This window comes from Amycolatopsis sp. NPDC033938 (genome assembly GCF_055575975.1).
This window is the reverse complement of record NZ_JBVIRO010000020.1, coordinates 110,937-159,411: the sequence shown is the minus strand read 5'-3', so window position 1 is coordinate 159,411 and position 48,475 is coordinate 110,937. Positions and strand designations below refer to the sequence as shown.

The window sequence follows — 48,475 nt, the reverse complement described above, 5'->3', positions numbered from 1 at the left end:
ACCGCCCCCCCGTTGCAACCCAAAACCCCGCCGGCCTAACCGGGTCCCCCGTTTTTTTGTGGGGTTTTTTGGTTTAAACCCCTAATCGCCACTCACGACCAACCCGACCCACTCCCCACCGCCGCCCTCACACCGCCGCCCTCACACCCCGGCCTGCTCAGCACCGGGTTCGTCAGCGGTTCGCGGCGGCGCGAAGGCTCATCCAGGCCGGGGACGGCCGACTTCAGCCAGTGTTCACCGGCCGTCCGCGAAGGCGTAGTCGTCGAGGTCGAAGAACCGGCTCGTCACCATCGTCTCCAGCGTGGGCGAGGCGCGGAAGGGCACGTCCCCGTTCGCGTCGAAGTAGTAGCTGTTGGCCAGCGAACAGCTGTCCTGGAAGAACACCTGATGCTTGCGGCGGTCCAGCATGCTCTGGAAGTACCGGTCGTTGGCCTCGTTCGTGACCTCCACCCGCGTCGCGCCGGTCTTGCGGGCGTTGCGCAGACACCGGACGATATGCGCGCTCTGCGTCTCGATCAGGTTGAAATACGAGGAACCGTTGTAGCCGTAGGGCCCGAGAATGGTGAAGAAGTTCGGGAAGCCGGGCACACTGACGCCCTGATAGGCCTGGAACCGGTTCTCTTCCCAGAACTTCTCCAGATCGGTGCCGCCCGAGCCGCGCACGGTGAACGCGGGCATGTTGCCCTTCTCGAACACCTTGAACCCGGTCGCCAGCACCAGGACGTCGACGGCGTGTTCGGTGCCGTCGACGGTGCGCACGCCGTGTTCGGTGATCGCGTCGATGCCCGTGGTCTCCAGCGTGACGTCGTCACGGTCGAACGTCTGCAGGTAGTCGTTGGAGAAGCTCGGGCGCTTGCAGCCCAAGGCGTATCGCGGCGTGAGCTTCTCGCGGGTCACCGGATCCTTCACCGCGCGGCGCAGATGCGCGCGCCCGATCCGCTCCCCCGCGCCCGCGGTCGGCAGGAGGTTGTGGAAATGCGCGGCCAGCGGGAAGGTCACCTCGACCAGCGCCTGACTGGCCAGCCGCGACACCAGTTTCGCGCCGGGCAACCGCCGCAGCGCGAGCCGCGCGGGCCGGGGCAGGACGGCGTCGGGTTTGGGCAGGCACCAGATCGGCGTCCGCTGGAACACCGTCAGATGTCCCGCTTCCGGCGCGATGGAGGGGATGACCTGGACGGCCGACGCCCCCGTGCCGACGACGGCGACGCGTTTGCCGCGCAGATCGACGCCGTGGTCCCAGCGGGCGGTGTGCATGACCGTGCCGCGGAAGTCGGCGAGGCCGTCGATGTCCGGCGGCTTCGGCTGGGTGAGCACGCCGGTGGCGCCGACGACGAACCGCGCCGTCATCGACCAGCCGTCGGCGGTTTCCAGGCGCCACAAGTGCGTTTCGTCGTCGAAGGTGGCCCCGACGACCTTCGAGCCGAGCCGGGTGCGGCGGCGGATGTCGTACTTGTCGACGCAGTAGTCCGCGTAGGCCTTCAGTTCACGGCCCGGCGCGTAGACCCGCGACCAACCGGAGATCTGCTCGAACGAGAACTGGTAACTGAACGACGGGATGTCGACGGCGACGCCGGGATAGGTGTTCCAGTGCCACGCGCCGCCGACGCCATCGCCCTCCTCCAGCATCAGGAAATCGCCGAATCCCGCCTTGTCGAGCAGGATCGCGGCACCGATACCGGAGAAGCCACCGCCGATGATCGCGATCTCGTGGTCGGGCGTGGTCATACGGGAAGTCCTTCCTTGGCGAACAGCGAACTCGCGCCCACCACGACGACGTCCGCCTGATGCTCGATGCCCTCGGCGGTGCGGACACCGTGGGGCGCGAAGGCGTAGACCGGCCAGGTGATGAGCTTGCAGCCGGGCCGCTTGAGCGCGCCGTAGTAGCCGAGACCCGGCGCCGTCCGTCGCGAACCGAAGCGGCGGTCCGGCGTCAACAGTCGGCGGACCCAGGGGTCTTTCACCTGCCAGCGCAGGAAAACGCGGGCGACGGCGATACCGACGACACTCGGGCCGGGTACCGGCATCGGCACCACCCAGTCCGGTTCCTCCTGGAAGACCTTCACCGAAAGCGCGGTGGCCGCCACCTCGGGCACGATCTGCGCGGCCTCACGGCCGGGTGCGATGACAGCGACCCGCTGCCCCGCGAAGTCGTGCCCGAACCATTCGGTGCCGCGCAACACCTCGCCCCGGAACTCGCCCAGCGTCATGACGCGACCGGTTCGTGGGTGATCTCCTCGGTCCACGACTGCGGTTTGCCCAGCAGCCGCGCGGGGATCAGGCGGGTCACCTTCACCATCGGGTCGGCGAGCAACCGGTGGTAGACGTGCGAACGGTCGACGATCATCGCCGCCTGCGCCTTGAGCACGTGATACGCCGGGATGCGTTTGGTGAACTCGCCGCGGCCACCGATGGTGGAAAACCGCTTCACGGCGTTGTACAGCTTCTTCTCCGGCAGGCCCATCGCGACGATGTTGTCCCGCATCTTGTTGATCAGCGGTACGAACACCACGATCAGGCCCAGCACGATCTGCGGTTTGAGCGAGCCGAGCGATTCGGTGAGCAGTTTGGTCGTCGAGCCGGCGCCGATCAGTTCCAGCACTTCGAAGTCGGCCGTGATGTGCCGCGACTCGTCCGAGTTGATATGCCGGAAAACCTGATGGCACACCGGATCGGAGACCTCTTCGAGCAGGAACTTCACCAGCGCGCCGTCCAGCGCGCATTCCAGCAGCGGGATGAGCGTGGCCAGCGCCGTCAGCGGCAACGTGTCGCCGTAGTCGTCGAGGACCTTGATGGCGAGCTTGACGTTGATGTTCGGCTCGGGCATCGACCCGTGCTCGTCGAGCATGCCCCAGCGCTTCATCAACGCCAGTTCGGCGTTGGCGTGTTTCTGTTCCTCGGCGTGGAAGTACCGGTAGATCTCCTGGATAACCGGCGTCGGCGCCTTCTTGGCCAGCGAGGCGAACCCGCGGGCGCCGACGTGCTCGATCCACACCAGATCGGCCATGAACGGCCGCATCTTGGCGCGCAGTTCGTCGGTCATCGTCTCCGCGCCGGGCGCGTCCCAGTCGATGTCGGCCAGCGACCACTGCTTGTCCTTGATGGTCTGGAGCATCGCGTCGAAGTCGTAGGCCATCACTTCTCCTTTTCGGCGGGCAGGAACCGGCCGAGGAGACCGGCGATCCGCGTGTAGGGGACGGGCACGAACCGCTTGGCGTGCCAGAGAAGCTGAGCGTCGGGCTGCGGCACCACGTACAGGCGCCCGCGATCGTGGGCGTCGAGCGTCATCTTCGCGACCCGTTCGGGTGAGAACCCGACCAGATCGGAGACACGCTGCGCGAGACCACGTGCTTCGGCATCGATGAGTTCACCGCCGAAGATGTTGGTGCGCACGAAAGTCGGGCACAGCACGGTGACCGCGACGCCGGTGCCGGACAGCTCCGCGGCCAAGGTCTCCGAAAGACTGACGACCCCGGCCTTGCTCACGTTGTAGGCGGCCATCCTCGGCGCGGCGGTGAACCCAGCGGCCGAAGCGACATTGATGACCCCGCCCGCCTTCGCCGCCCGCATGGCGGGGACGAAGGTGTGGCAACCGTGGATCACGCCCCAGAGGTTCACGCGGAGGGTGCGCTGCCAATCGGACAGCGGGCTCTCGCCGACGAGTTTGCCACCGGCGCCGATCCCGGCGTTGTTGACGACGAGGTCCGGATCGCGGCCGAGCCACGAACGGGCCTGGTTCGCCAGCTCGGCGACTTCATCCACAGTGGACACATCGCAGGCGACGGCAACCGCTTCGCCGTTGTCCTTGAGCATCCTCACAGTTTCTTCGGCGGAAGCGAAGTCGATGTCGGCACAGACGACCCGGCTGCCGCGCCGGACGAGTTCGGCCGCGATCGCCCGGCCGATACCGCTGCCCGCGCCGGTGACGACCGCATGCGCCCCGTGGGTCCGTTTCGTCATGCCGCCCTCTCGATCGCCGGGAGATTCTCGGTCAGGAACCGGCAAGCCCGCTCCATCGCCGGTGCCGCTTCGGGGATGAAGCGGGTCAGCGCCTGGAAGACGTGCATCTGGCCGGGGACGATGTCGAGTTCGCAGTCCGCCCCCGCGCGGCGCAGTGCCCTGGCCAGTTCGATGGCGTCCGCGGCGAGCATTTCGAGGCCGCCGGCCTGGATGAGCGTCGGCGGGAAACCCTTGATGTCGTCGAAAGCGAACCGAAGCCGTGTCGAGGTGAGGTCGGCGTCCACTGTGTACAGACCGACCAGGCGGGCCGCCGCTGCGGCGGAGATCATCGGATCGCGCCGCATACGCTCCCGTTCCGCCGCGAGCCCGAAGGTCACGTCGAACAACGGCGAGAAGAGGGCGAGCGCGGCGGGTGGCGCTTTGTGCTCCCGGATGAGCTGCGCGGCGAGGTCGACCGCGAGATGCCCGCCCGCGGAGTCGCCCGCGACGAGAATCCGTTCACAGCCTTGCCCGACGAGCCGGTCGTAGGCCGCGCGGACGTCGTCGGCGGCGTTCGGGAACCGATGCCTGGGCGCGAGGCGGTACTCGCAGGCGAATACCGGCAACCCGGTGCCGGCGGAGACCCGCGTGGTCAGCCCGCGATGCGTGCGGGGCGAGCAAAGCGAGTACCCGCTGCCGTGGACGTAGAGGACCACGGCGTCGCCGTCGGTCACTTCGGGACCACGGACCCACTCGCCGCGGACGCCGGGCTCGACTCGGCTCCCCTTCAACGGTGGGGAAGCCAGCCACAGGCTGCTCGCGATGAAAGCACGGGAGAAGGCGACTCCGGCCCGGTTGGCCGGGATCGCGTTGGCGATCGGCCGCACGAAGGCGGACGTCAGCGTGGCGGCCAGACCGGGTCGCAGGCCATTCTGCGGTCGCATGCCCTCAGAATGAATCTGAGGGCACCTGCTGTCAAGATGGAGCGGTGACCGCGTCCCGCCGCTACAGCGGCAAAACCGCCGACGAGCGCCGCGCCGAACGACGGCTCGCCCTGCTAGGCGCCGCATTGGACATCTGGCAGGAACAGGGGTGGGCGGCGGTCACGATGCGGGGTGTGTGCGCGCGGGCGAACCTGACGGACCGGTACTTCTACGAGAGCTTCGCCAACCGAGACGAACTCCTTGCCACCGCCTGGGAACAGGTCCGCGACGAAACCCTGCGGATGCTCCTCGACGCGGTCGCCGAACGGATCGACCGCCCGGCCTTGGACCAGCTCCGCGCCGCCGTCGACGTCGTCGTGCACCACGTGCAGGAGGAGCCGACACGGGCGCAGATCCTGTTCGGCGACCACGCGGGCAGCGCGGTGCTGGAGCAACTGCGGCGGCAGACCGTCCAGGAGACCACCGGCCTGCTGATCGAACTGGCCCGGCCGCATCTGAAGCCGGACGTCGACGAGCTGGAATTCCGCGTCAACGTCCTGCTGGGCATCGGCGGGTTCGTCGAGATCATGCTCGCGTGGCGCTCCGGCCTGCTCGACGCGGACGCGGACACCCTCGTCGAACACCTCACCGGCGTCGGCACGTCACTGTCGCGGATGTTCCTCAAGAGCTGACACCAACGGGTGAACTTCCGTCGCGGCCGCGCGACTGCCCCGGAAACGGATCAGGGCCTCATCCGGAGTATCCGAATGAGGCCCTGACCTGCGGAGCCGCCTAGGGGAATCGAACCCCTGACCTATTCATTACGAGTGAATCGCTCTGGCCGACTGAGCTAAGGCGGCAGACATCGGGCTCGCACCCGATGACGGAGACAAGTGTAGCGGAGGCTTGAACGTCACCTTCCAGGGCCACCGTCGTTAAGGTCCTATGACGCCGGTCTCAGTCCCCCAAGATCGGCCCATCCCCACTGGAGGACCTGTTCATGCGGCAACGACTGCCCCGTGTGCTGGCGCTTCCGGCCGCCGCGGCCCTGCTTCTGCTGACCGCGGCTCCGGCGACGGCCCAGACGATCCCCACCACGCCGATCCCCGATCCGGCGAACCCGGGACAGCCGCCGATGTCGGCGCCGATCGGGCCGCAGCCGCTCGGCAAGGCGGTCGGTGACGCGGGGGCGGCGCTCGGCGTGCTGCGGCTGCTGCCCAACGCCGTCCCGACGAGCGCGATCCTGCCCGGCGCGGGTGAGATGCTGCCGAAGCAGTCCGCGCTCGAAGCCGGGATGGGGCTTTCCAGCGCCCAGGCCAACTCCGAGGCGTACCTGAACTACGAGAAGTCGATCGCGCAGTCGTCGCCGTTCGGCCTGTCGGCCGCGGGCAACGCGCCGCAGACGCCGGGGAGCCTCGTGCAGACGGCGCTGCCGGACAACCCGAAGCCGATCAGCGGCGGTCTCAACGCGCCGAAGAACCCGCTGTTCAACCTCGGCCTGCTCAACGGCGAGGCGCACGCGCGCTGGAGCCCGACGCTCGGGCCGTGTGTCGGCACGATCGCCGATTCGAGCACGTCGATCGCGAACCTCTCGCTGCTGCCGACCATCCCGAACCTCCCGGGTGCCGAGCAGCTGACCCAGGCGAGCGACCAGCTCAAGGCCGGCCTCGCCGGACTGCCCGGTCCGCTGGCGAACCTTGGTGACCTGCTTTCGGGGAACAGCGCCAGCGGTGACGGCAAGGGCGCGGTGCTGAGCCTGCCGAACACGCTGTCGTCACGGTCGGTCGTGCGGCTGGTCGACATCCCCGGCTCGAAGAACAAGGCCGTCGAATCGACGTCGACCCTGCAGGCGGCCAGCATCGAACTGCTGAAGGGCACGCCGCTCGGCCTGACGATCAAGGTCGCCAGCCAGCCGACGCTGCGGGTCACCTCGACCGGTGACAAGAAGACGTCGAAGGTCGAGTACACCGCTCCGGTGCTGCAGATCATGCGTGGCGACAAGGTGCTGTTCACCCTGGACGCGCACAACCCCACCAAGGACGTCCCGATCGGCATCCCGCTGCCGACGCTCAAGCAGGTTCCCGGCTTCGAGCAGCTGAAGAACGTGCCGGTCGTCGGCGGGCTCGCCGAACTGGTGAACGGTGCCACTAAGCAGCTTCCGGGCGGCGAGGCCGGTAATGGGCTCACCCTCGACATCGGGGTGCTGAAGCTGTCGATCGCCGGACTGAACCAGAAGTCGAGCGACATGACCTCGCCGTTCAAGGGCTTCCAGATGGGCGCCTCCGCGCGACTGCTGGACCTGCAGATCCTGCCCACCACCGCGCTGCAGAAGGCGCTCCCGCCGGAGGTCGCGAAGAAGCTGCCTTCGTCGCTGGCCCAGGTTTCGCTCGGTGAGCAGATCGCACGGGCGTACGCGCCGGCAGGCGGCGTCGAGTGCGGCACGGCGACTCCGCCGCCCGCGGGGAACAACGGTGGCGCGGCGCCGAAGGGCCCGGTCAAGAACCTGGCCTACACCAACGCGGCCTACGACACGGTGCCGATGTTCTGGACGGGTACCGCGATGCTGCTGCTCGGTGTGGTCCTGGTGGCCGCGATGCCGGGACGTCGCCGGCTTGTTCCGGTTCCGGTGTCGAAGGACGATCCGGGCTTCAAGCCTTCGCCGCGACCGCGCACCTAGACGGGGCGAGGAGGGTGATGAACGGTCCTTTCACGCCTTGCCCCCGCGTGGGAGGCCCGTTCGTGCCACCCTCTCTTGCTTGGGTTCAGTGAGCCGAAGGGGACCTTCGCCGCTTTCGCTTTCGAGAGCGGCGAAGGTCCCCTTCGCTTTGCCTGGCTCGCCGCGGTCTGATGTCCCCAATGTGGCATTGGGGACAGGGAGCGTCTCCCATGCCACATCGGGGACATCAGACCGCGGCTTACCGGAGACCCGAAGGTTCCTCACTTACCCACAGCACTTATCCACAACCCGCTCCAGCTGTGGACAACTCGCGCTACCAGCCCTTTCCCTGCCCCACCCCCGGTAGACTGGACTCGGGGTCGCCCCCCTGGGACGGGCGGGGGGCTGGGGTAGGCGAAGCAGGAGCCGGGTCAGCCTTGGCGCAGGGTGGTGACCATGGCTTCGACGGCGATTCGCGGTTTCACGTTCAGGTCGATGGCCTCGCGGCATTCCAGGACGGCTTCCAGACGGCGCAGGATCGAGTCCGGCGCCCAGGCGGAGGCGGCCTGCGCGATTTCCGACGCGTGATCGGGGTGGTTCAGCGTCGCGTTCGCGCCGCTCGCGGTCACGAGCACGTCCCGGTAGAACGCGGCGAGGTCCACCAGCGCGAGGTCGAGGGTGTCCCGCTGGGTCCGGGTCGCCCGCGACTTCTGGCGCTTCTCGAGTTGCTTCACCGCGGCTTCGGCGGCCCGTTTCGCTCCAGCGACACCCTTTCCGATGCCGTCGCCGCCCATCGCGGTGCGGATTTCGGAACGCTCGGCCTCGTCGCGGACCTTGCTCTCCTCGCCCGCGTCGGCCTCGGCCGCGCTGATCAGCTGATCGGCGCAGGTGAACACATCGGCCGGACGGCGCAGGCCCAGCGGGATCCGCAGCACTGTCGCCCGCCGCTGCCTGGCGGCTTCGTCGGTCGCGAGCCGCCGCGCGCGGCCGACGTGTCCACTCGAGACGGACGCGGCCCACCGCGCGCGGTCGGGATCGATGCCGTCCCGTTCCACCAGCACCTGCGCGATCGCTTCGGGCGGCGGCGTCCGCAGGGTGACAAGGCGGCACCGGGACCGGATCGTCACCGACACGTCTTCCGGGTGATCGGACGGCGCGCACAACAGGAACACCGTGCGGTCCGGCGGCTCCTCGACGGCCTTCAGCAACGCGTTCGACGCGCCTTCGGTCAGCCTGTCGGCGTCCTCGATGATCACCACCTGCCACCTCCCGGTGGTCGGGCGGCGAGCGGCTGCCTGGACCAGCGCACGCATTTCGGCGACGGAGATCGAGAGGCCCTCCGGCGCGACGAGCTTGACGTCGGCGTGGGTGCCGGCGAGCACGGTGCGGCAGCCGGGGCATTCCCCGCATCCCGTGCCGGTACTGCACTGCAACGCCGCCGCGAAAACCCTGGCGGCGGTCGAACGTCCCGATCCGGGCGGTCCGGTGACCAGCCACGCGTGAGTCATCGCGCCGGGCGCGACAGGCTGGTTCTCGATGATCCGCGCGGCCGCCGTCGACGCCGTGGAAAGGACGCGCGCGGCGGGATCCTGGCCGACGAGCTGCTTCCAGACACCGATCAGCACAGGGGATTCCGTCATCTCGCCTCGACCTTTTCCTCCGACGGCACGAGCCCGGCGAGTTGGCCGACGAGCACCGCACGGATGGCGGCGCGCACCCGCTCGCACACTTCGTCCTCTGTGCCGTCCGCGTCGACCACCACGTACCGGTCCGGGTCGGCGGCGGCCATCTCCGTGAGCAGATGCTGCACCCGCCACTGCGCGTCCAGCGCCTCCGACTTCCGCATCACCGTGCCGGGATCGGCGTCGAGCAGAACGGTGATATCGGGCCGCAGCCTGCCGGTCGCCCAGTCGGCGAGCCCTTCAAGTTCCTGGCTGTCGAGCCCGGCGACGGCGGACAGATGGGCCAGCGGCGAATCCACGAAACGTTCCATGACGACCACGGAACCGGCGTCGAGCGCGGGCTGGATGTCCCGTTCGACGATGTCCGCGCGCACCGCGGCGGCCGCGAGCGCCTGCGCCCGCGCACCGGACAGCGAAGCACCGGAGACGAGCTTCGCGAGCCGCTGGTCGTCCAGTGCCGGGTCGGCGGCCAGCACGACGGGACGCGTACCCGCGCGCAGCCATTCGGCCAGCCGCGCGGCCTGCGTCTCGGTGTTGATGGCCCTGGTGCCTTCGAGCGCGATCAGCAGCCCGTTCACGCGCCGGGGGCTGCGGCGCAGGGCGTTGCGGAGGTCGGCGAGGATCGGCTCGGCACGCCTGTCGTCCATCTGCCGGTAGGCGATGATGCCGGCGAGCAGGGCGAGGACACCGCCGCCGATCATCACCGGCCGCGTGCCGTCGATCGTGATCGTGCCGCCCCACAAGGTGAGCTCGGTCTGCTGGACCGCGCTGATCAGCACCGGGACCAGAATCGTCGCGCCGAACAGCACGATCTTCATCAGCGACTGGTAGATCGCGTTGATCCGGCCGCGGATCGAGTCCTCGATCCGCGAACCGATGATCGTGACACCGGTCAGGAACGCCGTCCCGGCCCAGACACCGACAGCGGCGACGGCAACCAGCGAAACGGCGAGGTGCGGCGACAGCGCGACGACGATGAGGCACAGACCGGCGGCGACGATCGAGATGCCGAACAGCCGGTCGTGCGCGAGACGGCGGGCGAGCTTCGGCGCCACGGCCATACCGGTGGCGAGCCCGAGGAAGACGGCGAGCACGAGGAGGTTGAACGCCGCGTCACCGGCGAGCAGGCTGGACGAGTACGGCTTGGCCGAACCGATCACCGCGCCACCGGCGGCGAACGCGCCGAAAGCGCCGATCATCAGCCCGCGCACCAGCGGCGTCGTCCGCACGAACCGGGCGCCGTCGGAGATCATCTGACGGAAGCCGAACTTCTCCTCGTCGGCGGGCTTGACCTTGGGCTTCTCGACCGCGTGGACATTGCGCAGCGAAAGTTCGGGGATCCGGGTGGCGATCACGATCGCGCTGGTGAGGTACAGCAGCCCGGTGATGACGACGGCCACCTTCGCGATACCGAGCTGGGCGTCGCCGTCGAAGAAGTGGAACGTGGTGTTACTACCGGTGAGCAGGGCGTTCGCCCCGGCCGCGGTGACCACCGCGAGGCCGTAGGTCATCACCATGCCGAGCTGGTTGGCCGTCTCGACCTGGTCCGGGCGGCGCAGCAGGTTCGGCACCGCCGCGTCCTTCGACGGGATCCACATCATCGAACAGCAGCCGACCAGGAAGTTGCCGACGAACACCCACCACGGCGTGCCGACGAACGCGATCGACAGCAGGAAGCCGCACCGGCCGAGGTCGCAGAGCACCATCACCTTGCGGCGGTCGAACCGGTCGGCCAGCAACCCGCCGAGCGGGGCGAACAGCAGACCGGGCAGCAGCGACGTCAGCACGACGCCCACGAACGCGAAGTTCTGCGCCGCGTAGTTGTCCGTCAGCTTGGTGACCAGGCCGGTCAGCGTCAGCAGGTTCAACCAGTCCGCGACGCTGCACAGATAGGTGACACCCCAGAGGCGGCGGAACGGCTTGATGGCCAGCACCCGCCGCACGCGGTGCATGGTGGAAGCATCACGGCCCGCCGATCCACTCGTGCCCGCTTCGGGCACCGATTGCACGCCCTCGCTGATACGCCCACCCCATTAGTCACGCGGCGCCGAGGCGTGACCCGGGTGTACGCCGAGTCCCCCGACCGTATTGGCCAGGGTATCCCGATGGATGAGGTGAGGACGGACGGGCCCGTCCGGCGCTACCGCCGGACGGGTTACCCGAAGATCCCCGCGATGCTGTTGAACAGGCTGGCCAGCAGCTGAATGGCGAGGATCGCGAAGACGATCATGAGCGCGATCGCGATCATCACCCCGGTGGTGTTCGACGACGGCTTGCCGAGCCTCGGAAGCTGCATCGAACGCTTGGCGCGCCGTACTTCGACCTCGGCCTCTTCGTCGACCTCGACCGGATCTTCCTGCTTCAGACTGCGAGGCCCACGAAGCAGCTGCGGCGGCCTCGTGGGCCACGTGCGCTGCTGGGGCAGGATCCCGATCGGCGTAGCACCTTGCTCACCGACCGTGCTGATGATCCTGGGAGACGGAAGAAGGGCGGACTGCTCCGCGCCCGGCCTGCGGGCGGGCTGATCTTCCGCCAACATCGCCGCGTCGACCATCCGGCTCACGACTTCGGGGTCGTGCTGGACGGGCCCGGGGACCGGCACGTGAACCTCCTCGGCGACGCCCGAAGAGTCCAGCTGACCCGCCGTACCGGTCGTGACCAGCCCGGACACCGGGTCGGCGAACGTGTCGCCCGGAGGTTCTGCCTGAGTGCCGTCGCCTTTCACGAAGTCGGGGGCATCGAAGAAGGGTGCATCGCCCTTCCCGCTCATGGTGACCACCTCACTACGGAATGTCCTCTGCTTCCAGGGTAACCAGCTCGGCCCGGCGCACATCCGCCCAATGGGCCAGATAAATGTCACGCGCGGCAAGGCTGATCTTCACGTCCTCCAGCAAAGGTTCGAAGAAAGAACGCCGGTACCGGGCGTCTGTCGCGGTTGACGCGGCGAAGTACAAACCGGAGAAAACGGCAAGGAAAAGCGACACATTGATCAGCGCGGAACTCACCGGAAGAGGGACACCCAGCAGTGTTCCGGGCGCCGACTCACGCCCCGCGAACGCCGTCACGACCTCCGGCTGGAGGATCAGCACCCCGAACACGACGAAGAAGGCGAACACCAGCACCCCGAACGCCACGATCTGCACCGCCTGGGCGAGGAACAGCACCAGGGCGATGTTGAGCCGCTCCACCCTCGACAGGGCACGCCGTCCCGGCGTCGGGGTGTCATCGTCGTCGAAGGGCGTCCCGCGCAGGACCGTCGCGCCAGGCTCCACGGTCCAGGACTTCAGCTCCTTGATCTCGTCGGACAGCATCGACGCCAGGAACACCGCGCCGATCAGGACGAGGAAGCCGACCACCAGCCACAGCCGCCCCGGGCTCAGCCGTTCCACGGCCTGCCACAGCTCGGCGGTGAAGAAGCTGAACATCACCACCAGCAGGAGCAGCGGCAACGCCCGCGACGCCAGCGTGCCGATCGCCCGGACCTGGGCGACCGCGCTCTCCGCCGCCCAGCTCAGTATCGAGCCGATCCCGGTCCGAACCAGCAGCATCAGCACGACCAGGGCGGCGAGGTTGGTGAGCACGGCCATCCACAGCGGGTCGTCCCACGACACCAGTCCGGTGAGCCGCTCCCCGAGTGGCAGCAGCACCATCCAGAACAGGAAGGTCGCCGCCATCACCGCCAAGCGCACCCGCGTGCGCCTCAGCGCCCGGAGCAGCTTCGCCATCAGACGGCCGCCGACCAGTGGCACGACGAGCACGGCGAGCGCCAGCGTCAGCGCGCCGAGGACGTACGCGAGCCCGCTGTCACGCATGCGGGCCGCGAGCACTTCCGCGGGGACGTCGAGCAGTTTCAGCAATCCGGCCAGGAGGAGGTCGAGCAGGGACAGGAACACCAGTCCGGGCGTCGAGCGGCGCACCATGCCCGATCCGCGCCTCCGCCGGTGGATGACCATCGGCAGCCCTCGCCGCCGGAACCACGCGTCGGCCGCCCGCCGGTCCAGGTCCATCGCCGTCCCCCTCGTCCGTCAACGCCCAAAGGCGGCTACGTCCGGCTCAAGTCCACCGCCTCGTGCAGCCAGCCCGCCAGTGCCCGGCGGTCCATTCCACCGAACATGAGCCACCCTTCGGAAGGGGCTACGTACAAAACGAACCTCCCCAAATCGTTGTCGATGATCACGAACCCGTAATCCGGGTACTCGGCGTTCAGCCCGCCGAAGGCGACCAGGTCGAGGATCGCCGTCCCGGTCCGCGGACGGCTCACCATCTCGGCGACCAGGCCGACCTCTTCTTCCTGGCCCGGCAGCGGCACGCCGTGCTCGTCGATGCGGACGCGCAGCGGGGCGCTGTCACCGGCGGGAACATGCGGGAGCCCGCCGAAGACCCGTGCGCCCAGTTCGCCGAAGTCGCTGAGGCTGAACGTGGTCCGCCGCCCGGACCGCATTCGCCACACGACCGCCTGATGCCCGTCGCCGTAGCAATCGACCCGCACCGCACGGGGAGCGGAGGCGAAGACGCCGGTGAGGACGCCGCGCACCGAACCCCGCAGCATCACGCCGTGCATCTGGACCGCGGCGGGATGGATCTCACCGTTCTCCATCAGCCCGGCCTCTTCGAGCATCGCCGCCTTCGCCGCGTATCGCTCCGCCTGCGTGACCAGATCCGCCGGCTCGTCGTAGGACGGGCACAGGCGGCGGATCTCGTCGTCGGTGACCTCCGGGTCGTAGCCCAGGTACACGCTCCGGCGCTCGGGCACCGCGCGCAGCACCGGTTCGGCGGCGCGCTTCATCAGTTCCTGCACCGTCGCCGGCTCACGCATGGTTCTGCACCGCCTTCACGATCCACTGTTCGGCCATCGACCGGGTGGCCGGGCCCCAGGTGAGCGTCCAACGACCGGCGCCGTTCATCGCCGCGCTGAACTGGTAGCGGCCGAGGTCGTTGTCGACCAGGCCGAAGGCACCGTGCGGATATTCGGCGAGGATGGCGTTCCGCACCGCGAGATCGACCAGGACCGTGCCGTGACGGGGCCGCGAAGCACCCTCGCGGATCACCTCGAGCGCCTCGCGGGCCTGCGCCGGGATCAACCCGCCCGTGTCCGTCTCGATGCGCACCGTCTCGCCCGCGCCCGGCGGATGATCCGGCAGCCCGTCGAACACCCAGCCCGGCAGCGCGCTGAGGAAACCGGACCGCAGTCGCGCTCGCCTGCCGAGTTTGTTCAGCACCGTGGTGTAGTCCTCGTCGCCGAAGAACCGGACCTCCCACGGGTCCCGGCGCGCCGGGAAGACCCCGGTGACCACGCCGCGGATGAACCCGCCGCGAAGCGCGCGATACAGCCCGACGGCCTCGGGCGTGACCTCCCCGCCGGGGGCCAGTCCGATCGCCGTCATCCCGCTCACGAACCGGGTGTACTGCTCCACCTCCTCGGCGAGGGTGAGCCCCGGAGCCGGCTCCTCGCCGGACAGCACCGGTGGCACGGAAAGGTCCGGATCGTAGAACTCCATCACCGAGGGACGCTCCGGAACCTCGGCGGCCAGCGGGGCGATGACCTCGTCGATGACGTCGAAGACGGAAGTCGTTGAAGAACCGGTCGTTGAAGTGCTCACCTGACCATTGAACACCCTGGTACCGACAATTTTTAGAACTTTTGTTCGAACGGGTGAGGCCGGTCGGCGAGCGGTCGGCGAGCGGTATCGAGGGACCTTTGCTATCGCTCCACCGGCTCGTTGTTCCCGACCCCGCCGAACGTCATGAGGGGTCCCCACGGGACGAATTTCGTCCGGTGAGGACCCCTCATGACACTTGGGCCGAGCTAGAGCGCGCTACTTCGTCTTCGTGGCCGTCGAGCGCGAAGCGGGCTTCTTCGCCGCAGTCGACTTCGCAGCCGCGGTCTTCGTCGTCGACGTCTTGGTCGCGGTGGTCTTCTTCGCCGCGGCCGTCTTGGTGGCCGTCGTCTTCGACGCGGCGGGCTTGCGCGCAGGAGCCTTGCGCTTCGGCGCCGGGCCCTTCGCGCGCTTCTCCGCCAGCAGTTCGGCACCGCGCTCGGCGGTCAGCTCCTCGATGCTGTCCGACTTCCGCAGCGTCGCGTTGTACTCGCCATCGGTCACGTACGGACCGAAGCGGCCGTCCTTGACCACCATCGGCTTACCGGACACCGGGTCGTCGCCCAGCTCCTTCAGCGGCGGCTTCGCGGTCGCGGAGCGGCCACGCTGCTTCGGCTCCGAGTAGATCTTCAGCGCCTCTTCGAGCGTGATCGAGAACAGCTGATCCTCGGTCGTGAGCGAACGCGAGTCCGTGCCCTTCTTCAGGTACGGCCCATAGCGCCCGTTCTGCGCGGTGATCTCGTCGCCGGACTCGGGGTCCTTGCCGACCACGCGCGGCAGCGAGAGCAGCTTCAGCGCGTCTTCGAGGGTCATCGTCTCGATCGACATCGACTTGAACAGCGAGCCCGTACGCGGCTTCGGCTGCTTCGCCTTCGCGGCCTTCTTCTGCGCGGCGGTCGCGTTCTCGGGCAGCGGCTCCGGCTCCGGCAGGAGCTCGGTGACGTACGGGCCGAAGCGGCCTTCCTTCGCCACGATCTCGTGCCCGCTGACCGGGTCCGTGCCGAGCACGCGCCCTTCCTGCGGCGTCGCGAACAGCTTCTCCGCGACCTCCGGGGTCAGCTCGTCCGGCGGCAGCTCCTCGGGCAGGTTCGCCCGCTGCGACGTCCCGTCGACCTCACGCTCGAGGTACGGGCCGTAGCGGCCGACACGCACGACGACGGTGTGACCGTCGGCGTCGCTGAACAGCGGGATCGAGTTGATCTCGCGGGCGTCGATGTCCTCGACACCGGAACCGACCAGCTTCTTCAGCCCGCCGAGGCGGCCCACGGAGCCGTCGACACCCATGTCGCCGCCGAAGTAGAACTTCGACAGCCACTGCGTACGGTGCTCGTCACCGGCGGCGATGCGGTCGAGTTCGTCCTCCATGCCGGCGGTGAAGTCGTAGTCGACCAGCCGCTCGAAATGCCGCTCCATCAGCCCGATCACGGCGAACGCGACCCAGGACGGCACCAGCGCGGAGCCCTTTTTCCACACGTAGCCGCGGTCCTGGATGGTCTTGATGATCGACGCGTACGTCGACGGGCGGCCGATGCCCAGCTCTTCGAGCTTGCTGACCAGGCTCGGCTCCGAGTAGCGCGCCGGCGGCGACGTGGTGTGCCCGTCCGGGCTCAGCTCGGTCGCGGTCAGCGCCTGGTCCTTGACCAGCTGCGGGAGACGGCTCTGCTTGTCGTCCGCCTCGCCCCCGCTCTCGGTGTCGACGGCCTCGACGTACGCCTTGAGGAACCCGGCGAAGGTGATCGTGCGGCCCGAGGAGGCGAACGTGACTTCCTCGCCGCTGGTGGCGGTGCCGACGATGCGCACCGACATCGTGGTGCCCTTCGCGTCCGCCATCTGCGACGCGATCGTGCGCTGCCAGATCATCTCGTAAAGGCGGTACTCGTCGGTGTCCAGATCCTTCGCGACCTGGCCCGGCGTGCGGAAGACCTCACCAGAGGGACGGATCGCCTCGTGGGCTTCCTGCGCGTTCTTCACCTTGCGGGTGTACTGGCGCGGCGACGGCGAGACGTATTCCTTGCCGTACAGCTGCGTCGCCTGGCTGCGCGCCGCCGAGATCGCCGACTCCGACAGCGTCGTGGAGTCGGTACGCATATAAGTGATGTACCCGTTCTCGTACAGCTTCTGCGCGATCCGCATGGTGCGCTCGGAGGTGAACCGCAGCTTGCGGCCCGCCTCCTGCTGCAGGGTCGAGGTCATGAAGGGCGCGTACGGCTTCCGCGTGTACGGCTTCTCTTCGACGCTCGCGACCTTGAAGTCACGGTTCTTCAGCGCCTCGGCCAACCGGACCGCGTCGGCCTCGGCCAGCACGCGGATCTCGTTGTTCGAAGCCTTCAGCTGCCCGTCGGAGCCGAAGTCGCGGCCCGTGGCCAGCCGCGCGCCGTCGACGGCGATCATCCTGGCCGGGAAGTTCCGGGGCGACGCCTCGGCACCGGCGTCCATCGTCGCGGAGATGTCCCAGTACGACGCCGAGGTGAAGCGCATGCGCTCGCGCTCCCGCTCGACCACGATGCGGGTCGCCACGGACTGCACCCGGCCCGCCGAAAGCTTCGGCATGACCTTCTTCCACAGCACGGGCGAGACCTCGTAGCCGTAAAGACGGTCGAGGATGCGGCGGGTCTCCTGCGCGTCGACCAGGTCGCCGTCGAGTTCACGGGTGCTGTCGGCCGCGGCGCGGATCGCCTGCTCGGTGACCTCGTGGAAGACCATCCGGCGGACCGGGACCTTCGGCTTCAGGGTCTCCAGCAGATGCCACGCGATGGCTTCGCCCTCGCGGTCGGGGTCCGTTGCGAGATAGAGCTCGTCGACGTCCTTCAACAAGCCCTTCAGCTCGGTGACCTTGGACTTCTTGTCCGGGGTGACGACGTAGAGCGCCTTGAAGTCGTTGTCGACGTCGACACCCAGCCGCGCCCACGACTCGCCCTTGTACTGGGCCGGCACGTCGGCCGCGCCGCGGGGAAGGTCACGGATGTGCCCGACGGAGGACTCCACGACGTAGTTCGCGCCGAGGTACGGGGCGATCTTGCGGGCCTTGGTCGGCGACTCGACGATCACCAGCCGACGGCGCCCCGCGCCATCGTCCGACGCCGCGGTCTTCTTCGTCCGTGCTCCTGCCACGCTGTCCTGCTCTCCGCTCATCTTCGGCGCCTTCGCGCCGCCTCTCGACCCGTCAGTGTGCACGCTCGCACCACCCGGACCACGTCTAGGTGGGGCAACACGCCGCCGATCGTGTGTCCAGCGCATCGCCGCTGACCTCGTCGATGTTTCCTTTCAACACCTAGCACGTGATGTCGGACACGTCCGCCTGGGGTACCGCGTGACGGGGTGAACACCCTCCGTTCGACGGTGGTGGCTCCCTTCCGCCAACGCTTCACTTGATATCCACGCCGACCCGAAAGGACTCCACGTGACCCGACGACTCCTCGGCACACTGTTCGCCATGCTGACCGCATCCGCCCTGGTCGGTGCCGTTCCCGCGGAAGCGGCGACGACCACCTTCGCCGGAACGGTGGCGTTGTCGAACTGCTCCGGGTCGGTGGTCAAGCCGCCCGAGGCGAGCCTCGACGACCCCGCCCTCGTCCTCTCCAACGGGCATTGCCTCCAGGAAGGTTTCCCGGACCCTGGAGAAGTAATCGTCAACCAGCCCTCGTCACGGACCTTCAGCCTGCTGGCCAAGGACGGCCGTTCGTCACTGGGCACGCTCAAGGCGAAGAAACTGCTCTACGCGACGATGACCGACACCGACGTCTCGCTGTACCAGCTCAACACCAGCTATTCCCAGATCCGGGCGACCTACGGTATCGCCCCGCTGACGCTCTCGCCGACCCGTCCGTCGGCCGGTATCGCGATGGACGTCGTTTCGGGGTACTGGAAGAAGATCTACTCCTGCAACATCGACGGCTTCGTCCACGAGCTGCACGAAGCGGACTGGGTCTGGAAGGACTCGATCCGGTACACCTCGGCGTGCAAGACGATCGGCGGGACCTCGGGGTCGCCGATCATCGAGACCTCGACCGGGAAGGTCGTCGGCGTCAACAACACCGGCAACGAAAGCGGTCAACGGTGCACGATGAACAACCCGTGCGAGGTCGACGCCACCGGGAAGGTGACCGTGCGGAAGGGCATCAACTACGGGGAGCAGACCTATCAGCTGACCTCCTGTCTTTCGCGTAGTGAGCTGGACCTGGCGAACCCGAACTGCAAGGCGCCTAAGCCCTGATTCCCCTCGCCTCAAGTGCTATGAAAGGTCCTTTCCTTGCAAATTTTGCAAGGAAAGGACCTTTCATAGCACTTGGCGAGCCTCACCCGGCGCGGACGACGGGCACCAAACTCGGCCAGGCGGGCTCCGCACCCACAGGCGCGTCCCCGATCAGCTCCAGGACGTGCGCCAATCGCCGACGGCCGGTGATCCGCAGCAACGCCTCTTCACCCTTGAAGGTCTTCGCCGGGACGCCCAGCTGGGCCAGCGCCGTGATCAGCCGCTCATGCGTTTCCGGCGCCTCCGGATCGAGCGCGAGCAGGTAGCCGTTGCCCTGCGGGCTTCCCGCCGCCAGCGCCCACATCCTCAGCATCGCGCCGTCGAGCCGGAACCCGTCCGGCAGTACTTTTTCCTCACCACGGTTCCAGCCCCGTTCCAGCGGCAGCAGATCGACACGGAACGGCGTTCTCACCAGCGGCCGTCCGCATTCGGCGGCCGAGACCTGCGCCTCCGCGCCGCGACGACGGCATTCCCTGGCCAGTGCGCGCGCTCTCCACGGCTCGTCGACCACGGCGGACAGCCGCGCGGCCGTCCGGCCGAAGCCCGCCATCCGCCCCGGCCCGCACAGCACACCGGCGAGGTCGGCGAGCCCAGGCCCGCTCGCCTCCGCCGAGAAGAGCGAGATCGTCCCGTCCACCCGCACACAATAGAACACAAGTTCGACTCATGGCCAGTGACAGCTCGATGACTCAGCGCGGTTGCTTGACCAAATCCTGGCAAACGGGGATCCGGCTGGCCGCCGCGGCGAGCTGAGGCACGTCGTTAAGGCCCCTGAGGAGGTCGAGGCGGTCGAGTTCGTCGAGGGACGCCCTCGCGTCGCGAAGCGCCGCCTTCGTCGCCTCGGGATCACTTGAGGAGTCGAGGCGTTGACGTACATCGTCGGCGCGAGCGCGAATGCCGTTGAGCTGGGCTATGGCGGCGCTTCGCGAGGCGTCGCCACCGGCGACCGGGGACGGCCCGAGGTTCCCGAGGGCGGCGGACGTCCGGTTCAGCCCCTCGACCACCGAGGTCATCAGCTCAGCGGAGGTCTGCGTGGCCTGCTGTGGCGTGCTCGGATCGACGCTGGGCAACGTCGCCAACGTCCGCACGAGTCCGCCGGACGCGGCGCAGTATCCCTCTGCCCAAGCGGAGGCGGGGTCGGCCTGCGACGCGCTGACCGTCGCGAGACCTTCTTGTCTGGCGTGGGAAGTCACCGCGGGCTGCTGCCCGCACCCGGCGAGGCCGAGTCCGATACCTGTTGCTAGCGCGGCAAGGACGGTGAACCGCGGCCGCACGAAAACACCTCCCGACCTGACGACTTCCCAGTTGGCCCCCGACGGTACCGATACCGGTGGGCATTGCAAATCAACGTGACGTCAAGAACGTTCAGGAAGGCAGCTTCTTGCAGTTCGGGGCCTGTGCTGCCAGGGCTTTCAACGAAGCGTTCGTTTCCAGCTGCTGGAACGGGTCGGGCATGTCGTTGATGTCGGAGCCGATCTGCCGGAACGACACCGCGGCCGCCGCCGCGGCCATCTTGTCGTCCTTCGGCGCCGCGTCCAGTTCGGTCTTCGCCGCGACGACCTTGTCCCGCAGCGGAGTCAGCGCGTCGACGATGCTCTTGCGCGCGGTCTCGGCTTCCGCGCTCGGTGCCGGACCGAGTCCCTTCAGCCCGGTGACGGCGTTGTCGAAACCGGGAGCGAAGACGGCGAAGGCGTCGTCCATCGCCTTGCGCGCGCTCGCGACGTCGCCCTGCTCGACCTCGGGCATCTTGAAGTCACCGATCTTGGCGAAGTCGATCAGCGAACCGCAAAACCCGTCCATCCACTCGCTTCCAGCCGCGGCGGCGGAAGAAGAAGAAGGTGCCGGTGCGGCGGGTGGTGTCTCGCCACCGCAGCCTGCCAGCAGGAAAACGGCGGCGAGCAGAGTCAGCGAACGCCTCATGGCAGGGACTCCCCGGGTCGGGATCGGTGTGACGCGCAGAGATTAGCCTGCCCAGGAAAAACGCCGGGCCCGCCACGGAAAACGTGACGGGCCCGGCGGGTGGGACTTTCCCGGCGTTACGCCTTCGCTTCCGCGGGCGTCTCGGAAAGAACCGATTCACGCCGCTTGGAGACGACGATCGCGGCCACGATGATCGCGACGGCGACCAGCGAGATCCCGATACGGATGCCGACGTTGGCGTCCGCGCCGATCGTGAACTGCACGATGGCCGGAGCGATCAGCACCGACACCAGGTTCATCACCTTGATCAGCGGGTTGATCGCCGGACCGGCGGTGTCCTTGAACGGGTCACCCACGGTGTCACCGATGATGGTGGCCTCGTGCGCGTCCGAACCCTTGCCGCCGTGGCTTCCGTCCTCTACGAGCTTCTTCGCGTTGTCCCAGGCACCACCGGAGTTGGCGAGGAAGATCGCCATCAGGGTGCCGGTCGCGATCGCACCGCCGAGGTAACCGGCGAGCGCGCCGGTGCCGAGGCCGAAGCCGACCGCGATCGGGGCGAACACCGCGAGCAGACCGGGAGTGGTCAGCTCACGCAGCGAGTCACGCGTGACGATGTCGACGACACGGCCGTACTCGGGACGGGTGGTGCCCTCCATGATCCCCGGGATGTCGCGGAACTGGCGGCGCACTTCGTAGACGACCGCGCCGGCGGCACGGGACACCGCGTTGACCGCGAGACCGGAGAACAGGAACACGACCGCGGCACCGATGATCACGCCGACGAGCGTCGCCGGGCCGACGATGTTCGCGATGAACTCCTTGCCGTCGCCGACCGCCTTGGTGATCGCGTCCTGATAGGACCCGAACAGCGCCGTCGCCGCGAGGACCGCCGTGGCGATCGCGATGCCCTTGGTGATGGCCTTGGTGGTGTTGCCGACCGCGTCGAGCTCGGTGAGGATCTGCGCCGCGTCTTCGTCGACGTCGCCCGACATCTCCGCGATGCCCTGCGCGTTGTCCGAAACCGGGCCGAAGGTGTCCATCGCGACGATGACACCGACAGTGGTGAGCAGACCGGTACCGGCGAGCGCCACGGCGAACAGCGCGACGCCACCACCGACCAGGTACGCGCCGAACACGGCCGCGCCGATGACCAGCGCGGTGTACACGGCGGACTCGAAGCCGACCGAGATACCGGCCAGGATCACCGTCGCCGCACCGGTTTCCGAGGACTTGCCGACTTCCTTGACCGGCTTGTACTCGGTGCCGGTGTAGTACCCGGTGAGCTTGAGGATGATCGCCGCGAGCACGATGCCGATGATCACCGAGATGGTCGCGATGAGTGCCGGGCTTCCGGACTCGTTCGTGGCGCCACCGGTCAGCTCGGAGAACGAACCGGGCAGGTAGACGAACGCGGCGATCGTCGAGAGCACCGCGGAAATCCCCGCGGAGATGTAGAACGAGCGGTTGATCGTGACCAAACCGCCTTCGCCCGCCTTGGCCTTGGTGATGTAGACACCGATGACCGCGGTGATCACGCCGATGGCGGGAACGATGAGCGGGAAGATCAGACCGTGCACACCGAAGGCGGTGCTACCCAGGATCAGCGCGGCCACGAGCATGACCGCGTACGACTCGAAGAGGTCCGCCGCCATCCCGGCGCAGTCGCCCACGTTGTCACCGACGTTGTCGGCGATGGTGGCCGCGTTGCGCGGGTCGTCCTCGGGGATGCCCTGCTCGACCTTGCCGACCAGGTCCGCGCCGACGTCGGCGGCCTTGGTGAAGATACCGCCGCCGACACGCATGAACATCGCGATCAGCGCGGCACCGAAACCGAAGCCCTCCAACACCTTCGGGGCCTGTCCGGTGTAGACGAGGACGACCACCGCGGCGCCGAAGAGGCCGAGACCGACGGTGATCATGCCGACCACGCCACCGGTACGGAAGGCCACGCGCATCGCCTTTTCGCGACCACCTGGCTCACGCGAAGCGGCCGCGACACGCAGGTTCGCCTGCGTCGCGAGCCACATGCCGAGGTAGCCGATCGCGAAGGAGAATCCCGCGCCGACCAGGAAGAAGATCGACCTGCCGATCTTCTCGTTCCAGTCTTCGGCCGGCAAGGCGAAGAGCAGCAAGAACACGATCACGCCGAAAATCGCGAGGGTGTTGCGCTGCCGTTTCAGATAGGCAGCCGCACCTTCCTGCACTGCCTTCGCGATGTCCTGCATCTTGGTGGTGCCTTGGCCGGCGGCCAGCACCTCCTTGAGCAGAACGTAGCCGATGACCAGTGCGGCAAGGGCGACCACGGCGACTACACCGACAATGGTGTAGCCACCTCCGGAGAGCGTGAGATCGCTCGCCGCGAGGAACTGCCGGGACATTCGTCCTCCTGGAGACGTCGCCGTTGGCCAACGACGATCCGCCGATGGAACCGGCGTGCCGACGTTGGCATGGAGATCTGAGCCGAACGTCACGCTAGTCGCACTGCAAGGCACGTCTCACATGACGCTCGCCACAGACGGTGTGGATTGCGGGAGTGTATTGGTAGTGGGATGGCGGGCGGCAGGGCGTCCCCGGCACCGTACGTTCCGTTACCTTGTGAGGCTGATCACTGTATCGATCATCCGTGCCCCCTCCCGGAGCTCGATCCGATCGGCGGCGGCCGTTTTCTGTCGGTGCGCTGTGCGAAGCTCTGAAGGTGGACGGCACGGCGGAATCCGGTAAGGGCCGGCGGCTTCTCGACCGCGCGACGGCGGGGATCCCCGCTTCGCTGTACCCGGTCACCCATGTGGCCGAACTTCCCGCTCGCCGGGCGGATTCGGTGGACTGGCCGGAGTGGGTGGCGGCTCCGGTCGTCGAAGCGCTGGCGGCGAGCGGGGTCAAGGCTCCGTGGCGGCATCAGGCCGAAGCCGCCTCACTGGTCCGCGATGGCAGGCACGTCGTGATCTCCACCGGCACGGCGTCGGGTAAATCGCTCGCGTACCAGTTGCCCGTGCTCTCGGCACTCGTCGAGGACGAGCGGGCTTCGGCGCTGTACCTGTCCCCGACCAAGGCACTCGGCGCCGATCAGCTGCGCGCCGTTTCCTCATTGGAAATCAAGAAGGTGCGCGCGGCGTCGTTCGACGGCGACACTCCGCTGGAGGAACGGGACTGGGTACGCGCCCACGCGAACTGGGTGTTCACCAACCCGGACATGCTGCATCGCGGGATCCTCTCGTCGCACGCGCGCTGGTCCCGGTTCTTCCGGCGGCTCTCGTTCGTCGTCATCGACGAATGCCACAGCTATCGCGGCGTCTTCGGTTCCCATGTGGCGCTGCTGATGCGCAGGCTGCGACGGGTCGCCGCGCATTACGGCGCTTCACCGGTCTTCGTCCTCGCGTCGGCGACGACGGCGGACCCGGCCGCGTTCGCCTCGAAGCTGTCGGGGCACGACTGTGTCCCGGTCACCGAGGACGGCTCGCCGCGCGGCTCCCGCACGGTCGCGTTGTGGGAACCCCCGCTGTTGTCGGAACTTTCCGGTGAGAACGGGGCACCGGTGCGGCGCTCGGCCGGCGCCGAGGCTTCGCGGATCCTCGCCGAACTGGTCATCGAGGGCGCCCGTTCGCTGGCGTTCGTCCGGTCGCGGCGAGGCGCGGAGCTGACCGCGCTCGGCGCGCGCCGGATTCTGTCCGAAGTGGACGGTTCCTTGGCGGAGTCCGTCGCCGCGTATCGATCCGGATACCTGCCAGAAGAGCGCCGCGCCCTCGAAGCGGCGTTGTTGTCCGGCCGGTTGCTCGGGGTGGCGACGACGAACGCGCTCGAACTCGGCGTCGACATCGCGGGCCTCGACGCGGTGGTGCTGGCCGGTTATCCCGGCACCCTCGCGTCGTTCTGGCAGCAGGCCGGGCGAGCCGGGCGCGCGGGTGACGCGGCACTGGTGGTCTTCGTGGCCCGCGACGATCCGCTGGACACCTATCTCGTGCATCATCCGGCCGCGATCCTGGACCGGCCGGTGGAAGCCGCCGTCCTCGACCCGTCGAACCCGTATGTGCTGGCACCGCAGCTGGCCTGCGCCATCGCCGAACTTCCGCTGACCGAACCGGAGGTCGCGGCCTTCGGCGGTGACGCGGCGCGGGCCGTGCTCGCCGATCTGGTCAAGGAGAAGATCATCCGGCGCCGGACGAGCGGCTGGTACTGGACTTCACGCGACCGGCCGCACGCCGACGTCGGCATCCGCGGGACCGGCGGCGAGCAGATCGCGGTGGTGGAGGCCGATTCCGGGCGGATGCTCGGCACGGTCGATCCGGGTTCCGCCTGCTACGCGGTACATCCCGGCGCGGTGTACCTGCATCAGGGTTCGTCCTATGTGGTCGACGAACTGGATCTCGAGACCGGCCTGGCCATGGTGCACGCGGAGGATCCGGACTGGACCACGTCGCCGCGCGAGATCGTCGACATCAGTGTGCTGCGCACCGAAGAGAGCAGGGTGTACGGCGGGGTCACGGTGAATCTCGGCGAGGTGTCGGTGAGTTCGCAAGTGGTCGGCTACTTGCGGAGGCGACCCTCGGGTGAGGTGCTGGACCAGACACCGCTGGACCTGCCGGAGCAGAGCCTGCACACCCGCGCCGTCTGGTACACGATCTCGGCGGAGCTGCTCGGCCCTTCCGATGGCTTGGCGGGGACCGGGGGCCATCGGTCGGGGACCGAAGTTCTGGAGCCGGTGGGGACCGGAGGCTCCAGGGTGGGGACCAAGGAACTTGGCGGGGCACCGGGGACGGGCGCCGAGTTGGATCCGGCGCGCGTCCCCGGTGCCCTGCATGCCGCCGAGCACGCGGCGATCGGCCTGCTACCGCTGTTCGCTACGTGCGACCGCTGGGACATTGGCGGGGTGTCGACCGCGTGGCACGAGAACACCGGGGAGGCGACGGTGTTCGTGCACGATGGCCATCCCGGGGGTGCGGGATTCGCCGATCGCGGATTTGCCGCGATTGTCCCTTGGCTGGCCGCAACGCGGGAGGCGATCGTTTCCTGCGAGTGCCCGGCCGGCTGCCCGTCCTGCGTCCAGTCGCCGAAGTGCGGGAACGGCAACGATCCGCTGGACAAGGCGGGGGCAGTGGCCGTTCTGGACACCGTGCTCGGGGCTTTGCGTCAGCACGGGCCGCAGTCAGGCCACTTGGTGGTTCAGAAGTGAGGTGGGTTGATCAGGCGGCGGTGGTCAGGGTCGCCACGGGGGTGGCGGCCTTGTCGCCGGCCAGCGCACGAACGAGCACGTCGTGCACGTCGGCGGCCGCGGGCAGCTGCCAGCCCCAGACCTCGGGCTTGACCCGCCAGTGCACGACACCGTGCTGGAACGGCGACGGGGGCAGCGGGATGTAGTCGTTCGCGCCGTGCCACTGGATCGAGGCCTGCGCGGCCAGTTCCTGCGGGATGCTCGCGGCGACGGTGGTGAGGAACAGCCAGCGGCCGTTCGGCATCGCGACGATCGGGGCCGGGTGACCGGTGGCGCGCAGCAGGCGGGCGGCCCGCTTGCCGAGCTGGTCGTCGACCTCGATGGCGTCCAGTACGGTGCCGGTGGCCACGAGCAGGCTGTGCGTGTCGTCACCGAACCAGGTGGCGACCTCGTGCGGGTGGGTCTCGATCAGTTCACGCCAGTTGTCCTGTGCCGGCACGGGACGCCGCCAGGTGAGGTCGTCACCTTCCGGGGTGAGCGCGGCGGGCTCCGCACCCGGGAGCACCGGCCAGCCACGCCAGGCGAGGCCGATCGCCTCCGCCCGCATCTCGATGCGGAAGGCGCCCCGCCAGCTGTCCGGCCAATTCGCGTCCAACATTACTGCCCCTGCCTCAGGTCAACTCTGTCCTGTGTCCGTGCCACCCGGCGACCTTCTCGAAGTGGCGCACATCTCAATAAACGGCAAGTTGCACATCGGGAGAAGCCCTCACGCGACAACCGGCGGTTACTTAGCGATGAACGCGCGGTGATCCGACAGGACGGACCGAACGCCGCACGTCCGATGAACGGGTGGACGCGACCGGTGCCGCACCGTTCGTCGCAGCCGAGCAGGGCATCTCGCCCAGGTGGTCACGGTCGCGACGGGCGGCGTGCGACCGTTCGCCGGGGCGCTGATCATGGCTTCGACCGCTCGCCGCGTATCAACGACCGCTGCTCGCGCCCGGTGGTTACTCGCCCGTACTACCGGCCGGTCAGCATTTGGCCGACCGTTCACCGTGCGACGTCCGTCACGGTGGCCGGTCGACCGGCCCCGCCCTCGCCCGTGCCTCCGCCTGTCCCAGGGTCGCCAGGTGTCCCCGCACCGCCGACCGCACCTCGACCAGCGCGTCTCCTCGCTCCCAGCGGCAGGTCAGCAGCGTGACCGACATCCGGACGGCGACCTGCCGCGCCCGGTCGCAGGCCGCGCCGGGACCTTCCGTGGCGTGCGAGGCCGCGGCGAGCGCCGCCAGATCGGCGGCGGCCTCGGTGTGATGCCGGGTCGTGACGGCGGCGCCGATCCAGAAGGTGACCACGGCGACGGAGATCAGGACGGCGACGATCGAGGCCGTCCAGGCGGTCGCGACTCCGCGATCGTCCGCGCTCACGGTCCGCCACCCGGCTCGGCGACCGGTTCCGCGATCGCGAAGGCGTGAGAGCGCAGCCGGATACCCGGCAGCAGTCCGGCCGCCGGTTCGGCCTCGACGCCGACGGTGATGGCGTCGCCATCGCGGACGACGTCCAGACGGGCACCGGACGGCGCTATCTCCCGCACCGCCTGTCCGGCGCGGGCGGGGTCGCCGCGGGCGAGGAGCCGGGCCGCCTCGCGGGCGGCGTCGGTGCAGCGGAGCTGATCCGCGGCGACCCCGATCCCGGCCAGCAACAGGGCCGAGACGAAGGTCAGCGCGCCGATGCCGAGCGCGGCCTCCACCGTGACGGACCCGCGGTCGCCGCCGGGCATCAGGACTTCACCGACAAGGCCCGCTCGATGAGCGCGGTCAGCCCGGCGATGACGGCGTCGCTGTTGACGACCAGGTAGAGCACACCGGCCAGCGCGGCGGCGGCCAAGGTGGCGATGGCGTACTCGACCGTCGCCATGCCGTCGTCCTCGCGGAAGGTGGGGAACTTGTTCATGGTGATCGCCTTTCGATCATGAGAATTCCGTGGGTCAGAGGATTCCGCCGAGACGCCCGGCGAGGCCGAGCACGACGGGCAGGACACCGAGGCAAAGGAACGCGGGCAGGAAGCACAGGCCGATCGGCGCGGCCAGCAGCACCCCGGCCCGTTCGGCGCGTTCCTCGGCTTCGGCGGAAAGCGACTCGCGCAGCCGTCGCGCGAGGTCCTTCGCGTGAGTCGCCAGCGCGGTGCCCGCCCTCGCGGTGCGCACCGCGGCGACGGACAGTTCGGTCAGACCGGGCCGGTCACGGACCGGCGCCCAGGCCTCGGCGGGTGCGACGCCCACGGCGAGGTGGGACGCCACCGAACGCAGAGCCGCGGCGGTCGCCGGTGAGGCGGCCGGCCCGACGGCCTCCAGCGCGACGGGCACCGGCAACCCACCTGCCAGACAAGCGGCCAGCAGGTCGAGGGTGGCCGCCGAGCTGAGAAGTTCGGAGACGCCTTTGTCCCTGGACGCCCGTTCCCGCAGCCACGTGAGGAGACGTCCCGGCCGCGCGGCGACGCCGGGTCCGACAAGTGGCCAGCAGCAGACGGCTCCGCCAAGCAGGAGGAACGCCACTGGAGTCAGCACGGCGCCACCCGCCCGGTGAGAGTCCGGCACCAGGCCGTGCCCGTCCAGATCAGCCCGCTGCCCACGACAAGCAACAACTGACCGGTGCCCGTCCCGGTGAGGACGCTGACCGGGCCCGCTCCCATCGCCTCGCCGAGCGGCAGGCACATCAGCGGCAGGGCGGCGAGGACGGCGGCACTCGCCCGGGGACCGGCCATCTTGGCCTTGAGACGGCGGCGGAAGCCGATCTCCGCCTCGGCGTCCCGCCGCGCGGCATCGAGGACGTCGGCCATCGGAAGCCCGTACCGGCCGGCGAGGGCCCACGCGTTCACCAGTGCCGGTGGCGCGTCCGGATCGGCCGTCTCGCCGCCGAGCCTGGCGGCCGCGATCAGCCCGCGTAACCGTCCGGACGACGCGGGTAGCGCCTCCGCCGCGGCTTCGGCCGCCGCCACCGGATGGGCGCCCGCCCGGAGTTCCCCGACCATCGTCCGCAGCACGGACGCGGTGAGTTCGGCTTCGGCCAGCGCCGCCTTCGCGCGTGCCCGATGCCGGTGCTCCTGGCGAACGGTCAAGGTGAGCACCAGCGTCGCCGTGGCCCAGCCGATCCCGAGAACCGGCAGAACGAGCAACGCGGGCAGGGGCCACCACCTGGCGCGAACGGCCGGGGGAAGGCGCCAAGCGAACGGAGTGCGAGCCACCTGCCTCGGCCAGCAAGCCAGCCCCGCGCCGCAGGAGAGGAGGAGCCAAGGGTTCATGCCGCCATCTCCTCGAACGGTGTCTCGTCGCCGATCCAGTGGCCTTGGCTCCACACCGGGACGACCTTGGCCTCGCCTCGCAGTGACCGCAGTACGCCCACCTCGTCCAGCCGACGGATGCCGCTCGGCAGGCGGCGCATGTGCAGGACGACCCGCACCGCCGCGGTCAGCTGGCTGTGCAGCGCGTCCCGTTTCAGGCCACCGAGGGCGGCCAGCGCCTCCATCCGGGCCGGTACCTCCGACGGCGAATTGGCGTGCAGGGTGCACGCTCCGCCCTCGTGCCCGGTGTTCATCGCGTTGAGCAACGCGCAGATCTCCTCGCCCCGCACCTCACCGACGACCAGGCGGTCCGGACGCATGCGCAGCGCCTGTCGCACGAGTTCGCCGAGGCCGATCTCGCCTGCCCCTTCGACGTTGGGTGGGCGGGCGATCAGGCTGACGAACTGCGGATGGTCCGGTTGCAGCTCACCGGCGTCCTCGACGCAGACGATGCGTTCGGCCGGGGGCACCGCGCCGAGCAGCGCGGAAAGCAAGGTCGTCTTGCCTGCCCCGGTCCCGCCGGACACCAGGAACGCGAGCCGTCGCCGGATGACCGAATCGAGCAGGGCGGCGCCACTGCTTCCGAACACCCCGCGCAGCCGCAAAGCGGCGAGATCATGGGTGGCTGGACGCAGAACGCGCAGCGAAAGGGAGGTTCCGGCCGGCGCGATCGGCGGGAGCACCGCGTGCATCCGGATCCGGCCGTGCGGCCCGACTCCCGGCAGCCAGCAGTCGGTGAACGGCTGCGCGTCGTCCAGCCGCCGTCCGCCGGCGAGGGCAAGCCGCTGGGCCAGCCTGCGGACGGCCTCCTCGTCCGCGAAACGGATGTCCGTCCTTTTGAGACCATCACCGGTGTCGGTCCAGACCTCGTCCGGCGCGGTGACGAGAACGTCGGTGGTGCCGGGGTTTTCGAGCAGCGGGGCGAGCGGTCCGGCACCGACGAACTCGTCGCGGGCCAGCCGGACCGCTCCGAGCACGGCGTCCTGACCGAGCGCGCCACCCGCTTCGGCGCGGACCGCCCGCGCGACGCTCACGGGATCCGCCTTCACGGCCGATCCGGCCAGCCGCCGCCGTACCCGTTCGACGAGATCGTCGGTCATCGCAAGGCACCGGCCAGATCCCCGCGCGCGGCGGCGAGGACCTCGGCGGCGGCCGTCGCCAGATGTCCGCGATGCCTCGGGACGAACTCACCGCGGTCGAGCGCTGTCGAAAGGGACCGCTCGCGGCCCATCGACGTGATGAGCGGGGCACCGACGGCGTCGGCGATCTCCTGCGGGATCAGCCCGGCGGGAGACGGACCCCGGACGGCGACACCGATCCGTGCCGCGTGGGGTTCGACCCTGGCGAGGACCTGTCTCGCCGCCGCGCAGGCACGCAGTTCCGCGGGGACGACGACCACGACCAGATCCGCCAGCCCGAGCACGGCGGCCGTCTCGGCGCCGAAATACCGAGGCAGATCGCAGACGACCGTCCGCCCCGCCCGCCGTCCGGCGCACAACACACCCTCGATCGCCTCCGGCCCGGGACCGCGCCCTTCCCGTCCGTAGGACACAAAGGACAGTGCCCCGGTGGCGTACCGTTTCCGCGGCAGGGTTTCGCTCAACGCCGTCATGGACACCCGGCCGCCGAGGTCGAGTTCCGGCCAGCGCGGTCCGCGATCGCGTTCGGCGGCGAGGAGTACGTCGATGCCGCCGCCGAGCGGGTCGCAGTCGACGAGCAGCCCGCCGCTCCCCGATTTCTCCGCCTGGTACGCGACGGCGGCCGCCAGTACGGAGGCTCCGGCTCCTCCCCGCCCGCCGATGACCCCGATGACGACGCCGTCGTCTCGCGCCGGCCCGTCGACGACGTCCGCGAACGCGCCGATGAGGTCACCTTCCTCGTCCGGCAGCGAAAGGACCTTCTCCGAACCGGTGTTGAAGGCACGCTCCCACGTCACCGGCGTCGGCGCGCCCTTGCAGACGAGCAGGACGTTGTTCCGCCGCAGCAGCCGGTTCGGCGTACTCGCGGCTTCTTCGTCGAGTACGACGAGCGGCGCCCTGGCCCACCTCCCGCGAGCGGCGGCCAGATCGGGCGCGCGTTCGACCTCGCAGCCCGCGGCCGCGGCCACGCGCAGAATCTCGTCGAGCAGGACGTCGTCTCCGGCGACGACGAGCGGATGTTCCTCGGCCATGACTCCCCCGGGGTTCGGTCGGATTCGGTCTGTGACTCCACGGTCGCGCCGGGTCCCGGCAACGCACAACGCCATTCCGCCGTACCTGTGGACAACCGGGGTGTTGTGGACAACTCCGGAACGGGAAACCGATTTCCGATCCGTTTCCGTCGTACCCTTCTGACACACTTTCCGGCTTTCCCGCAGCGCGCATACCCGTTTCGTTTTCCGACCTGGACGGGCACGAAAAGGGTTGGCAGCAAAGGGAGATTCGCGAGCGAGGGCCGGATCGGCGTTGTCTCAGCGAGGATTTCGCGCGCCGACAAGGTCTGAACCATTGGCGCAGCGGGAAGACGGAGGGCGGCCCCCGCCAGGGGGGAGGGACGGGGGCCGCCTGGGGTTCAGCCCCGGGGGGTCGGACTGAACCTGGGCCCGGTGCGACACCGGACAATCTCACTGTAACTCTGGTACCGGCCCGTTGCGGTGCGCGCCGGTACCCACAATTCGATAACGGCACGACGCGCCGGATCCGATGTCCGGTCGTGAATTTTCCACCGCCGTATCCCGATCGTGGTCGACCAACCGGCGAGCCGCCGTCCGGCTCTCCTATCCTTGGCGAGTGGCCCAACCCAGCACGACACCGAGCCCGGTCGCGGCGTTCTTCGATCTCGACAAGACGATCATCGCGTCCTCGAGCGCCCTGGCCTTCAGCAAGCCTCTTTTGCGCCAAGGCCTGATCAACCGCCGAGCCGCGCTTCGCAGCGCGTACGCCCAACTCGTCTTCTCACTCGCGGGTGCGGACGCGGCGAAGACCGAACGCATGCGGGCCGAGGTTTCCGCGCTGTGCGCCGGATGGGACGTCGCGCAGGTTTCCGCGATCGTCCGCGAAACGCTGCACGACGTCGTCGACCCGCTCGTCTACGCGGAAGCCGCCGAACTGATCTCCTCGCATCGCGCGGACGGTCACGACGTCGTGGTGCTTTCGGCGACCGGCGAAGAGGTCGTCGCCCCGGTCGCCGAAATGCTCGGCGCGACGCGCAGCGTGGCCACGCGCATGCAGATCGTGGACGGTCGCTACTCCGGCGAAGTCGATTTCTATTGCTACGGCGAGAACAAGGCCGTCGCCGCGAAGCAACTCGCGGCGACCTACGGCTACGACCTCGCGCAGTGCCACGCGTACACGGATTCGAGTACGGACATCCCGCTCCTCGAGGTCGTCGGGCGGCCGCACGCGGTCAACCCCGACCGCGTCCTGCGCAAGCACGCGACCGAACAGGGCTGGGAGATCCTCGCGTTCGAGCGCCCGATGTCGTTACGGACCCGGATCCCGGCCAAGTCGGCGGGCCTGGTCGCGCTCGGCGCCGTCGCCGCGGGCGCCACCTGGTACGGCTACAACCGGCGCAAACGCACCCGCTGAACGCTTACCCACCCGGCGGTACCGAGCCGGTTTTCGCAGTCAGGGCCGCGAATTGTCCGTCGCGGAGGGTGCCCGTGTCACTAGATCGAGCCTCTGTACCGGTGCACCCGTCTGCGCACTTGAAGTGACCCGGCTCACGGCGTAGAAAGTAGGTGCGGACGTTCGGTCGGCCAGGGAACAGGTAGAAGAGAAGCCTGTTCCACCCCGGCGAATCTCCGTGTGCGGACACCGGGTACCCACGCGCAGCGCGCCGCGGGAGGCTCGTCGTCTAGGGACTGCGTACCGGGACGCCGGACGCCGAGTCCATGAAGGTACGACCAGAGTTGCACGCTTGGTCGCCCGAGTTGCCTGCACTGACTGGCGGCGCCCGCCGGCTTCGGCCGACGGGCGCCGCCAGTGTTTTGCCCGTCTTTTCCGTCGTGACCGGCCACTTCGCGTCCCTTTGTGTATGAACGGACCGTTCGCGGGGGTGGCTGATGGACAAGCAAAGTGCTCGTGGGTAGCTTCCGGATATCAGTGCTTCCGGGTGGACTTCTTTCCACCTGAGAGTCAGGCACGAATCTGGGAGGCTTGAGGTGACGACCCGAACCGCGCACGCCCGTCATCGGAGGATCCATGCGCTCGCCGTACCCCTCGCGGGTCTGCTCGTCCTCGCCGTCTCGGGCGTTCCGGCGACCGCGCAGCCGGTGACCGCGGACGTGGAGGCGCAGCGGACGCTGCGCGGGCTGACCCTGGAGCAGAAGGTCGGACAGCTGTTCGTCACGTGGGTGAACGGGAAGTCCGCCGACGAGGTCAACGCCAAGAACAAGGCCGACTTCGGAGTGGACACCCCCGCGCAGGTGATCGAGAAGTACCACCTGGGCGGCGTCATCTACTTCAACAACGACAGCCGCGACAACTTCGACGACCCGGTGCAGGTCGCCAAGCTGTCCAACGGGCTCCAGCGGGCGGCCATCCGCAGCGGCGCCCACATCCCGCTGCAGATCGCGACCGACCAGGAGGGCGGCACGGTCACCCGGATGGGTGCCCCCGCCACCGAACTGCCGAACGCGATGGCGATCTCGGCCGGCCGCGACACCGCCGCCGCGCAGGAGGCCGCCCGGATCCTCGGGCACGAACTCCGTGCCGTCGGCATCAACCAGGACTTCGCCCCCGACGCGGACGTGAACTCCAACCCGGCGAACCCGGTGATCGGCGTCCGTTCCTTCTCCGGCCGCCCGGATCTGGCGAGCGACTTCGTCGGAGCGCAGGTCAAGGGCTTCCAGGACTCCGGACGGCGCTCCGAGACGGTATCCGCCGCCGCGAAGCACTTCCCCGGCCACGGCGACGCGGCCACCGACAGTCACCTCGAACTGCCCCGGATCGACCGGAGCGAGGCCAGCTGGCGCGAGACCGACGTGCCGCCGTTCAAGGCCGCCATCGCGGCGGGCATCGACTCGATCATGAGCGCGCACATCCAGTTCCCGAGTCTCGACCCGTCCGGCGAACCCGCCACGCTGTCGAAGCCGATCCTCACCGGCAAGCTGCGCGGGGAACTCGGCTACCGCGGCGTCGTCGTCACCGACTCCCTCTCGATGGACGCCGTACGCGAGATGCACACCGACGCGGAGATCCCCGTGCTGGCGCTCAAGGCGGGCATCGACCAGCTGCTGATGCCGGTGAACCTCGACCTCGCGATCAACTCGGTGCTCGACGCGGTCCGCAAGGGTGAGCTGACCGAGCGCCGCATCGACGAGAGCGTCCTGCGCGTCCTCAAGCTCAAGCTGAACCGCGGCATCCTGACCTCACCGTTCGTCGACCCGGCCAAGGTGATGTCGAAGGTCGGCGTCCCGGCCAACCTCGCCACCGCGCAGGGCATCGCGGACCGGTCGATCACCGCGATCCGCAACGACGGCGGCGTCCTGCCGCTCAAGCAGCAGCCCGCGAAGACGCTCGTGACCGGCTGGGGCGTGAGCACGACGACCTCGCTGGCCGCGAAGCTCACCGCGCACGGCACGCAGGCGACAGCGCTGCAGACCGGCCAGACCCCCACCGACGCGCAGATCGCGCAGGCCGTCGCGGCGGCCAAGAACGTCGACCTCGTCGTCGTGCTGACCAACAACGTCGGCACGTATCCGTTGCAGGGCAAGCTGTTGCAGGCGCTCGCCGACACCGGGAAGCCGGTCGTCGCCGTCGCCGCGCAGATCCCCTACGACGCCGGTTACGAGAACCCGATCAAGACGTGGCTCGCCACGTACGGCTACATCTCGCCGTCGCTCGAAGCACTGGCGAAGGTGATCCTCGGAAAGGTGAAGCCGCAGGGCAAGCTGCCGGTGGACGTCCCCGCCGGCAAGGACGTGGGCACGGTGAAGTACCCCTTCGGCCATGGGCTGACCTGGTGAACCTCAACCGCCGCCGCTTCCTCGCCACCGGGGCGCTGGCCGTCCCGGCGCTGACGGCCGCGTCCTCGGTCGCGCAGGCACAACCCCAGGTCGAGGGGCACGGCGAGAGCAAAGGTCCCCCGCTCACCCGCACCGGAGCGGACGTTCTCGCGGCCATGGGCTGGGCTCCGCTGGCCGGCCGCAAGCTCGGCGTGTTGTCGAACCCGACAGGTGTCCTGGCGAGCGGCGATCACATCGTCGATTCGATGGTCGCCGCCGGAGTCCGCCCGCTCGCCGCGTTCGGGCCCGAACACGGTTTCCGCGGCAGCGCGCAGGCGGGCGGTTCCGAAGGCGACTACACCGACCCCCGTACCGGCGTCCCCGTTTACGACGCGTACGGCGTCGATGCGACGAAGCTGGCCGGGATGTTCACGAAGGCGGGCGTGGACACCGTCGTCTTCGACATCGCCGACGTCGGCGCGCGGTTCTACACCTATATCTGGTCGCTGTACACGGCGATGGTCGCGGCGGCCAAGGTCGGCGCGGCGGTGGTCGTGCTGGACCGGCCGAACCCGTTGGGCGGCAAGGCCGCCGGACCGATGCTGAACCCCGCGTACGCCTCGGGTGTCGGCCGGAAGCCGATCGTGCAGCAGCACGGCATGACCGTCGGCGAACTCGCGCGGTTCTTCGCCGCCGAGTTCCTCCCGGCCGAAGGGGTCACGCCGGGCAGGCTCGAGATCGTCGAAGTGCGCGACTGGCGGCGTGACCAGCTCTTCGCTCGCACCGGGCTGACCTGGGTGCCGCCGAGTCCGAACATGCCGACGCCGGACACCGCGCTCGTCTATCCCGGCACCGGAATGTTCGAAGGCACCGTGTTCTCCGAAGGCCGCGGCACCACCAGGCCCTTCGAGATCATCGGCGCGCCCGGCCTCGATTGGCGCTGGCGCGAGAAGCTCGGCGAACTGCGGCTTCCCGGCGTGAAGTTCCGTGAGGCGTACTTCGTGCCGACGTTCGGCAAGTTCGTGAACGAGCCGTGCGGTGGCGTGCAGGTGACGATCACCGACCCGCGGGCGTTCGACGCCATCCACACCGCGGTCACCATGTTCGTCACCGCGAAGCAGGTGCACCCGGACAAGTTCAAGTGGCGGCCCGACAACTTCCTCGACAAGCTCTCGGGTTCCGACAGGCTGCGCACGATGATCGACAAGGGCGCCGGAGTGGCCGAGATCGTCGGCTCCTGGCAGGCCGAACTGGCCGAGTTCGACCGGAAACGCCGTCGCCATCTCCTCTATCGCTGAGGGGACGGCGGAGCTGAAGATGCATCCGAAAAGTGACCGAACGTGTGAACCCGCCCCGGCCGAAGGCCCCGCTATCGCGGTGCCACGGCGCCGCGTCCGCCACCTTGACCTGAAAGACCAGGTCCGCACCGTGGCGACGTCGATCGCGGCCGCGGGTTCCCCGACTAGCGCTGAGGGGAACGACCTTGCGTGTTAGGAAGATCCTGATCGCGGCTGTTTCCGTCCTGGTCGCGGCGACCACGCTGTCGACGGCGGGAGCACAGGCGATTCCGGGGAACGAGCAACAGCGAGACCGTGCGGCGGGCCGGTTCGACAAGCCGCGCGAAGGCTTCGCGCCCGCGTCCACGGTGCTGCGCGATGGGGCACCCGGTGAAGTCGGGCTCGATCCGGCGCCGATCAAGGCGGCCGAGCGGTTCATCGAGAGCTGGACGAAGCCGGACGCCACCGGGCATCCGCATTTCTCCGGGGCGGTCGGCCTGCTGGCGCACGACGGTGTGGTCGTCGAACGCCAGGCCGTCGGCGGCGCCCTCCGCTACGCCGACGCGAACGGCACCGAACTGCCGCCCGAGCAGCAAGTCCCGATGCGCTCGGACACGATCTTCGACATGGCCTCGATCTCGAAGCTGTTCACCTCCATCGCGGTGATGCAACTGGCCGAGACCGGCAAGCTGGACATCTCGGCACCGGTGGTGCGGTATCTGCCGGAGTTCGGGGTGAACGGCAAGGAGGCCGTCACCGTCCAGCAACTGCTGACCCACGTGTCGGGTTTCGCCGCGACGCCGTCCCCCTCGCTGTGGGAGGAGTATCCGGACATCCCGTCGCGCCGGAAGGCCGTCCTCGACAGTCCGCTGAAGAACCCGCCTGGCAGTACGTACCTCTACTCCGACATCAACCTGCTGACGCTCGGCTTCCTGGTCGAGAAGGTGGCCGGCGCGCCGCTGGACAAGGTGGTCCAGGACCGCATCGCGGCTCCGCTGGGCCTGGCCGACACCGGGTACAACCCGCCCGCGTCGAAACTCGCCAGGGTCGCGGCGACCGAGTACGCCGCGAAGCCGCCCAGGGGGCTCGTGCGGGGCGTGGTCCACGACGAGAACGCGTGGTCGCTGGGCGGCGTCGCCGGGCACGCCGGCGTGTTCTCCACGGCCGGCGACATGGCCGTACTGGCGCAGACGATCCTGAACGGCGGCGCGTACCGCGGTCACCGGATCCTGCGCGAGGAGACCGTGCGGGCGATGCTGACGAACTACAACCACAAATTCCCCGACAACTCCCACGGACTCGGCTTCGAACTCGACCAGCCCTGGTACATGGGCGCGCTGTCGGCGCCCTCGACCGCCGGGCACACCGGGTTCACCGGGACGTCGCTGGTGATCGACCCGCTGTCGCGGTCGTTCGCGATCCTGCTCACCAACCGCGTGCACCCGACGCGGAACTGGGGCTCGATCAACCTCGCCAGGGAGACGTGGGCGAGTTCGCTCGCGAAGGCGATGGCGGTCCGCCCCGTACGCGGGCGGGACGCCTGGTTCAGCGGCGCGGGCGACGTCTCCACGGCCACGCTCACGACCCCGCCGCTGCCGACCCGTGGCGGGCCGCTCAAGGTCTCCTTCGACGCCTTCGTGGACACCGAGGGACCCGCGGATTCGCTTTTCTTGGAAATAAGTACCGACAGCGGAGTCACCTGGAAAACGATTACTCTGCGTGCAAGCGGACCGGGTGCCCCCGCTGGAGACCAAACCGGCCTCGGCGGGCATGGACATCGGGCTTGGTGGCGCGTCGCCGCCGAGGTGCCACAAAGCTCACAAATCGCCCTTCGCTGGCGTTACACGACCGATGCTCGTTACACCGGACGCGGAATTTCTTTGGATGGTGTGAAAGTCACTGAACGCGGCCATTCACTGCTGGACGGTGAGCAGCGACCGGGCGCTTTTAGTGCGTCCGGGTGGCAGTTGAGCGCTAGGTAGCCGATCCACTCCGCTGCGCTGACCGCACTGCCCCGTTGACCGGGACACAGCCCCTTGCATCGCGACACTAAGTTGCCAAGTCGTTAGCTCGACCTCGTTAACGGCCTCGACCTGGTTAGCGACTTTCTGGTCAACGATTAATCGCAAATCGAATCCGCAGACACGGATAGGTTGCGATCTTCCTGAAGGGTGTGGGTAGCCTTGTCGCAGATGCCAACGGTTAGTAACTTTCCCACGGTGGGCGATACCGAATCCGTAATCGCGGCCGCACCGTCCGAGGCCGTGCCGGCGCAGCCGACACGGGACGCTGACGCGAGCCCGCTTGTCCGGATCCGCTCACTTCTGCCTGGGCTCGCCCGGGCGGAGCAGCGCGTCGCGAAGGTGGTCCTCGAGGACCCGGCGACGGTCGCGCGGCGCAGCATCACCGAGGTCGCGCTCGCGGCCAACACCAGCGAAACCACCGTCACGCGATTCTGCAAGGCTGTCGGCGTCGGCGGATACCCGCAGCTCAGGATCGCCTTGGCGGCCGACACCGCCCGCTCGGAGGCCCGGTCGAGCCGGAACCTCGGCGGCGAGATCGGCCCGGAGGACGACCTGGCCGCGGTCATCGGCAAGGTCAGCTTCGCGGACGCGCGGGCCGTGGAGGAGACCGCCGACCAGCTCGACATTCCGTCGCTACAGCGTGTGATCGATGTCCTTGCGGGCGCGGGCCGTGTCGACGTCTACGGCGTCGGCGCGAGCGCGTTCGTCGCCGCGGACCTGCAGCAGAAGCTGCACCGCATCGGCCGGGTCAGCTTCGCCTGGTCCGACACGCACATCATGCTGACCTCGGCCGCCGTGCTGAGCCCCGGAGACGTCGCGATCGGCATCTCCCACACGGGCGCGACCACGGACACCGTCGAGGCCTTGCGTGTGGCGCGCGAGCACGGCGCGATCACCGTCGCCGTGACGAACTTCCCCCGGTCGCCGATCACCGAGGTCTCCGACCACATCCTGACCACGGCGGCGCGTGAGACGACGTTCCGCTCCGGTGCGACCGCCAGTCGCATCGCGCAGCTGACCGTCATCGACTGCCTGTTCATCGGTGTCGCGCAGCGGCACATGGACGCGTCGGTCAACGCTCTCGACGCGACCAGGGACGCGGTTGGTTCGCACCGGCTGGGCGTACGGCCCGACGGCAGGCGGCGGCCGCGGGAAACCGGCAAATGAGCGAAAAAGTGAGGCGCATGATGACCGTCCCACGCCAGGTGGTGCACGTCGACTCGCCAACCGAACAGCGCAATCCACGGACGACCGACATCGATCTGATGTCGACCATGGGCATTCTCGGCGCGATCAACGCCGAGGACCGCCGGGTCCCCGAAGCCGTCGCGGCGGTTCTGCCGCAGGTGGCGCGGGCGGTCGACTTCGCCGTGGAGGCGCTGCGGTCGGGGCACCGCGTGCACTACTTCGGGGCAGGTACCTCAGGCAGGCTGGCGACATTGGACGCGGCGGAACTCGTGCCGACGTTCAACGTGCCCTCCGACTGGTTCATCGCGCATCACGCGGGCGGCGCGCGCGCTCTGCGCCAAGCCGTCGAAGACGCCGAGGACGACGCGAAAGCCGGAGCCGCCGAAGTGGCCGAGGACGTCGCGCCCGGCGACTTCGTGCTCGGGCTGACTGCTTCCGGCCGGACGCCCTACGTGCTCGGCGCGCTGGCCGCGGCCAGCCGTCGCGGCGCCCGTACCGCCCTGGTTTCGGGTAATCCGGCCGCGGTGCTGCCACCCGGTGTCGATGTCCTCATCGCGGTGGACACCGGTCCGGAAGCGATCGCCGGGTCGACGCGGATGAAGGCGGGCACGGCGCAGAAGATCATCCTCACCGCGTTCTCCACCGCGACGATGATCAAACTCGGCCGGACGTACTCGAACCTAATGGTCAGCATGCGCGCGACCAACGCGAAGCTGCGCGGACGGACCATCAGGATCCTGCGCGAGGCCACCGGCATGAGCATGGCGGACTGCTCCGACGCGCTCACCGAGGCCGACGGCGACCTGAAGGTCGCGCTGGTCCATCTGCTGTCCGGCGAGGACGTCGCGAACGCGGCGAAGGCGCTGGCGGCCAACGATGGCCACGTACGCAAGGCTCTCGACTCCCTGCGGGTGCGCGCGAGCTGAGTCACCACCGATTGCCCATCATCTGCTCGGCTGCTTAGGCTCTCAGGTATTCGTGACTGAGAGGTCGGGTGGTCGTGAGCACCGGCGGACGAACCCGTTCATCCCGACGCCTCGCGCTCACGCGACGCGAACGGGTGTCCGTCGCCGGAATGGCCGGATTCATCCTGCTGCTCAACGTCGTGGGCTGGGGGGTCCTGACGCTTTTCGTGGCGCCGCGCGATTATGAGCTCGGCGCCACGGGCGTTTTCGGGATCGGTCTCGGCGTCACCGCTTTCGTTCTCGGGACGCGGCACGCGTTCGACGCGGACCACATCGCCGCGATCGACAACACCACCCGCAAACTGATGGCCGATGGCCAGCGGCCGCTTTCCGTGGGTTTTTGGTTCTCCCTAGGGCATTCGACGATCGTCTTCCTGCTGTGCCTGCTGCTGTCGCTCGGCGTCCGCGCACTCGCAGGCGCCGTCGAGGACGACTCTTCGGCGTTGCACAAGGCGACCGGGCTGATCGGCACGTCCGTTTCGGCGGTGTTCCTGTACGTCATCGGGATCATGAACCTGGTGGTGCTGGTCGGCATCGTGAAGGTGCTCCGGCGGATGCGGCGGGGCGAGTTCGACGAAGCGGCACTGGAACGGCAGCTCGACAACCGCGGCTTCATGAACCGATTGCTCCGTGGTGCGACGAAGGCCGTGCGCAAGCCTTGGCACATCTACCCCATCGGCCTGCTGTTCGGCCTCGGCTTCGACACCGCGACCGAGATCAGCCTGCTGGTGCTCGCCGGCGGCGCGGCCGCGTTCTCCCTGCCCTGGTACGCGATTCTGGTGCTGCCGATCCTGTTCGCCGCGGGAATGACGCTGTTCGACACCGCCGATGGTTGCTTCATGAACTACGCGTACGGCTGGGCCTTCGCGAAGCCGGTGCGGAAGATCTACTACAACCTCACGGTGACGGCGCTTTCTGTCGCGGTCGCACTGCTCGTCGGGACGATCGAGCTGATCTCGATCCTCACCGAACGACTCGGGATCACGACCGGACCGCTCGCGGCGATCGGGGCGCTGAGTCTGGACTACGTCGGCTACGCGGTCGTAGCGCTCTTCGTGCTCACGTGGCTCTTCGCGCTCCTCGTATGGCGCTTCGCGCGTATCGAGGAGCGTTGGTCGGCCCGGCTTCCCGCAGAGTAGGCCCCTGACCTGCGGAAAGAGAGCAAGGGACCTTTGCTGTCACTTACTTAGCGTACCCACGCTAACGATAGCAAAGGTCCCTTGCTCTCACTTTTGATCAGGCGGGCTGGACCACCGCAGCCCGCGAAGGCAGCGAAAGCGCGAAGGCGAGCAGAGCGACGAAGGCGGCCACGGGACCAACCCACCAGACGCCCGCCGAGGACAGGACGACCCCGCCCAGCGCGGCACCGAGGGCCCCGCCGCCGTAGATCGCGGAACCGTTGAGCCCCAAGGCGACCGTCGGCGCGTCCGGCGCCAGCGAGAACAGCCGGTGCTGCTGCGGCACCATCAGCATTCCGCCGAAGACCCCCGAAGCCAGCGCGAGGACCAGCGTTCCGGGCAGGCTCAGCACGGCGACGTCCAGCAGCGCGAACGTCACGACCATGCCGATGAGCGAGATCGAGCGGACGCGCGCGGGGCCCAGCGAGTCGGTGGCCTTGCCCGCGAAGGCGTTGCCCGCGATCTGCCCGATCCCGAAACCGACGAGCAGCCACGAGATCATCGCGCCCGCCGCCACCGGCGCCACCAGCACCGGCAGGTACACGAAGGCCGCGAAGCCCGCAGCGGTGCCGAGAACGCTCACGCCGAGCACGCGCGCGATCGGCGGGCGGCCGACGACGGCGAGCCTGTCGCGCAACGACACCGTCGGCATCCGGACGCCCGGCAGAAGCGGCACGAGCAGCATCACGACCAGCGCCACCGCGCCGATCCCCCACATCACCGCGCGCCAGCCGAACCAGTTCCCGGCCAGCACCCCGATCGGCACGCCGAGCACCATCGACACGCTCATCCCGTTGGAAACCGTCGCCAGCGCGCGGCCTCGTCGCTCATCGGAAGCCAGCGCGCCGGCGAGAACGTAGGCGTTGGACTGGAACGCGGCGGCACCCAAGGCGGCCAGCACACGAGCGACGGCGACCACCGCGAACGAGTCGCCGATCGCCTGACCGGCCATGCCGATCGTGAACAGCACCATCCCGGCGCCGAGCACCCAGCGCCGGTCCAGCCGTCCGGTGAAGGCCGCGATGAGCGGCGACGAGACCGCGTAGGTCACCGCGAAGACCGTGGTCAGCTGGCCCGCGACGGCTTCGGAAACACGCAGGTCGGTGGCGATGGCCGGCAGCAGCCCGTTCATGACGAACCCATCCGTGCCGACGGTGAAGGTACCGACGGCGAGTATCAGAAGAGCCCCCAGAGCGAGCCGATCATTTGATGATCGTCGAATCGTCATGGGAGGTATAGTGGCCGCATCATTCGATGGCTGTCAAATAGTTGGAGCGAAGTGAGCAGCACGCTGCCGCAACCGGCGACCGACGAAATCCGGATCGTGCCGGTGCTCCAGGCGCTCGCGGATCCCGTGCGCCTGGAGCTGATCCGTGCTCTGCGAAGCAATCCTTCGCCGCGAAGCTGCGCCATCACCGAGTACGACGTCGAGATCAGCGCGCCGACGCTCTCCCACCACTGGAAGGTCCTGCGCGAGGCCGGCCTGACGACGACGTTCGTCGAGGGCCGGACCCGCTGGGTCGAACTACGGACCGAGGACATCCACAAGCGGTTCCCGGGGCTACTGGACGCCGTCCTCGCCTAGCCGCCACTTCGCCGCGAGTTCTCCCGCCGCGCACACGCCGACGTCGAGCAGGTACGGCCCGGCCTGACCGCATCCGGCCCCTGGCGCGATCGGCTGACCGTGCCCCACCCCGTTGATCGCGTGCGTGTCGACGACGGCACCGACGTCAGTCCACTGCTCGGAAAGCTCACGCATGTTCATCGGGGCGACCGTGTAATCCGCGGCCCCGTGCCAGACGCTGACCGGTGACCGCGAGCCCGTGCCCGCGGCACGCACCTTGTCGCCCCACTGCTTCGGCGTCAGATCCTTGCCGGGATTCATGCACGAGTACGCGTCGATCATCGAAGCCGCGCACCCGTACGGCAGCCCGGCGACGACACCGCCGCCCGAGAACAGCTCCGGATACGCCGCGAGCATCACCGAGGTCATCGCCCCACCCGCCGAGAGGCCGGTCACGTAGGTCCGGCTTCCGGCCGCGAAGCGGGCCATCTGCGCGATCGATTCGGCCTCCCCGGACCCGCGCTTGATGTCCCCCGCCTGGAACCAGTTGAAGCACTTGGAGAAGTTGTTCGCCGAAACCTGTTGCGGCAGAACGAGTTTGAAACGCAACTTGTCCGCGAGCCCGACCCAGCCGGAGCCACGCGCGTATCCGGCCGCGTCCTGGGTGCAGCCGTGCAGCACGACGACCGCCGGACGTCCGGACGGCAGCCCGTCGGGGACGTACTCGAACATCTGCAACGCACCGGGATTGCTCCCGAACCCGGTCACCGGGCGGATCGTCGCCGCCTGCGCCGGAGCCGGAAAGAGCAGGGCCACTGTCGAAACCACCGCGCCGATGAGGAGTTTTCGCATCACCCGAGGCTAAAACCGGCACCCGCTGGTTTCCCACGTGGCAGACCACCACAGCGGCGGCCCGTTTTGTGTGGTCGCGCCGGGTACCGGCTCCCGAAGGCCCCGCTTATCGTCGGCCGATGCGGCTCATTCTGGTCCTCGCGATGATGCTGGCCCTGATCACTCCCGCCGAAGCGGCGGCGAGCGGATGCGCGAACGTGCGCGTTCCCGGGGCCGCGGAACAGCAACTGTCCTGTTTGGATGATCTGACCACCCCCGGCACCCTGGCCACCGGTCACACCGTCCAAGCCGATTGGGCGGGTCTGACGTCGGCCGGTTTCCCTGCTCCCGAGGGTGTTCCCGGCACTCAGATCGACGGCTATTTCCCGGACTCGTCGACGGGCAACACCGCGCACGGCTGGAACCACGACGCGCAGTTCGTGCTGCGCCTGCCCGACCGCTGGAACGGCGGCCTCGTGGTCTCCGGTTCGCCCGGCGTGCGGCGGCAGTACGCGAACGACCGCGCGATCGGTGACCAGGTCCTCGCCGCGGGCTACGCGTTCGCCGCGACCGACAAGGGCAACACCGGCGCCGGCTTCCACACCGACGGACGCCGCCCCGGTGACGCGCTCGCGGAGTGGAATTCGCGGGTCACGCAGCTGACCGTCGCCGCGAAGGCGGCCGTGGCCCAGCGCTACGGACGCCTGCCGAGCCGCACCCTCGCGGCCGGGATGTCGAACGGCGGCTACCTCGTCCGCTGGCAACTCGAGAACCGGCCGTGGCTCTACGACGGCGGCATCGATTGGGAGGGCACGCTCTGGCACGAGGACGGCCCGAACCTGTTCACCTTCCTCCCGCCCGCGATCAAGGCCTATCCCGCCTACGCCGCCGGTTCCGAGGCAGCGCACCGAAAGATCCTCGACGCCGGTTTCGCACCGGGCTCGGAATTTCTGTGGCCGTACCACAACGACGTCTACTGGGGCCTGACGCAACGTATCTACCAGGCCGAATTCGATCCGGCGTTCACCGGTACCGACTACGACTACGCCACTCGCCCGCCGTCGGTCCACCGCGCGGTCGAACGGATCTCGCTGACCGGCCGGATCGGCAAACCGCTGATCACCCTGCACGGCACCCTCGACACCCTCCTCCCCATCAGCCGCGATTCGGACGTCTACCAGCGGATGATCGCCGAGCAGGGCCGCGCCAGACTCCAGCGCTACTACCGGATCGTCGACGGCAACCACGTCGACGGCCTGTACGACGCGTATCCGGACAAGCTGCGCCCGATCGGCCCGTGCTTCCGCACGGCCTTCACCGCGCTCGAAGGCTGGCTCGACGGCGTCAGGCCGCCCGCTTCGGCGACGATCCCGCGCGCGAGCGGTGACCTCGCGACCACTTGCGCCCTAAGCTGATCAGCATGGAATTCCAGGACGTCGTCCGACGCCGTCGCATGGTCCGGAAATTCACCGACGAGCCCGTGGCCGAGGTGAGCCTGCGGCGCATCTTGCGCAACGCGCTGAAGGGTCCCTCGGCCGGTTTCTCACAAGGACAAGGGTTCCTCGTCCTCACCGGCGAAGAACTCGCGAAATTCTGGGAGTTCGGGGCGAGCTGGGCGCCGGAATCGGTGACCACGGCACCGGTCGCGATCGTGCCGCTCTCGGTCAAGAACGCGTACCTCGACCGCTATGCCAAGCCCGACAAGGGAGTCACCGATCGCGACGAGTCGTGGTGGCGTGTGCCGTACTGGGACATCGACACCGGGATGGCGACGCTGCTGATCCTCCAGACGGCCGTCGACGAAGGTCTGGGCGCCGTGTTCTTCGGTCTCTCGCCAGAGAGCGTGGAGCGCGTCCACCGCGACTTCGGCGTGCCCGGGGATCACAATCCGATCGGTGTCGTGGCACTCGGCCACAGCGACGAGCCCGGTCCGTCGCCCGGCTCGTCGGCGACCACGATCGCGCGGCGCGACTTCGACGACGTCATCCGTTTCGGTCACTGGTGAGGCGGTGCAGCCTGAGCGCGAGCTGGAGTTCCAGCGCGCGCTCGGGCGCCTGCCACTCCTCGCCCAGCAGTGACGCGATCCGGTCCAGCCGCTGCACGACGGTGTTGACGTGCACGTGAAGCAGGTCCTTGGCGCGCGTCAGGTTGCCGCCGCAGGCGAAATACGCCCGGAGGGTGCCGATCAGATCCGTCCCACGGCGTTCGTCGTAGTCGAGCACCGGACCGATCGTGGTCGTCACATACGCGCCGAGATCGGCGTCTTCACCCAGGAGAAGCCCGACGAATCCGAGGTCGGCCATGCTCGCGCCCTCACCGGCTCGCCCGAGTGCCAGTAGCGACGCGACACATCGCGCGGCTTCGGCGTGTGCCTCGGCCAGAGCCCTCGGCGAATCGGCAGGCCCTGCCGCACCCACCGTCACCACACAGTCCATTGTGGACGCGAGTTCGGCGGCGACCGATCGGGCCAGCGCACCGGGATCCGCACCCCGGACCAGCAGGACGACCTCGTCGGCGTGGACACCGACCAGATCGGCGTGCCGGGCGGCGGCCATGGCCAGCCGACGGCGGGAGACATCGTCGGAATGCGCGACCAGCACCGCGTGCGATGTCGACAAGTCGACCCCGAGCCGACGTCCGCGCGCCAGCAACGCCGCGGGATTGCGGCCGGGTGCGGTGAGCAGGTCCGACAGCAGCTCCCCGCGCACCTCGTCCTCGGCGCGTGCCACGGAACGCCGTTGCATCAGCAGTACCGCGGTGACCACGCCCGCCCGCTCGAACAACCGCCGATCCGCCTCGCCGAGTGCCGGTCCGCCGCCCAGCACCAGACTGCCGAGGAACTCCTGCCCCGCTTGGACCGCGCACAGCCAACCGTCCTCAGTGGACACGGCGCGCCCGCTCGCCCTGGACGCCGCGACGGCGGCTCGCGAAAGGGCCGAGTCGCCGCCGGTCCTGGCCAGGACAGCGCCGTCGGCGTCGTAAACGGCGATGGCCCCGCCGAGCACGTCCGCGACCGCGGCGGCGACCTCGGCCAGGTCACCGCCGCGCAGCACGAGATCCATCAGCCGGTCGTGTGCGTCTTCGGCGCGGCGCATCGCGTCGTTGTGCGCGCTGATCGTCGCGTTGGCGGCGTTCAGCTCGGCGACCGCGCGGCGCGTCTCGTCGAGCAGATGCGCGTTGTCCAGCGCGATCGCCGCGTGGTCGGCCAGTGACGACAGCAGTGCGACCTCTTCCGGGCTGAACTCCCGCGTGGTCCGGTCCGAGGCGAACAGGACGCCGATGACCTTGCTCCCGATCGCCAGCGGCACGCCGAGGATCGCCGTCAGGCCCTCGTCGCGCACGCCGGTGTCGATCGACGACGTGTGGCGGAACCGCTTGTCGTTGAAGTAATCCGCCGTCGCGTACGGCCGCGCGGTCTGCGCGACCAGCCCGCCGAGCCCCTCGCCCATGCCCAGCACGATGTCCTGGAACAGCGCGGAAACCGACCCGTCGGTCACGCGGACGTAGGTGTTGCCTTCGGTCTCGTCGTTGAGGCTGAGGTACGAGACGTCCACGCCGAGCAACGCCCGCGCGCGCCGCACGATCGACCGCAGGACGGCGTCCGGATCGTCCAGCCGCGCGAGGTCACTCGCCGTGTCGAACAGCGCGGCCAGCTCCGCCTCGCGCCGCCGGTGCTCTGCGACGGTGTCCCGGATCCGCAACGCCAGCTCGGTGGCCTTCGGATCGACCGGGACGTGCGCCAGCTGCTCGCTGCCCGCCCCGGAGGCGAGCAGTTCGAGCAGCCGGCGCAACTGCGCGGATCCGTCCACAGAGGTCATGCTGGCACGTGACCGCGCTCCGGGAGAACTTCGGAGTGCAGGGACTCGCCCTTGGTCTCACGAGCCGCGAGCAGCGCGATGACCGTCAGCACGCACATCGCGACGACGTAGAGCGAGACCGGGACCGTGCTGCCGAACTCCCTGAACAACGCGACCGCGACGAGCGGCGCGACCGCGCCTGCCGCGATCGACGACAGCTGCCCGCCGACCGAGAGGCCGGTGTAGCGGACCTGCGTCGGGAACTGTTCGGAGAAGA

General features: G+C 68.9%; 42 protein-coding genes and 1 tRNA gene (1 of these 43 running past the window's edge). 14 read left to right on the top strand and 29 right to left on the bottom strand.

Annotation, left to right across the window (positions count from 1 at the left end; all coding sequences use genetic code 11):
• Positions 1–234: 234 nt before the first annotated feature.
• From ACZ5ZX_RS35040 to ACZ5ZX_RS35020, 5 genes are read right to left on the bottom strand one after another with little or no spacing between them, the layout of a single operon-like run.
• The gene (locus ACZ5ZX_RS35040; RefSeq protein WP_465506271.1) at positions 235–1,725 is read right to left on the bottom strand and encodes a flavin-containing monooxygenase; all 1,491 of its coding nucleotides are present in this window, start codon (positions 1,723–1,725) and stop codon (positions 235–237) included.
• Complete coding sequence (locus tag ACZ5ZX_RS35035; protein ID WP_465506270.1) at positions 1,722–2,207, bottom strand: NAD(P)/FAD-dependent oxidoreductase; 486 nt, start codon at positions 2,205–2,207, stop codon at positions 1,722–1,724. Before ACZ5ZX_RS35035 ends, ACZ5ZX_RS35040 begins: the two co-directional genes overlap by 4 nt.
• Positions 2,204–3,133, bottom strand: coding sequence for a ferritin-like domain-containing protein (locus ACZ5ZX_RS35030; RefSeq protein ID WP_465506269.1), 930 nt, complete (start codon positions 3,131–3,133; stop codon positions 2,204–2,206). Before ACZ5ZX_RS35030 ends, ACZ5ZX_RS35035 begins: the two co-directional genes overlap by 4 nt.
• Positions 3,133–3,957 carry an SDR family NAD(P)-dependent oxidoreductase gene (locus tag ACZ5ZX_RS35025; RefSeq protein ID WP_465506268.1) on the bottom strand — a complete coding sequence of 275 codons (825 nt, stop codon included), beginning with the start codon at positions 3,955–3,957 and terminating at the stop codon, positions 3,133–3,135. The genes ACZ5ZX_RS35030 and ACZ5ZX_RS35025 overlap by 1 nt, the downstream gene beginning before the upstream one ends.
• The gene (locus ACZ5ZX_RS35020; RefSeq protein WP_465506267.1) at positions 3,954–4,880 is read right to left on the bottom strand and encodes an alpha/beta hydrolase; all 927 of its coding nucleotides are present in this window, start codon (positions 4,878–4,880) and stop codon (positions 3,954–3,956) included. Before ACZ5ZX_RS35020 ends, ACZ5ZX_RS35025 begins: the two co-directional genes overlap by 4 nt.
• Before the next feature lie 44 nt (positions 4,881–4,924).
• Between ACZ5ZX_RS35020 and ACZ5ZX_RS35015 the strand changes: the two genes are divergently transcribed.
• Positions 4,925–5,551 (top strand): TetR/AcrR family transcriptional regulator, encoded by a 627-nt coding sequence (locus ACZ5ZX_RS35015; protein ID WP_465506266.1) that lies wholly within the window; start codon positions 4,925–4,927, stop codon positions 5,549–5,551.
• A 94-nt stretch (positions 5,552–5,645) separates the two neighbouring features.
• Here the strand turns inward: ACZ5ZX_RS35015 and ACZ5ZX_RS35010 are convergent.
• Positions 5,646–5,719, bottom strand: a tRNA-Thr gene (locus tag ACZ5ZX_RS35010).
• Between the two features lie 140 nt (positions 5,720–5,859).
• Here ACZ5ZX_RS35010 and ACZ5ZX_RS35005 point away from each other — a divergent pair.
• Positions 5,860–7,536, top strand: coding sequence for a hypothetical protein (locus ACZ5ZX_RS35005; protein ID WP_465506265.1), 1,677 nt, complete (start codon positions 5,860–5,862; stop codon positions 7,534–7,536).
• Positions 7,537–7,946: 410 nt separating this feature from the next.
• Here the strand turns inward: ACZ5ZX_RS35005 and ACZ5ZX_RS35000 are convergent, their stop codons facing one another.
• The 7 genes from ACZ5ZX_RS35000 to topA form a co-directional block, all read right to left on the bottom strand.
• Positions 7,947–9,155, bottom strand: a complete 1,209-nt coding sequence (locus ACZ5ZX_RS35000; RefSeq protein ID WP_465506264.1) for a DNA polymerase III subunit delta' — start codon at positions 9,153–9,155, stop codon at positions 7,947–7,949.
• On the bottom strand, positions 9,152–11,206 hold the full coding sequence (locus ACZ5ZX_RS34995; RefSeq protein ID WP_465506263.1) for a bifunctional MFS transporter/dTMP kinase: 2,055 nt from the start codon (positions 11,204–11,206) through the stop codon (positions 9,152–9,154). The genes ACZ5ZX_RS35000 and ACZ5ZX_RS34995 overlap by 4 nt, the downstream gene beginning before the upstream one ends.
• Before the next feature lie 146 nt (positions 11,207–11,352).
• The gene (locus ACZ5ZX_RS34990) at positions 11,353–11,967 is read right to left on the bottom strand and encodes a hypothetical protein (RefSeq protein WP_465506262.1); all 615 of its coding nucleotides are present in this window, start codon (positions 11,965–11,967) and stop codon (positions 11,353–11,355) included.
• A gap of 13 nt (positions 11,968–11,980) precedes the next feature.
• Entirely contained in the window at positions 11,981–13,204 is a 1,224-nt protein-coding gene (locus tag ACZ5ZX_RS34985; RefSeq protein ID WP_465506261.1) for a hypothetical protein, read from the bottom strand.
• A gap of 35 nt (positions 13,205–13,239) precedes the next feature.
• The gene (locus ACZ5ZX_RS34980; protein WP_465506260.1) at positions 13,240–14,013 is read right to left on the bottom strand and encodes an ESX secretion-associated protein EspG; all 774 of its coding nucleotides are present in this window, start codon (positions 14,011–14,013) and stop codon (positions 13,240–13,242) included.
• Complete coding sequence (locus tag ACZ5ZX_RS34975; protein ID WP_465506259.1) at positions 14,006–14,812, bottom strand: ESX secretion-associated protein EspG; 807 nt, start codon at positions 14,810–14,812, stop codon at positions 14,006–14,008. Before ACZ5ZX_RS34975 ends, ACZ5ZX_RS34980 begins: the two co-directional genes overlap by 8 nt.
• Before the next feature lie 201 nt (positions 14,813–15,013).
• Entirely contained in the window at positions 15,014–17,926 is a 2,913-nt protein-coding gene (gene topA / locus ACZ5ZX_RS34970) for a type I DNA topoisomerase (protein WP_465506258.1), read from the bottom strand.
• A gap of 268 nt (positions 17,927–18,194) precedes the next feature.
• On the opposite strand from topA, the gene ACZ5ZX_RS34965 reads away from it, so the two are divergent.
• Positions 18,195–19,007, top strand: coding sequence for a S1 family peptidase (locus ACZ5ZX_RS34965; RefSeq protein WP_465506257.1), 813 nt, complete (start codon positions 18,195–18,197; stop codon positions 19,005–19,007).
• Between the two features lie 82 nt (positions 19,008–19,089).
• Here ACZ5ZX_RS34965 and ACZ5ZX_RS34960 read toward each other — a convergent pair whose 3' ends face one another.
• From ACZ5ZX_RS34960 to ACZ5ZX_RS34945, 4 genes are all read right to left on the bottom strand, one after another.
• Positions 19,090–19,701: a hypothetical protein gene (locus ACZ5ZX_RS34960; RefSeq protein ID WP_465506256.1), complete on the bottom strand. Its 612-nt coding sequence runs from the start codon at positions 19,699–19,701 to the stop codon at positions 19,090–19,092.
• A 34-nt stretch (positions 19,702–19,735) separates the two neighbouring features.
• Complete coding sequence (locus ACZ5ZX_RS34955; protein WP_465506255.1) at positions 19,736–20,320, bottom strand: hypothetical protein; 585 nt, start codon at positions 20,318–20,320, stop codon at positions 19,736–19,738.
• Between the two features lie 91 nt (positions 20,321–20,411).
• On the bottom strand, positions 20,412–20,966 hold the full coding sequence (locus ACZ5ZX_RS34950) for a hypothetical protein (RefSeq protein WP_465506254.1): 555 nt from the start codon (positions 20,964–20,966) through the stop codon (positions 20,412–20,414).
• Positions 20,967–21,082: 116 nt separating this feature from the next.
• Complete coding sequence (locus ACZ5ZX_RS34945) at positions 21,083–23,344, bottom strand: sodium-translocating pyrophosphatase (RefSeq protein WP_465506253.1); 2,262 nt, start codon at positions 23,342–23,344, stop codon at positions 21,083–21,085.
• A gap of 317 nt (positions 23,345–23,661) precedes the next feature.
• Here ACZ5ZX_RS34945 and ACZ5ZX_RS34940 point away from each other — a divergent pair, with 317 nt between their 5' ends.
• Positions 23,662–26,133: a DEAD/DEAH box helicase gene (locus ACZ5ZX_RS34940; RefSeq protein ID WP_465506252.1), complete on the top strand. Its 2,472-nt coding sequence runs from the start codon at positions 23,662–23,664 to the stop codon at positions 26,131–26,133.
• Between the two features lie 10 nt (positions 26,134–26,143).
• Here the strand turns inward: ACZ5ZX_RS34940 and ACZ5ZX_RS34935 are convergent, their stop codons facing one another.
• The 8 genes from ACZ5ZX_RS34935 to ssd all read right to left on the bottom strand — a co-directional run bounded on the left by ACZ5ZX_RS34935 (position 26,144) and on the right by ssd (position 31,618).
• Positions 26,144–26,770, bottom strand: coding sequence for a bifunctional DNA primase/polymerase (locus ACZ5ZX_RS34935; RefSeq protein WP_465506251.1), 627 nt, complete (start codon positions 26,768–26,770; stop codon positions 26,144–26,146).
• 409 nt (positions 26,771–27,179) lie between these two features.
• Positions 27,180–27,536: an Rv3654c family TadE-like protein gene (locus ACZ5ZX_RS34930; protein WP_465506250.1), complete on the bottom strand. Its 357-nt coding sequence runs from the start codon at positions 27,534–27,536 to the stop codon at positions 27,180–27,182.
• Positions 27,533–27,889: a TadE family type IV pilus minor pilin gene (locus ACZ5ZX_RS34925; RefSeq protein WP_465506249.1), complete on the bottom strand. Its 357-nt coding sequence runs from the start codon at positions 27,887–27,889 to the stop codon at positions 27,533–27,535. The genes ACZ5ZX_RS34930 and ACZ5ZX_RS34925 overlap by 4 nt, the downstream gene beginning before the upstream one ends.
• A complete protein-coding gene (locus ACZ5ZX_RS34920) occupies positions 27,889–28,062 on the bottom strand; it encodes a DUF4244 domain-containing protein (protein WP_465506248.1) in 174 nt (57 codons plus the stop codon). The genes ACZ5ZX_RS34925 and ACZ5ZX_RS34920 overlap by 1 nt, the downstream gene beginning before the upstream one ends.
• A gap of 34 nt (positions 28,063–28,096) precedes the next feature.
• Entirely contained in the window at positions 28,097–28,675 is a 579-nt protein-coding gene (locus ACZ5ZX_RS34915) for a type II secretion system F family protein (RefSeq protein WP_465506247.1), read from the bottom strand.
• Positions 28,669–29,409: a type II secretion system F family protein gene (locus ACZ5ZX_RS34910; RefSeq protein WP_465506246.1), complete on the bottom strand. Its 741-nt coding sequence runs from the start codon at positions 29,407–29,409 to the stop codon at positions 28,669–28,671. Before ACZ5ZX_RS34910 ends, ACZ5ZX_RS34915 begins: the two co-directional genes overlap by 7 nt.
• Complete coding sequence (locus tag ACZ5ZX_RS34905; protein ID WP_465506245.1) at positions 29,406–30,548, bottom strand: TadA family conjugal transfer-associated ATPase; 1,143 nt, start codon at positions 30,546–30,548, stop codon at positions 29,406–29,408. The genes ACZ5ZX_RS34910 and ACZ5ZX_RS34905 overlap by 4 nt, the downstream gene beginning before the upstream one ends.
• Entirely contained in the window at positions 30,545–31,618 is a 1,074-nt protein-coding gene (gene ssd, locus ACZ5ZX_RS34900) for a septum site-determining protein Ssd (protein ID WP_465506244.1), read from the bottom strand. The genes ACZ5ZX_RS34905 and ssd overlap by 4 nt, the downstream gene beginning before the upstream one ends.
• A gap of 598 nt (positions 31,619–32,216) precedes the next feature.
• Between ssd and ACZ5ZX_RS34895 the strand changes: the two genes are divergently transcribed.
• From ACZ5ZX_RS34895 to nicT, 7 genes are all read left to right on the top strand, one after another.
• Entirely contained in the window at positions 32,217–33,014 is a 798-nt protein-coding gene (locus tag ACZ5ZX_RS34895) for an HAD family hydrolase (RefSeq protein WP_465506243.1), read from the top strand.
• A 575-nt stretch (positions 33,015–33,589) separates the two neighbouring features.
• Positions 33,590–35,395 carry a glycoside hydrolase family 3 protein gene (locus ACZ5ZX_RS34890; RefSeq protein WP_465506242.1) on the top strand — a complete coding sequence of 602 codons (1,806 nt, stop codon included), beginning with the start codon at positions 33,590–33,592 and terminating at the stop codon, positions 35,393–35,395.
• Positions 35,392–36,672: an exo-beta-N-acetylmuramidase NamZ family protein gene (locus ACZ5ZX_RS34885; RefSeq protein WP_465506241.1), complete on the top strand. Its 1,281-nt coding sequence runs from the start codon at positions 35,392–35,394 to the stop codon at positions 36,670–36,672. The genes ACZ5ZX_RS34890 and ACZ5ZX_RS34885 overlap by 4 nt, the downstream gene beginning before the upstream one ends.
• Before the next feature lie 185 nt (positions 36,673–36,857).
• The gene (locus tag ACZ5ZX_RS34880; RefSeq protein ID WP_465506240.1) at positions 36,858–38,633 is read left to right on the top strand and encodes a serine hydrolase domain-containing protein; all 1,776 of its coding nucleotides are present in this window, start codon (positions 36,858–36,860) and stop codon (positions 38,631–38,633) included.
• A gap of 210 nt (positions 38,634–38,843) precedes the next feature.
• Entirely contained in the window at positions 38,844–39,842 is a 999-nt protein-coding gene (locus ACZ5ZX_RS34875) for a MurR/RpiR family transcriptional regulator (RefSeq protein WP_465506239.1), read from the top strand.
• A gap of 17 nt (positions 39,843–39,859) precedes the next feature.
• Positions 39,860–40,789, top strand: coding sequence for an N-acetylmuramic acid 6-phosphate etherase (locus tag ACZ5ZX_RS34870; RefSeq protein ID WP_465506238.1), 930 nt, complete (start codon positions 39,860–39,862; stop codon positions 40,787–40,789).
• Positions 40,790–40,863: 74 nt separating this feature from the next.
• Positions 40,864–41,967, top strand: coding sequence for a Nickel transporter NicT (gene nicT / locus ACZ5ZX_RS34865; protein WP_465506237.1), 1,104 nt, complete (start codon positions 40,864–40,866; stop codon positions 41,965–41,967).
• A 97-nt stretch (positions 41,968–42,064) separates the two neighbouring features.
• On the opposite strand, the gene ACZ5ZX_RS34860 is transcribed toward nicT, so the two are convergent.
• Entirely contained in the window at positions 42,065–43,234 is a 1,170-nt protein-coding gene (locus ACZ5ZX_RS34860; RefSeq protein ID WP_465506236.1) for an MFS transporter, read from the bottom strand.
• 51 nt (positions 43,235–43,285) lie between these two features.
• Between ACZ5ZX_RS34860 and ACZ5ZX_RS34855 the strand changes: the two genes are divergently transcribed.
• Positions 43,286–43,591 (top strand): ArsR/SmtB family transcription factor, encoded by a 306-nt coding sequence (locus ACZ5ZX_RS34855; RefSeq protein WP_465506235.1) that lies wholly within the window; start codon positions 43,286–43,288, stop codon positions 43,589–43,591.
• On the opposite strand, the gene ACZ5ZX_RS34850 is transcribed toward ACZ5ZX_RS34855, so the two are convergent.
• A complete protein-coding gene (locus tag ACZ5ZX_RS34850; protein ID WP_465506234.1) occupies positions 43,568–44,422 on the bottom strand; it encodes an extracellular catalytic domain type 1 short-chain-length polyhydroxyalkanoate depolymerase in 855 nt (284 codons plus the stop codon). The genes ACZ5ZX_RS34855 and ACZ5ZX_RS34850 overlap by 24 nt on opposite strands.
• Positions 44,423–44,541: 119 nt before the next feature.
• On the opposite strand from ACZ5ZX_RS34850, the gene ACZ5ZX_RS34845 reads away from it, so the two are divergent.
• A complete protein-coding gene (locus ACZ5ZX_RS34845) occupies positions 44,542–45,816 on the top strand; it encodes a tannase/feruloyl esterase family alpha/beta hydrolase (RefSeq protein WP_465506233.1) in 1,275 nt (424 codons plus the stop codon).
• Between the two features lie 5 nt (positions 45,817–45,821).
• Positions 45,822–46,406 carry a nitroreductase family protein gene (locus ACZ5ZX_RS34840; protein WP_465506232.1) on the top strand — a complete coding sequence of 195 codons (585 nt, stop codon included), beginning with the start codon at positions 45,822–45,824 and terminating at the stop codon, positions 46,404–46,406.
• Here the strand turns inward: ACZ5ZX_RS34840 and ACZ5ZX_RS34835 are convergent.
• The gene (locus ACZ5ZX_RS34835; protein WP_465506231.1) at positions 46,384–48,219 is read right to left on the bottom strand and encodes a helix-turn-helix domain-containing protein; all 1,836 of its coding nucleotides are present in this window, start codon (positions 48,217–48,219) and stop codon (positions 46,384–46,386) included. The genes ACZ5ZX_RS34840 and ACZ5ZX_RS34835 overlap by 23 nt on opposite strands.
• Positions 48,216–48,475 carry the final stretch of an MFS transporter gene (locus tag ACZ5ZX_RS34830; RefSeq protein WP_465506230.1) on the bottom strand. 1,057 nt of this gene lie beyond the right edge of the window, so 260 of the gene's 1,317 nt are visible here — the last part of the coding sequence; its start codon lies beyond the right edge, outside the window; its stop codon occupies positions 48,216–48,218. The genes ACZ5ZX_RS34835 and ACZ5ZX_RS34830 overlap by 4 nt, the downstream gene beginning before the upstream one ends.

Excerpts from the sequence above, each read along its gene's own strand:
- ACZ5ZX_RS34980 (WP_465506260.1), bottom strand. The coding sequence starts at position 14,013 with ATGCGTGAGCCGGCGACGGTGCAGGAACTGATGAAGCGCGCCGCCGAA.
- ACZ5ZX_RS34845 (WP_465506233.1), top strand. The coding sequence starts at position 44,542 with ATGCGGCTCATTCTGGTCCTCGCGATGATGCTGGCCCTGATCACTCCC.
- ACZ5ZX_RS35020 (WP_465506267.1), bottom strand. The coding sequence starts at position 4,880 with ATGCGACCGCAGAATGGCCTGCGACCCGGTCTGGCCGCCACGCTGACG.
- ACZ5ZX_RS35030 (WP_465506269.1), bottom strand. The coding sequence starts at position 3,133 with ATGGCCTACGACTTCGACGCGATGCTCCAGACCATCAAGGACAAGCAG.
- ACZ5ZX_RS34990 (WP_465506262.1), bottom strand. The coding sequence starts at position 11,967 with ATGAGCGGGAAGGGCGATGCACCCTTCTTCGATGCCCCCGACTTCGTG.
- ACZ5ZX_RS34910 (WP_465506246.1), bottom strand. The coding sequence starts at position 29,409 with ATGAACCCTTGGCTCCTCCTCTCCTGCGGCGCGGGGCTGGCTTGCTGG.
- ACZ5ZX_RS34840 (WP_465506232.1), top strand. The coding sequence starts at position 45,822 with ATGGAATTCCAGGACGTCGTCCGACGCCGTCGCATGGTCCGGAAATTC.
- ACZ5ZX_RS34920 (WP_465506248.1), bottom strand. The coding sequence starts at position 28,062 with ATGAACAAGTTCCCCACCTTCCGCGAGGACGACGGCATGGCGACGGTC.
- ACZ5ZX_RS34925 (WP_465506249.1), bottom strand. The coding sequence starts at position 27,889 with ATGCCCGGCGGCGACCGCGGGTCCGTCACGGTGGAGGCCGCGCTCGGC.
- topA (WP_465506258.1), bottom strand. The coding sequence starts at position 17,926 with ATGAGCGGAGAGCAGGACAGCGTGGCAGGAGCACGGACGAAGAAGACC.
- ACZ5ZX_RS34870 (WP_465506238.1), top strand. The coding sequence starts at position 39,860 with ATGATGACCGTCCCACGCCAGGTGGTGCACGTCGACTCGCCAACCGAA.
- ACZ5ZX_RS35000 (WP_465506264.1), bottom strand. The coding sequence starts at position 9,155 with ATGACGGAATCCCCTGTGCTGATCGGTGTCTGGAAGCAGCTCGTCGGC.
- ACZ5ZX_RS34905 (WP_465506245.1), bottom strand. The coding sequence starts at position 30,548 with ATGACCGACGATCTCGTCGAACGGGTACGGCGGCGGCTGGCCGGATCG.
- ACZ5ZX_RS35025 (WP_465506268.1), bottom strand. The coding sequence starts at position 3,957 with ATGACGAAACGGACCCACGGGGCGCATGCGGTCGTCACCGGCGCGGGC.
- ACZ5ZX_RS34835 (WP_465506231.1), bottom strand. The coding sequence starts at position 48,219 with ATGACCTCTGTGGACGGATCCGCGCAGTTGCGCCGGCTGCTCGAACTG.
- ACZ5ZX_RS35040 (WP_465506271.1), bottom strand. The coding sequence starts at position 1,725 with ATGACCACGCCCGACCACGAGATCGCGATCATCGGCGGTGGCTTCTCC.
- ACZ5ZX_RS34935 (WP_465506251.1), bottom strand. The coding sequence starts at position 26,770 with ATGTTGGACGCGAATTGGCCGGACAGCTGGCGGGGCGCCTTCCGCATC.
- ACZ5ZX_RS35005 (WP_465506265.1), top strand. The coding sequence starts at position 5,860 with ATGCGGCAACGACTGCCCCGTGTGCTGGCGCTTCCGGCCGCCGCGGCC.
- ACZ5ZX_RS34875 (WP_465506239.1), top strand. The coding sequence starts at position 38,844 with ATGCCAACGGTTAGTAACTTTCCCACGGTGGGCGATACCGAATCCGTA.
- ACZ5ZX_RS34950 (WP_465506254.1), bottom strand. The coding sequence starts at position 20,966 with ATGAGGCGTTCGCTGACTCTGCTCGCCGCCGTTTTCCTGCTGGCAGGC.
- ACZ5ZX_RS34850 (WP_465506234.1), bottom strand. The coding sequence starts at position 44,422 with ATGCGAAAACTCCTCATCGGCGCGGTGGTTTCGACAGTGGCCCTGCTC.
- ACZ5ZX_RS34860 (WP_465506236.1), bottom strand. The coding sequence starts at position 43,234 with ATGACGATTCGACGATCATCAAATGATCGGCTCGCTCTGGGGGCTCTT.
- ACZ5ZX_RS34945 (WP_465506253.1), bottom strand. The coding sequence starts at position 23,344 with ATGTCCCGGCAGTTCCTCGCGGCGAGCGATCTCACGCTCTCCGGAGGT.
- ACZ5ZX_RS35035 (WP_465506270.1), bottom strand. The coding sequence starts at position 2,207 with ATGACGCTGGGCGAGTTCCGGGGCGAGGTGTTGCGCGGCACCGAATGG.
- ACZ5ZX_RS34985 (WP_465506261.1), bottom strand. The coding sequence starts at position 13,204 with ATGGACCTGGACCGGCGGGCGGCCGACGCGTGGTTCCGGCGGCGAGGG.
- ssd (WP_465506244.1), bottom strand. The coding sequence starts at position 31,618 with ATGGCCGAGGAACATCCGCTCGTCGTCGCCGGAGACGACGTCCTGCTC.